The organism is Streptomyces sp. NBC_01166 (genome assembly GCF_045039765.1).
Taxonomy (GTDB): Bacteria; Actinomycetota; Actinomycetes; order Streptomycetales; family Streptomycetaceae; genus Streptomyces.
The window spans coordinates 283,317-340,987 of record NZ_CP108614.1 but is presented as its reverse complement, the minus strand read 5'-3'; the positions used below and the strand labels follow the sequence as shown (position 1 = coordinate 340,987).

General features: G+C 66.4%; 44 protein-coding genes and 4 pseudogenes (2 of these 48 cut by a window edge). 19 read left to right on the top strand and 29 right to left on the bottom strand.

The window, feature by feature from the left end; all coding sequences use genetic code 11:
• The 6 genes from OG379_RS41305 to OG379_RS41280 all read right to left on the bottom strand — a co-directional run.
• Positions 1-637, bottom strand: partial view of a hypothetical protein gene (locus tag OG379_RS41305; protein WP_405669055.1) — the 5' portion only. Its footprint begins 530 nt before the window's first position; 637 of the gene's 1,167 nt are visible here — the first part of the coding sequence; its start codon is at positions 635-637; its stop codon lies off the left edge, out of view.
• A gap of 104 nt (positions 638-741) precedes the next feature.
• Positions 742-1,491 carry a hypothetical protein gene (locus OG379_RS41300; RefSeq protein WP_331735610.1) on the bottom strand — a complete coding sequence of 250 codons (750 nt, stop codon included), beginning with the start codon at positions 1,489-1,491 and terminating at the stop codon, positions 742-744.
• Positions 1,492-1,506: 15 nt separating this feature from the next.
• Positions 1,507-1,707: a hypothetical protein gene (locus OG379_RS41295; RefSeq protein WP_331735607.1), complete on the bottom strand. Its 201-nt coding sequence runs from the start codon at positions 1,705-1,707 to the stop codon at positions 1,507-1,509.
• Positions 1,708-1,720: 13 nt separating this feature from the next.
• Positions 1,721-1,885, bottom strand: a complete 165-nt coding sequence (locus OG379_RS41290; RefSeq protein WP_331735604.1) for a hypothetical protein — start codon at positions 1,883-1,885, stop codon at positions 1,721-1,723.
• Positions 1,886-2,069: 184 nt separating this feature from the next.
• A complete protein-coding gene (locus OG379_RS41285; RefSeq protein WP_405669053.1) occupies positions 2,070-2,606 on the bottom strand; it encodes a hypothetical protein in 537 nt (178 codons plus the stop codon).
• Positions 2,607-2,774: 168 nt separating this feature from the next.
• The gene (locus tag OG379_RS41280; protein ID WP_331735598.1) at positions 2,775-3,335 is read right to left on the bottom strand and encodes a hypothetical protein; all 561 of its coding nucleotides are present in this window, start codon (positions 3,333-3,335) and stop codon (positions 2,775-2,777) included.
• A gap of 369 nt (positions 3,336-3,704) precedes the next feature.
• Here OG379_RS41280 and OG379_RS41275 point away from each other — a divergent pair, with 369 nt between their 5' ends.
• From OG379_RS41275 to OG379_RS41245, 7 genes are all read left to right on the top strand, one after another.
• Positions 3,705-4,454, top strand: a complete 750-nt coding sequence (locus tag OG379_RS41275; protein ID WP_331735595.1) for a GntR family transcriptional regulator — start codon at positions 3,705-3,707, stop codon at positions 4,452-4,454.
• Positions 4,455-5,083: 629 nt separating this feature from the next.
• Positions 5,084-6,628 carry a hypothetical protein gene (locus OG379_RS41270; RefSeq protein WP_331735592.1) on the top strand — a complete coding sequence of 515 codons (1,545 nt, stop codon included), beginning with the start codon at positions 5,084-5,086 and terminating at the stop codon, positions 6,626-6,628.
• A gap of 71 nt (positions 6,629-6,699) precedes the next feature.
• Positions 6,700-8,169 (top strand): replicative DNA helicase, encoded by a 1,470-nt coding sequence (dnaB, locus tag OG379_RS41265; RefSeq protein ID WP_331735589.1) that lies wholly within the window; start codon positions 6,700-6,702, stop codon positions 8,167-8,169.
• A gap of 92 nt (positions 8,170-8,261) precedes the next feature.
• On the top strand, positions 8,262-8,858 hold the full coding sequence (locus tag OG379_RS41260) for a hypothetical protein (protein WP_331735586.1): 597 nt from the start codon (positions 8,262-8,264) through the stop codon (positions 8,856-8,858).
• A 95-nt stretch (positions 8,859-8,953) separates the two neighbouring features.
• Positions 8,954-9,616 (top strand): hypothetical protein, encoded by a 663-nt coding sequence (locus OG379_RS41255; RefSeq protein ID WP_331735583.1) that lies wholly within the window; start codon positions 8,954-8,956, stop codon positions 9,614-9,616.
• Positions 9,617-10,258: 642 nt separating this feature from the next.
• Positions 10,259-12,592 (top strand): methyltransferase, FxLD system, encoded by a 2,334-nt coding sequence (gene fxlM, locus OG379_RS41250; protein WP_331735579.1) that lies wholly within the window; start codon positions 10,259-10,261, stop codon positions 12,590-12,592.
• Positions 12,589-13,107 (top strand): NUDIX domain-containing protein, encoded by a 519-nt coding sequence (locus tag OG379_RS41245; RefSeq protein WP_331735577.1) that lies wholly within the window; start codon positions 12,589-12,591, stop codon positions 13,105-13,107. The genes fxlM and OG379_RS41245 overlap by 4 nt, the downstream gene beginning before the upstream one ends.
• 170 nt (positions 13,108-13,277) lie before the next feature.
• Here the strand turns inward: OG379_RS41245 and OG379_RS41240 are convergent, their stop codons facing one another.
• The 5 genes from OG379_RS41240 to OG379_RS41220 form a co-directional block, all read right to left on the bottom strand.
• Positions 13,278-14,099: a hypothetical protein gene (locus OG379_RS41240; RefSeq protein WP_405669050.1), complete on the bottom strand. Its 822-nt coding sequence runs from the start codon at positions 14,097-14,099 to the stop codon at positions 13,278-13,280.
• A gap of 358 nt (positions 14,100-14,457) precedes the next feature.
• Complete coding sequence (locus OG379_RS41235; RefSeq protein WP_331735572.1) at positions 14,458-19,197, bottom strand: ATP-binding protein; 4,740 nt, start codon at positions 19,195-19,197, stop codon at positions 14,458-14,460.
• Positions 19,198-19,605: 408 nt separating this feature from the next.
• Positions 19,606-21,381, bottom strand: coding sequence for an ATP-dependent helicase (locus OG379_RS41230; RefSeq protein WP_331735569.1), 1,776 nt, complete (start codon positions 21,379-21,381; stop codon positions 19,606-19,608).
• Positions 21,378-23,333 (bottom strand): ATP-dependent nuclease, encoded by a 1,956-nt coding sequence (locus tag OG379_RS41225; RefSeq protein ID WP_405669047.1) that lies wholly within the window; start codon positions 23,331-23,333, stop codon positions 21,378-21,380. The genes OG379_RS41230 and OG379_RS41225 overlap by 4 nt, the downstream gene beginning before the upstream one ends.
• A 267-nt stretch (positions 23,334-23,600) precedes the next feature.
• Positions 23,601-24,371 (bottom strand): transposase, encoded by a 771-nt coding sequence (locus OG379_RS41220; protein ID WP_331735565.1) that lies wholly within the window; start codon positions 24,369-24,371, stop codon positions 23,601-23,603.
• Positions 24,372-24,554: 183 nt separating this feature from the next.
• Between OG379_RS41220 and OG379_RS41215 the strand changes: the two genes are divergently transcribed.
• The gene (locus tag OG379_RS41215) at positions 24,555-24,884 is read left to right on the top strand and encodes a hypothetical protein (protein ID WP_405669046.1); all 330 of its coding nucleotides are present in this window, start codon (positions 24,555-24,557) and stop codon (positions 24,882-24,884) included.
• A gap of 14 nt (positions 24,885-24,898) precedes the next feature.
• On the opposite strand, the pseudogene OG379_RS41210 reads toward OG379_RS41215, so the two are convergent.
• The 4 genes and pseudogenes from OG379_RS41210 to OG379_RS41195 all read right to left on the bottom strand — a co-directional run.
• Positions 24,899-25,042 (bottom strand): annotated as a pseudogene (locus OG379_RS41210) (IS5/IS1182 family transposase); the annotation flags it as partial.
• Positions 25,043-25,200: 158 nt separating this feature from the next.
• Positions 25,201-25,530: a DUF559 domain-containing protein gene (locus tag OG379_RS41205; RefSeq protein ID WP_331735563.1), complete on the bottom strand. Its 330-nt coding sequence runs from the start codon at positions 25,528-25,530 to the stop codon at positions 25,201-25,203.
• A 788-nt stretch (positions 25,531-26,318) separates the two neighbouring features.
• Positions 26,319-26,825, bottom strand: coding sequence for a hypothetical protein (locus tag OG379_RS41200; protein WP_405669044.1), 507 nt, complete (start codon positions 26,823-26,825; stop codon positions 26,319-26,321).
• Between the two features lie 686 nt (positions 26,826-27,511).
• On the bottom strand, positions 27,512-28,888 hold the full coding sequence (locus OG379_RS41195; RefSeq protein WP_331735703.1) for an IS1380 family transposase: 1,377 nt from the start codon (positions 28,886-28,888) through the stop codon (positions 27,512-27,514).
• Between the two features lie 281 nt (positions 28,889-29,169).
• Here OG379_RS41195 and OG379_RS41190 point away from each other — a divergent pair, with 281 nt between their 5' ends.
• Positions 29,170-29,439, top strand: a complete 270-nt coding sequence (locus OG379_RS41190) for a hypothetical protein (protein WP_331735561.1) — start codon at positions 29,170-29,172, stop codon at positions 29,437-29,439.
• 225 nt (positions 29,440-29,664) lie between these two features.
• The gene (locus OG379_RS41185) at positions 29,665-29,958 is read left to right on the top strand and encodes a 3'-5' exonuclease (RefSeq protein WP_405669076.1); all 294 of its coding nucleotides are present in this window, start codon (positions 29,665-29,667) and stop codon (positions 29,956-29,958) included.
• A gap of 51 nt (positions 29,959-30,009) precedes the next feature.
• On the opposite strand, the gene OG379_RS41180 is transcribed toward OG379_RS41185, so the two are convergent.
• The 3 genes and pseudogenes from OG379_RS41180 to OG379_RS41170 form a co-directional block, all read right to left on the bottom strand.
• Entirely contained in the window at positions 30,010-31,098 is a 1,089-nt protein-coding gene (locus OG379_RS41180; RefSeq protein WP_331735560.1) for an XRE family transcriptional regulator, read from the bottom strand.
• A 65-nt stretch (positions 31,099-31,163) separates the two neighbouring features.
• Entirely contained in the window at positions 31,164-31,847 is a 684-nt protein-coding gene (locus OG379_RS41175; protein WP_405669042.1) for a hypothetical protein, read from the bottom strand.
• Between the two features lie 224 nt (positions 31,848-32,071).
• A pseudogene (locus OG379_RS41170) lies at positions 32,072-32,663 on the bottom strand (ISAzo13-like element transposase-related protein); the annotation flags it as partial.
• Between the two features lie 141 nt (positions 32,664-32,804).
• On the opposite strand from OG379_RS41170, the gene OG379_RS41165 reads away from it, so the two are divergent.
• Positions 32,805-34,274, top strand: coding sequence for an AAA family ATPase (locus OG379_RS41165; RefSeq protein ID WP_331735558.1), 1,470 nt, complete (start codon positions 32,805-32,807; stop codon positions 34,272-34,274).
• Positions 34,275-34,331: 57 nt separating this feature from the next.
• Here the strand turns inward: OG379_RS41165 and OG379_RS41160 are convergent, their stop codons facing one another.
• Positions 34,332-34,763: a hypothetical protein gene (locus OG379_RS41160; RefSeq protein WP_331735557.1), complete on the bottom strand. Its 432-nt coding sequence runs from the start codon at positions 34,761-34,763 to the stop codon at positions 34,332-34,334.
• 215 nt (positions 34,764-34,978) lie between these two features.
• Between OG379_RS41160 and OG379_RS41155 the strand changes: the two genes are divergently transcribed.
• Entirely contained in the window at positions 34,979-35,398 is a 420-nt protein-coding gene (locus OG379_RS41155) for a hypothetical protein (protein ID WP_331735556.1), read from the top strand.
• Between the two features lie 244 nt (positions 35,399-35,642).
• Here OG379_RS41155 and OG379_RS41150 read toward each other — a convergent pair whose 3' ends face one another.
• From OG379_RS41150 to OG379_RS41135, 4 genes are read right to left on the bottom strand one after another with little or no spacing between them, the layout of a single operon-like run.
• A complete protein-coding gene (locus tag OG379_RS41150) occupies positions 35,643-36,242 on the bottom strand; it encodes a hypothetical protein (RefSeq protein WP_331735555.1) in 600 nt (199 codons plus the stop codon).
• Positions 36,242-37,585: a tyrosine-type recombinase/integrase gene (locus OG379_RS41145; RefSeq protein ID WP_331735553.1), complete on the bottom strand. Its 1,344-nt coding sequence runs from the start codon at positions 37,583-37,585 to the stop codon at positions 36,242-36,244. The genes OG379_RS41150 and OG379_RS41145 overlap by 1 nt, the downstream gene beginning before the upstream one ends.
• A gap of 11 nt (positions 37,586-37,596) precedes the next feature.
• Positions 37,597-38,835 carry a hypothetical protein gene (locus tag OG379_RS41140; RefSeq protein WP_331735550.1) on the bottom strand — a complete coding sequence of 413 codons (1,239 nt, stop codon included), beginning with the start codon at positions 38,833-38,835 and terminating at the stop codon, positions 37,597-37,599.
• Positions 38,832-39,734 (bottom strand): tyrosine-type recombinase/integrase, encoded by a 903-nt coding sequence (locus OG379_RS41135; RefSeq protein WP_331735548.1) that lies wholly within the window; start codon positions 39,732-39,734, stop codon positions 38,832-38,834. Before OG379_RS41135 ends, OG379_RS41140 begins: the two co-directional genes overlap by 4 nt.
• Positions 39,735-40,478: 744 nt before the next feature.
• Here OG379_RS41135 and OG379_RS41130 point away from each other — a divergent pair.
• From OG379_RS41130 to OG379_RS41110, 5 genes are all read left to right on the top strand, one after another.
• Positions 40,479-41,972, top strand: coding sequence for an NUDIX domain-containing protein (locus OG379_RS41130; protein ID WP_331735544.1), 1,494 nt, complete (start codon positions 40,479-40,481; stop codon positions 41,970-41,972).
• A 118-nt stretch (positions 41,973-42,090) separates the two neighbouring features.
• Positions 42,091-43,188 (top strand): M15 family metallopeptidase, encoded by a 1,098-nt coding sequence (locus OG379_RS41125; protein WP_405669039.1) that lies wholly within the window; start codon positions 42,091-42,093, stop codon positions 43,186-43,188.
• A gap of 708 nt (positions 43,189-43,896) precedes the next feature.
• A complete protein-coding gene (locus tag OG379_RS41120) occupies positions 43,897-44,052 on the top strand; it encodes a hypothetical protein (protein ID WP_331735538.1) in 156 nt (51 codons plus the stop codon).
• A 28-nt stretch (positions 44,053-44,080) separates the two neighbouring features.
• Complete coding sequence (locus tag OG379_RS41115; protein ID WP_331735536.1) at positions 44,081-44,812, top strand: class I SAM-dependent methyltransferase; 732 nt, start codon at positions 44,081-44,083, stop codon at positions 44,810-44,812.
• A 205-nt stretch (positions 44,813-45,017) separates the two neighbouring features.
• Complete coding sequence (locus tag OG379_RS41110; protein ID WP_405669037.1) at positions 45,018-45,353, top strand: sterol carrier protein domain-containing protein; 336 nt, start codon at positions 45,018-45,020, stop codon at positions 45,351-45,353.
• A gap of 325 nt (positions 45,354-45,678) precedes the next feature.
• On the opposite strand, the gene OG379_RS41105 is transcribed toward OG379_RS41110, so the two are convergent.
• Positions 45,679-46,305 (bottom strand): hypothetical protein, encoded by a 627-nt coding sequence (locus OG379_RS41105; protein WP_331735532.1) that lies wholly within the window; start codon positions 46,303-46,305, stop codon positions 45,679-45,681.
• Positions 46,306-46,428: 123 nt separating this feature from the next.
• Here OG379_RS41105 and OG379_RS41100 point away from each other — a divergent pair.
• Positions 46,429-46,536: pseudogene (locus OG379_RS41100) on the top strand (IS5/IS1182 family transposase); the annotation flags it as partial.
• A gap of 782 nt (positions 46,537-47,318) precedes the next feature.
• Here the strand turns inward: OG379_RS41100 and OG379_RS41095 are convergent.
• The 3 genes and pseudogenes from OG379_RS41095 to OG379_RS41085 form a co-directional block, all read right to left on the bottom strand.
• On the bottom strand, positions 47,319-47,957 hold the full coding sequence (locus OG379_RS41095; RefSeq protein ID WP_405669035.1) for a hypothetical protein: 639 nt from the start codon (positions 47,955-47,957) through the stop codon (positions 47,319-47,321).
• Positions 47,854-48,288, bottom strand: a pseudogene (locus OG379_RS41090) (hypothetical protein); the annotation flags it as partial. The gene OG379_RS41095 and the pseudogene OG379_RS41090, both read right to left, overlap by 104 nt.
• A 20-nt stretch (positions 48,289-48,308) precedes the next feature.
• Positions 48,309-51,758 carry a DNA polymerase III subunit alpha gene (locus OG379_RS41085; RefSeq protein ID WP_331735528.1) on the bottom strand — a complete coding sequence of 1,150 codons (3,450 nt, stop codon included), beginning with the start codon at positions 51,756-51,758 and terminating at the stop codon, positions 48,309-48,311.
• A gap of 815 nt (positions 51,759-52,573) precedes the next feature.
• Between OG379_RS41085 and OG379_RS41080 the strand changes: the two genes are divergently transcribed.
• Positions 52,574-55,996 carry an NB-ARC domain-containing protein gene (locus tag OG379_RS41080; protein WP_331735526.1) on the top strand — a complete coding sequence of 1,141 codons (3,423 nt, stop codon included), beginning with the start codon at positions 52,574-52,576 and terminating at the stop codon, positions 55,994-55,996.
• A 407-nt stretch (positions 55,997-56,403) separates the two neighbouring features.
• On the opposite strand, the gene OG379_RS41075 is transcribed toward OG379_RS41080, so the two are convergent.
• Positions 56,404-56,862 (bottom strand): hypothetical protein, encoded by a 459-nt coding sequence (locus OG379_RS41075; RefSeq protein ID WP_331735524.1) that lies wholly within the window; start codon positions 56,860-56,862, stop codon positions 56,404-56,406.
• A 224-nt stretch (positions 56,863-57,086) separates the two neighbouring features.
• On the bottom strand, positions 57,087-57,671 hold the 3' portion of the coding sequence (locus OG379_RS41070; RefSeq protein WP_405669032.1) for an ATP-dependent DNA ligase. The gene runs 405 nt beyond the window's last position; the window shows 585 of its 990 coding nt (coding positions 406-990); its start codon lies off the right edge, out of view; its stop codon occupies positions 57,087-57,089.

Below are 57,671 nucleotides of genomic sequence, written 5' to 3'. Positions count from 1 at the left end.
TGACCTTCTCCGTGGCCACGGCCTGCGTGTGCAGCTTCTCGCTCATGGTCTGCTGCGCCTTGAGCACGGACACGCGGTAGGCCGTCTCCGCCTCCGCGACCTGCGTCTGCAACGTGGTCGCGAGCCCCAGCATCTCGATCCGGTGCGCGGCCTCCGCCTCCATCTCCTCCAGGCGGTCGGAGACAGCCTGGCGCTTGACGGCGAGCTTGCCCCGCGTCGCCTCCGATACCGGCCGCCCGAGCGAGGGCAACGCCCACCACCAGGCGCCCTTGGTCGCGATGATCGCGACCGGGGTGATGACCACAGCCAGGTCGAGCGCCGCGCCGCCCCGGGCGGCAATGATCAGGTGCGCGGTGGGGATCGCGGCGTTGATGAGGGTGAGTGCCAGCCCGGCCCACTGGACCCGCTGAGCGCGGCGCTTGTTGTTGCCGGCCAGAATCTCCGTCGCCTGGAAAATCACCCACAGGGCGTCCAGCGCGGCGACGGTCGGCACGGCCCATCCGCCGAATTTCGATTCCAGGATGTCGTAGGTGACGGCCACCGACAGGATGGCCACGGCCAGAGTGATCACACTCAGACCGGCGAGCACTGCCCCGCGCGGCTGGCGCAGGCGCTCCGGGATATCAGGCATTCCCATGTCTTTCCTTCCTTCGTGCGGGTTCAGCGCGCCAGCAGTACGGCGGTTAGGACGATGAACGGGCTGCCCATGCCGAGCAGATAGACGAAACGCATGTCGGCCTCTCAGTCGCAGTTCGAGGTGGTGTCGGAACGTCGCCGGGACGTGCTGTGCATCTGGTCGACCTGCGCGAGCCGCTCGCGCTGCGCCTTGATCTGCTGTTCGGCCCTGCCTCGTACCGGGGTGAAGACGCCCCACATCCGATCGGTGTAGGAGGTGATCAGGTCGATGTGCCACTCGGAGATGTCCAGCCCGATCTCTGTGGCCACGGTCTCCAGGGGCAGCTCCTCGTCATACCCGGCGACGGTGACCTGTTCGTCTGCGAGCTGCGCGAGCTGGTGGGCGATGTCGTCCCACGCGTCGGCGGCGGCCTGCGCCGCACGCTCCGCGTCGACCAGGCGCAGAAGCTGGGCGCGCCACCGGTTGTCGTCCGTCTCCCAGAACGCGGCAAACACGTCGCTGAGGTGACGTTCAGCGGCGCGCCATGCCATCCACAAGGGCGCGGCGCGGCGCAGGGCGGGGACGGCGTCGCGGCGCAGCCGTGCGTGGGACCACAGGATGCGCGCCGACTCGTACTGCTGCCGGATGCCTGCCCGCTGGTCGTGCGTCAGGCCCTTGTCGTCGTACACGGCAAGGGGTGTCTGCGGTTCGGGCTCGCCGCCGGTGAAGGCGGTGAAGTGGTAGGCGATCGCGCCCCGGTAGGGGACCGGTTCGGCCCGCAGGAAACGCGGATGGTTGTAGGCCTGCGTGGGGGGTGCCTGTGTCGGCAGGCCGGAGGAGTCGAGGTGGCGGGACAGGGCGATGGTGCCGGTCATGGGGTCTCCCTGAGGTCAGGTGGTGCGGTACGGGTGTGTGCCGTTAGCGAGGCGCTCGGCGGCGATGGCCACCCATGCCGTGCGGTGGCCCTCGATGTCGGCGACCGTGAGTGAGGCGCGACGCTCGGCGGTCGAGGGGCTGTGCGCGTGGTCCGCGTCGAAGAGCGGGTCGTCTTCGGCCGAGACGCCCGGCCGGGTGTAGTGGCTGTCGGGCATGAGGTCCTCCGGGTCAGGAGCGGCGGTTGAGGTAGGCGTCCTGGAGGCGGGCGAACCGCTCGAAGAGCGGGGCACCGGCCGGGCAGGGGGTGCCGTGCTGGCAGGTGGTGCAGGCCTCGCGGTGGGCGCGCCAGGTGTCGGTGGCGGCCATGTAGCGGGCGTGCAGGTCGTCGGCCATCGGGGGTGGTGCCTCTCGGTGGTGCGGGGGTGGGTGTCGGCGACGGGGTGGCCCGCGTCCCACGCCCTGGCGGCCGCCGTTGCGGCGGCCGCGAGCAGGGCGAGGGTGAAGGGGTGGGCCAGGCCGCATACGGTGAGCGCCCGCGCCGCGAGGTGCTGCGCGGCGCGGGCGGCAGGTATGAGGGTCAGGGCTGGTGCCGCTCGGACACGGTGGAGTGCGGCCGGGCGGGTGCCGGGGGCGGCTCGGTGCGGCCGTCCCGCTCGTGCGGGGTCGGCCTCATCGGCAGAGCCGTCAGCCCGAGTGCCTGGCACGCGGAACACGTCCAGCCGGTGAAACCGAACCACTGGCTGCACCGGTCGCACTGCAACTGGCCGCTGTTCTCGGCGGGGGCCGGGGTGGCGCTGGGCGGGCAGTCGTGCCCGGGGCAGTTGAACCGGTCGCACATGGGGCAGGCGCTGTTCGCCGACCGGAAGGTGAGCGGGCGGGTGAGGAGGAGTACCGGCTGCCGTTCGTAGCCGGGGTCCATCTCGGCGAGGGTGCGCCGTGCCTGGCGGCCGGCGGATCGGGCGCGGTCGTCGCCGTCGACGACCATGTGGTCGACGAGCCGCCGGAAAGCCTTGTCCGTCTCGTCGCGCTCGAATCCGCGGTCGTTGTCGTCCTCGGTCATGTCGTCGGCGAGCCCGGCGCGGGGGGTGTCCAGGGCCGATGCCAAACTGTTCATTGCGCTGTTGCCCTTCGAGAGAGGGTGATGGCGAAGACGAACCCCCGGGGTTGCGCCCCCGGGGGTTCGTCGTGTTCAGGGCCGGTGGCCCCGGGCTGCTGTACGAACAGCCCACGGCCTCGGCCGCCCCTCTACTGCGGGGCGGCCGAGGCCGTGGGGGCTCGTGCGTCAGTGGTTGATCTTGAGCTTGTCCAGCGGGACGGTAGGGCTCTGTGTCGGGGCGTCGCCCGCAGGCACCACCTGGCGATGTGCGTCCGTGGCTGCCACTCGGGGTAAGACAGCGTTCCAGTCAGCCACGCGTCCGGCCGGTGTGCGCTGCGCACGGGCCCCCAAGGTCTGATCGGTGGCCGGGCTGAACGCTTTGGGTAGCACGGTGGTGGCCTGGCGACTGGCGGCCTTCTTCACGGCATCGGTCAGCGCCTTGTGCCACTCGGGGATCGTCATGTCCCACTCGATGCGACGGTTGCTGCTGCGGCAGCGGATCGCCGCGGCGACCTCCGCCCGTCCGGTGTGATGCGGGACCAACTTCTGCAGCTTGCTCTGCATGCCGGTGACGGGCACCCAGGTGCCGCAATCGCCGCAGACCAGCGACGGCTTGAGCGGGTCGTGAAGGTCGATGTGCGAGGGCAGGAGGCTGGAGAGCTTGATGTCGGGGAGGTGGCTGACCCGCTTCGTGCGGGTCCGGCGGGGACGTTCTTTGGCGGTGGGCATCGCGGCGGTGATGGACATGCGGGATCTCCTCATGTGCGAAGGGGAGGGGCTGCGTCGCGGTGCTCTCTCCGCCCGTCAGGCCGCGCGGAGGCCCGGCGTCCTGACGGACGGACAGCGCATCGGCGCTGCAAACATGCACGCAGTCAGTCGAGAAGACCCGGGGGATTTGTTGGTGCCATCGACCCCGGCCACCCGTAGAGGCGGACGACCAATGCGGTGTGCTTACGCGGCTCTCCGGAGGATTGCCTCGCTAGCGACGCTCATTAGAAAACACGCCATCGCTAGCGATGTCAACACTTCGCTAGCGATGTATGCTCGTGTCGCGGCGCCCCAACGTGATCACCGGCGCCCCAGGAAGTACGATCGCTAGCGAGGTAGGGAGAGGGGATGACTGGCGAAAAAAGACGGCAGCCGAAGTACCGACAGATTGCCGACGACCTGCGTGCCGCAATCGACGCAGGTCGCTACCGGCCGGGCGATCGCCTCCCCGGGGAGAACCCACTGGCAGCCGAACACGATGTAGCCGTTATGACGGCACGCCAGGCGCTCAACGCCTTGAAAAGCGAAGGCCTGGTCGAATCACGACGCGGGGCCGGATTCTTCGTTCGTTCATTCACGCCCATCCGCCGACGAAGTATCGCCCGGTTGTCGCGGGAACAGTGGGGATCCGGTGCTTCGATCTTCGCTGCAGATGACAGCCGCGAGCTCACGGCGGAAGTCGACGTGCTTGGTGCGGTGACCCCGCCGAAGGCAGTCGCTCGCGTCCTGGGCCTCGATGGCGGCAACGCCTTTGCCCGGTCGCGCAGGCACTTGGTGGATGGCCGCCCAGTCCTCTTGTCGACGTCCTACCTGCCCCACGATCTGGTAGCTGGCTCCCCTATCACCTGGGAGGACACCGGGCCAGGCGGCATCTATGCGCGCCTGGCCGAACTGGGGTCTGCCCCTGCGCACTTCCGCGAAGAGGTACGGGTACGTGCCCCATCCAGCGAGGAGGCTGAAGGCTTGAACCTCTCCGGGGCCACCCCAGTAGTCAAGATCAGCCGAACCGCTTACACGCATGACGGCCGGGCGGTCGAGGTGAACCAAATGACGCTCGACTCATTGGCCTATGTCCTCGAGTACGGCTTCGACGCGTGACGTGCCGCCTCAGCCCTACCAAGCCCCACAGCAAAGGGATTCCTCATGGCGTGTAATGCACCACCCCCATAAATGACGATGGCCGCCCCTGCGCGAACAGGGACGACCATCAATGCCCGACTCCCCGCCGGCAAGCAAACGGAGTCGTGGTCAGCGCGGTGACCGCACTGGGTGCCTCGGACATGAAGCCCGTATGGTCACCTACCCATCAGGATAGACGCGTGATCGCGTGATGCCCAGCACGGGCCCGCGCTGGTGGTCCGCGTCACCTTGATCAGCTGACCTCACGGCTCCCTCAATTAGGGACCAACCGTGTCAAACCTGCACTACAGCGCTGTAGAGACAATCCCGCGCTCGCACATCTCCGAGCACCCTCGATGCACCGTCCGGGGCCTGCCCTCGAAAGGCTTGCCCAGCATTCCCAAAGATGGGCAAGCCGCCAGCTTGGCCCGTCTGTGCTCTGGGCAAGCCATCGGGGAAGCGGTGGTGAGGAGTGTTCACGGCACAACATCCATTAGGAGGTGTGCCGTGCACTGCGTACCGACGCAGACTCCCCTGCCCAAGATCAACCGTTGCCGCATGCGGCAGTCGGCCTTAAGCGACGTGCGCAACCCGATGGGGGGGCAGGCGTGACCGTGCCAAGTCTTCCCACGAATGCCCGTGCGCTCGATGAGGACGGCCTCCTCGTGCGCGGCGCCGGTCCGCGCTCTGTGACCCTCTACCGCGAGATGGCCTTCGGCGGCCAGCTGGTGCACAGCCTCGACTACGTGGTTCTGACACACGTCCTGTTCGCCATCGCGGCGAACGAGAAGATCACGGTTCCGGGCATCTGGAAGCGCCTGCAATCTCTCGGGATCCGGTCGGCGAAGGACCACCGTGAGCTCATCGGGAAGAACACCGTCTACGAATCCTTCAACCGGATCATCGCGGCCGGCTTCATCCGTCGTGATCGGCTCCCGCATCCCGACGGCGGGGGACGCAAGGGAGCGGTCGTGTATCAGGTCTTCGAGTTCGTCACCGACAATCCGGACCACGTTGACGCTTCCGCCGCACCACTTCCCGGGACTGGGGAAGTGGTGGACTCCAATTACGTTGCCGCAGGTCAGACCACTTCCCGACACCCGGGATCTGGCGTTCCGGGATCTGGTGTTCCGGGAAGTGGTTCGAGTGCCGTTCCTGCAGGTCAGACCGCATCCCCGGTTCCGGGAAGTGGTGACTGCGTCCCCCCCACTCCCCCCTATAGGGAGGAGGAGGATTCCTCCTCCCGTATGTCCTCCTCCACAACCGCCGTCACTGCTGCCGCTCAGGCAACAGACGCAGCAGCGCTCACGGCAGCTGCAGAGTTCCTCGCGGAGCTTCCTGGTCGGTGGGCATGCGGCAGGAAGACGACTGCCGAGCTCGCGCCGCTGCTGGCTGAGGTAGTCCAGGTGCAAGGCTGGGAGCTGGGGTCAGACCTGGCCCAGCAGCTGACCAGGCGCTTCCAGGCGCGGCGGAGTGTCGTTGCGGTCCTGCGTGAGCGGATCGAGGACCTGCCCCGTTACCTCGCAGTCCGCAAGGTCCTGGAGCGGGAGCGATCAACCGGTGGCCGGGTTCCCGGCCAGCAGCTTGTGCTGGAAGAGGGCAAGCCTGGCGGCGGTGCCGCGCCGGTCTTGCCCGAGGGCGTATCGCCGGAGCGGGTTGAGGAGGCCCGGGCGTTCCTCTTGACGTTGAGCGGCCCGTGGGCGCTGGGTCCGGAGAGCGCGGTCCGCCTGGCGCCGCTGCTGGCCTCGAAGACGGCCGAGCGGGGCTGGGAGTTTGACAGCAGGCTGTTGGCTCAGTTGATGTCGAATCCCAATGGCGTCAACAACTACGAGCTGATTCTGGAGACGCACCGGATCGGCAGACTGCCGGTACGCAGCAGCAGCGTGGGTGAGCAGCGCCGCGGGCAGGACGCCCGGCAGAAGGCGATCGCGTCGTGTGCGACCTGCGACGACTATGGCCAGTTCGAGGTGGGGGACGCCGCAGTGATGTGCAAGCACGACGAGGCGTCAGCCACTGCCGCTCTCAGGCCGCCTGCTCAGCGGGAGCCTGCGGGCGCTCTGCCTGCTTCCTCCGGCGAGCCCCAGGCTCAGGAGGAGCTGTCCGGGTGCAGTCTCGCGGAGATGCTCGCCTCGATGCGTCAGCCCGCCGTCTGACCTCACGCAAAAGCGGCGCCCGGAAAACCTTGGCCGGCCCAGGCGCCGCCTGACCTCACTGGAGATCACTCATGACTGTAGTACCGCACCCGTACGCCGCCACCGACGACGGTCCCCCGGACGCACAGGAGTCGGATTTCGAGCGTCTTCCGCCTCAGGCCGTCGAAGCCGAACAGTCGGTCCTGGCCAGCATGATGTCGTCGGACCAGGCCGCAATCGACTGCCAGAACGTCCTGGAACCTGAGGACTACTACCGGCCCAACCACGGACTCATCCACCGCACAATCCTGGATCTGCGGGCCAAGGGCGAACCCTGCGACCCGATCACGCTCGCCGCGGAACTCAACAAGCGCGGCGACCTCTCCCGGATCGGCGGGGCCACATACCTGCACACCCTGGTCCAGTCCATGGACACCCCGGCGAACGGCTCGTATCACGCCGAGATCGTCAAGGAGAAGGCTGTCCTGCGGCGCCTGGCCGAGGCGGGCATCCGCATCACCCAGTCCGGATACGCCGGGCAGGGCGAGGTCGACGACCTGGTGGCCTCCGCAGCCGCCGAGATCGCCGCCGTCGTCGAAGGCACGGGGAAGGACGACGATTTCATCCTGCCGAGGGCGACAATGGAGGGCACCCTGGACCGGATCGATGACGCGAAGAACCGGGAGGGCCTCACCGGATTGGCCACCGGGTTCGCCGACCTCGACTCGCTCACCAGCGGACTCCAGCCCGGTCAGATGATCGTCGTCGCCGGACGCCCAGGCATGGGCAAGACGACGTTCGCGATGGACATGGCCCGCGCCTGCGCCATCAAGCAGAACGTCCCGGCGGCGTTCATCTCCCTGGAGATGGGCATCGACGAGCTCAACATGCGGCTGTTGTCCGCCGAGGCCAAGGTCGCGCTGCACCACCTGCGCTCCGGCCAGACCACCGATGACGACTGGACGCGCATGGCCTGCGTCCTGCCACGCATCACCGAAGCCCCCCTCTACATCAACGAGTCCGCCACGACGCTCGGCGCCATCCAGGCCAAGGTGCGGCGCCTGAAGTCCCGCGTGCCCGACCTCGGCCTGGTGGTCATCGACTACCTGCAGCTCGTTACCGTCGGGGGGCGTGTGGAGTCCCGGGAGAGGGAGGTCTCCGACATCAGCCGCAGCATTAAGCTGCTCGCGAAGGAGCTCCAAGTGCCCATCGTCGCCCTGGCCCAGCTCAACCGCGGCCCTGAGATGCGCGCTGACAAGCGCCCCAACAAGTCCGACCTGAGGGAGTCCGGCTCCCTGGAGCAGGACGCGGACATCGTGGCCCTGCTCTACCGAGACGATGCCTATGAGCCGCAGTCCTCCCGGGCCGGTGAGGTCGACCTCATCATCGACAAGCACCGCAACGGTCCGACCTGCGCGATCACCATCGCGAACCAGTTGCACTACTCGCGGTTCGTGGACATGGCCGCAACAAGGCTGACGGCTGCAGCCCAGATCAAGGCCACGCTAGCGACAGGAGCGGCTCTCCGGGAACTGGGCCAGGCTTTTCGCTCCCGAGGCTGAGTTGAACAGCGCTGTGCCCCGCCCTCGGATGAGAGCGGGGCACAGTCGCCTTCCGGGGCCACTGTCGGTGTTCGCCGCTAAAGTCCCGGCGCATGAGCATCGAGTGGACCGACACGATCAGTGCGGCAGCTGCCGCACTCAGCGCTATCGCCGCTGGCGGGGCCTGGTGGGCGGCCCGGCGGTCAGCGGCGACAGCGGAAACTCTGGCAAGCCTTGAACGTGACCGTAGGCATGAGGACCTCACCCCCGAGATACGGCTGTCGCTCACGGGGCGGTTCGGTAACAACGGCAGCATCACTGTTCATCTGGCCGGCCCCGACAGTCTTGGGGACCTGACCTCAGTGGAGCTGGAGATGGTGAACGACGACATGGATCACCGGGTTCTCAACCCCACACCAGAGTTCACCCAGGAGGATTCCGATGCTCACGTGTGGAGGCCCTTCCGATTCGTTCCCGGTATCGACGGAGCGGATGAGAATGGGCGCCGGACTGGGAAGATGCCTCTGGCTGTGGGAAGGGGGCGTCCGTTCGCTGTTGAGCGCAAGCAGCCCGGGCATTGGATGGAGGGCCCCGTGGCGACGAGATGGCAGAACCGGTACGTCGGCCTGCCGATTCGCGTGCGGGTGACCTGTAGGCGCAGTGACGAGTCTTGGGTTCTGGCGCGGGAGCTTGAGAACCCTTCCCTCTAACTCCCCACGGCATGGTCACAAATCCGTCACCACCGGAACATCCCGCTCCCCCACGGCATAGCGCCCAGCTACGGTCATGCCCTCACGAAACGCTCTTGGGGGACATCTTGAATACCCGCACTCTGGCTGCCGCTCTCGCCTGCCTTGCCGCAGTCACTCTCCTTGGCTGCGACCCAGCGACGACCACCGACCCGAAGCCTGCCACGCCGGCGACCACCGAGCCGAGCACTCCCAGCCCTTCCGCGACGCCGTCCGAGAAGGAAGAGAAGGCCGAGCCCGTCGAGTCGAAGGCCGTTCTCAACTTCGTTGGCATGGGACTGCAGTCCGCACAGGACAAGGCGCAGGCGGAAGGTTTCTACCTGCTCACGTCCCACGACAGTGCTGGCCGAGACAGGCTTCAGGCCCTGGACCGGAACTGGAAGGTCTGCTCCCAGAGCGTCAAGGCAGGCAAGACGGTACCGACCGATACCGAGCTGGACTTCGGCACAGTCAAGCTTGAGGAGGTCTGCCCCTCGAGCGACGCCAAGGCCCCCGAGAAGGCGGGAGCGTCCATGCCGAACCTCGTCGGGAAGTCAGTCAAGGCGGCCCGTGGCGCCCTGGACCCGGGTACGTCGATCACGACGACCGATGCCGCGGAAGGGCGCATGGTTCTGCTTGAGAGCAACTGGCAGGTGTGCACCCAGTCGCCCTCGCCCGGGACTGCGATGAACGGGCAGCCTGTCGAGTTCACCGCAGTGAAGTTCGAGGAGAGCTGCTGATGCGCACCCGTACCACTGCTGCCGCCCGCTGTTCCCGCTCCTGCGGGTGCAGCTCGGTTCACCTCCGCTCGCACGGAGAGCACTTCCACGCAGGTTCATTGATCCCGGCCCTGATCGGTTCACCTCCGCTCGGGCGGAGGTGAACCGCCGACTGCGGCCGCAGCGCGCATCCAGCAGCGGGGGCAGCCTGTTACACCAGTGCGGCGATCGGGGAGCGAGCCAACCTCGGGTGCGCGGCGGGCAGAGCGTCGACAGCGGAACGGTAGACGTGTGGGCGAGGGCCCTGGCCCGGTTCGTTGCGACGTCCGCCCAGTGCCGTCGTGAGAAGGCTTCCTCCGGCGTGGCAACCGACAACCTCACACGCGGCCGGCCCAGCCTTGGGCTCTGACCTGTCTAGTTCGTTTCGGCCAAGTCGAGTGCTCGACCGGTGCCCCCAGAGCAAGGGCTCCGTGACCGAGGTCGCGCTCTCCCAAGGCTTCCAGTCCGGCTGGAATCGAGCACGTTCGAACTACCCGTCCCGTCGTTAGACCCAGCGTCGAGCGCGCCAGGTGTAGCACTCCCCTTCAGGAAGGACTCGTAGACACCGGATGCGCCTCGTCGGACTGCGGGCATCGCCCCCGCCTTTCACGCAAGGAGCATTTTGTGGGATACACCCGGACTGACTGGTCCGCGCACTACAACGACGGGCGAGGTTTCCGCCGGCTCGAGGACGAGGAAAGAGATCTGCTGGTCGAGCACGCGTTGGCGCCCGAGGGCGGCCGCGCCCTTGACATCGGCTGTGGCACCGGTGAGCTGGCCGCGTACCTCGCCTCGCTCGGGTACACGGTCGACGCAGTGGACTTCGCTGAGGGCGCGCTCGAGCGGGCCCGCGTAGAGCAGGCTGAGTCGGAGGGGGTGCGCTGGCTGTGTCTGGACGTCGATAAAGACGATCTGACGAACCTGAACGAGGAGGGTTACGACCTGGTGACCTTGCGCATGGCGGTCGCCTTCGTCCGAGATCGCTCGCGTGTCCTGCGCGGTCTGGGAGGGCGGCTTCGTGAAGGCGGCACGCTCGTCGTCATCACCCCCGTCGTCGAGCACACTCCTGAGGAACGGCGGCACATCGCCCTGGATGAAGATGAGCTCGCCCTTCTTATGGAGGGCTTTGAGGAGGCCCGTCGCTTCGACGCGGCGGGCATGGCCGTGCTGATGCTGCGAAAGCCCGGTGGATCGTTCACCGCTGCAGAGAAGGGCCGACCCGAACCGCAGGCAGTGGTTGGTGCTGCCGCGGTGGTCACTGACACTTCCGGGCGTGTACTCCTGGGCCGCTCCGCCCGGGGCATGTGGGAGCTTCCGGGCGGACGTGTGGAGACAGCGGAGTCCGCCCAGGCTGCAGCTGTGCGGGAGCTCGCGGAGGAGACGGGGCTGGCGGCCCGCGAGGAAGACGCCCACGTCATCACGGTTTTGCACGATGACCGGCTGGACGTACGCCGTATCACCCCGGTCGTGCGCGTCACCAAATGGGAAAGCGAGCTCGACCTGCGGGAACCCGACAAGTTCTCCCGCTGGGAATGGCACCCCCTGCATACCCTGGCCACTCTGGGAACGATCTTCATGCCTTCCGCGCAGGCCCTGGACGCTGTGTGGCCTGGAGTGCTACCGGGGCTGCCCCCGATCCACTCCTACGCCTGCTCCGACACCGTTCCGCCCATGCCCGGTGAACCCGCCGAGGCGGTCCGGCTGCGCGCGCGGATGGCGGACATCCTGATCGACAAGGGCTGGGCTCCCTCCACGCGAGTTCAGACCGCACTGCGTCAAGTGCCCCGGCACCGGTTCATCCCGGAGGCTCCGTTGGAAACGGCCTACGACGACGACCTTGCCGTGGTCACGCTCCGAGAGGGCCCTGGCACGGCGGTCAGCTCCGTCTCGGCAGCCTGGCTGCAGGCCGACATGATCGAACAGCTCCGGCTGAAGCCAGGCATGACCGTACTGGAAGTCGGAGCGGGCGGGTACAACGCAGAGCTCCTGGCTCACGTCCTCGGGCCTCGTGGACGTGTGGTGACTGTCGATGTAGATCCATACGTGGTGCACCGCACCCGCCGGCTGTGTGCGGAAGCGGGCAGCGGGCAGGTCACTGCCGTCCTGGGCGACGGTGGATTGGGTGCGCCCGGCCACGTCCCACCCGGCGGGTTCGCCGGGGTGATGATCACGCACAACGCGGCGGATATCGCGCCGGCCTGGCGAGAACAACTCGCCGAGGGCGCCCGGCTAGTAGTGCCCCTCGCAATCGGCGGCTACACACGCTCCCTCACCCTGGTCCGGTGCCGCGACACCCTGGTAGCGGAGCACTGGACGTACTGCGGTTTCGTGCAGGACCGCGGCGCCGCCGCCCGCACCATCCCATCCGTACAGCTGGCCGACGGCAAGGTCGTCATCCGCTGGGAAGACGGAGGGCCCGGGCCCGGCGACACCGCCGGCCTCGAGGAAGCCCTGCTCGGACCCCGGCACGAACTCACCACCGGCCTCGTCGTTCAAGGTGCCTTCAATTTCGAAACCCTGCAGGTCTACGCCGCGACAACGCTGCCGAGATTCTGCCGCCTGACCGCACCGGAGGGCTCCACGCTGGTGGCGCAGCAGGATGCGGCCGCGTTGATGGCTGACGGCTCCCTTGCCTACCTGACCCACCGCAAGGTCAAGGACGCCTCGCATCCGGACGGCCGGCTCACCGAGTTCTTCATCCACGCCTACGGGCCGGCCGCCGACACGCTCGCACGGCGCTTCGTCGACTGCGTGCACACCTGGGACCAGGAGGTGCGCGAAAGCGGCTACCCGCCGATGACCGTCCACCCCGCCGGAACCCCCGACGGCGAACTGCCTCGCGGCGACGTGTTCGACAAGCCGTCCGCACGAATGGTCTTTCGCTGGCCTGGCCGTGATGCCCAGATGCCCCGTCCCACCCCACCGCCCAAGGCCCTCACCACAGCGGAGAGGACATGATCAACTGGTGTAACGGCGAAACGCGGGACGCGGTGCAGCGGCTGCGCCCCGTGGGCGGGCAAATCATGCTCGCCGCCTACCGTGCCCTGCTCGGGAACACCGCAACCGCCCACCTCGCCGCCGGCTGGCACATCCTCGACGTCCCGGCGCTGGACCGCCATGACGTCGACGTCCGCTACCGGCCCGTGTGGGACAGCCCTCTCAACCGTGGCCCTGTGCCCGAGTGGCTACAGCAAGTCTGGGCAGCCTGGTGCTTCGTTCCCGACGGCAGAGTCGTCCTCGTTGCCGACCCCGGCCCCCAGGGCACCCTGCCCATGCTGCCCGGCGGCGCCGTGGAGAAGACCGACACGACGCCCGAGGCAACCCTCCACCGCGAAGCCACCGAGGAAGCCCAACTCACCATGACCGACCCGGTGCGACTGGGCTGGGTGCTCGATGAGACATCGTCTTTAGCGACCGTCGACGTGTCAGGGTGGAATCCGAGATGCGGGAACGCGTGGCGGACAGGTCCGTGAGGTCGCGATCTCAACGTCGGCAGCTGCGGCGTCAATCGTGCCCGCATAGTTTGTGGACACAGCTTGGAACCGTTTCCAGGCAAAGCGCGACACTGGCCAGAGCTTTGCACCACGCCGCAGCCCCCGACGACGCAGTCGGCTGGGGCTGCTTCAACAGGTCGACAGTCGAATTAAAGTCCAGCGTGCTGAAGCAGCCTTCGTACGATGCTGGTGATGATCACCATCCTGAAGCGCGCCTCGTCCGCGTTGGATCGACCAGGGTGAGGGCCATCGGGGTGCGAGATGTCCCAGGCGCCCTGCATGAGTCGGCCCCATTTTTCGGGGACAACCTTCTTCTGGTCGACCATGAAATTGATGGCGTTGCCGCCCGAGGCGCCGGTGTAGCCGTACTTCTGCGCGACTCGAAAGGTCACGTCTTCGAGCATCGGACGTAGGGCGCCGTTGCTGGCCTCATAGTTGTGGTGGTTGAGGTTGTCGAAAGCCTGCTTGTAGTGATTTAGAGCGACCTGGAAACCTGCGGCGTCGAGCTGCGCCTCCAAGGCGCTGATCTCTTTAGCCATCTCAGCGCCTGGCGCTTCAGTCGGACGGATGTGATAGACGACGGGCCCCCTCTCGATCTCGATCCAACTGTCGAGGCCGCTCTCTCGCCGGATGGTCGGGTCGTCCCACTGGAGGTCGTAGCCATCTGCAAGAAGGGCGTCTTTGAGTTGGAACAGCCAAGTCTCGGGGCCCAGCTCGTCGGGGTGCCGGAAGCCGCTCGTCTGCTCCTTCGCGAACGCGAGCAGGCCGCGATGGGCGTCCTTGTCGCCCTTCTGCGCCGCCCGCCGGGCGTCCATCAAGACCATCTGGACGAGCCTCTCCTTGGAGGATGCCTCGGTGACGAACCGGTCCAGATTGGCGGCGAGCAAGCTGGTGTGGATCTCCTTCGCCGTTCGCGTGATCGCGATCTTGACGAGGACGGCCAGAGTAGGACTCGAGAGGGTCTGCATCACAGCGAGACATCCTCGGTGACCTACCACCGTTCCGTCCTGTGATTTCCCAGATTAGCGCTCGCCTTGTCGGAGATGGAGTGACTGTGGCCTGCGTCCCCCAGTCCCAGCCACCCGTGCCCGCTCACCGCCTCGGAAGGTCATTCGAGGTCAGGCTCTGCCAGATCCACGAACCTCTCAGCGAGGCGTCGAATTGGGTCCCAGTCGGGACCAAGGGGTTCCTCGTCGGCTTCTGCCGCTCGGAGGACCTCCTTGATGTGATCTTGGCGTGCGGCTTGTTGGCTAGCTCTCCTTGGTAGTCAGCCTCGGTACTTGCCCATTGGTGACCGAACGTGATCGCCAGCGGCGTATCGGCTCTAGTTCACTTCGGCCCGGACGATTCTTCAAGGCGGTGCTGCAGGCGCAGTGCCTCTCCATGGCCGCAAGCAGCGAGCCTGTCGAGAAGGCGGCGGGCACGCTCAGCACTGGGTCTCGTTCGATGAGCGTCGTCAAACAGGACCCGTGCGAGGAACGGCACAGCACTGCGTGACAAAGCATCCACGTCTTTTGTTCCTTCACCAAGAACGTCGAGCACGAGGCACACCTCTTGGTCGGTGAACAGCTCGTGGGAGTCGAGCACCTCCATGAGGTGGTCGGCAAACTGCGGTCGTGCCATATGCCGGGAAGTCCAGGCTCGCAGGAGCCCGCGCGCCTGTGTCGGCGTCCAAGACGCTCCACATGCCGGCCGGGGCAGGAGTGCCTGCCCCAGTTGCCCGGCAGCCCGGGAGGCGAATCGGTCCAGTATGCCGGGCCACAGAGCGACGAGCTCGTGGACGCGTGTTTCGGTGGTGGCATGGTCCGCCAGCGCTTGCAAGAGCCCCTCGAGTGCTCGTGGATCCTCATTGAAAGTGGTGAGGTAGGTATCGAGCCGTTCTCGGTCTCCGTCCAGAGCCAGCTCTGCGGTCACTGCGCTGTGGGCGTGGCGCCACTCCTTGCAATGGGGAACCATGGCCACCGGCTGGCGGGTCCATGCGAGCAGGTCGTGTCGCGTCAGCGCGTCGGCTAGCCGTCGCGCAGCCGCGCCGTGTGCGCACTTGGAAGTGGCGGCCAGGTGAGCGACAGGGACAGCAGATGCGGCAAGTCGGAGATCCACGCAAGGTGTCCCCTCGGCAACCTCGCTGACGGGGTCCGGGAGACGGAACGGACGTCGAGGGACATCGACGTCCGCCTCGACGCTTAGACCGCAGGTGGCCACCATCTCGGTCAACGCCTCGACGGCCGCCGTGTGCAACGTGTCCTCAGGGCCGGTGCAGACCTTCGTATCCCATAGCCGGGTGATCGCCTCACACAGCTGCGATCGCACCTCGATGTACGCGCTGCCAGCGAGACGGAGCACGCCATTGCGTACCGTCGCCTCAGTCGTCTGCCCTTGAACAAGAAGAGCGGGAGTGGCCAGGAGGAACAGCAGGCCCATCGCTGCCGGGCGGTCCGGGGCCCGCGGGTCGACGGCCCTGTTCTCTGTCTCCCAGTCAGCACTGATTGCGCACGTTGTACTCGCAGCGGCGGCGAGCAACTCACCGGTTGCCCACCGCACCGCCGCCGGGTCCACCATCTCCGCGTGCCGACCCGCAGCCCGGACTACGACCACGGCAACCATAGGGGCGATCACGCTCATCTCCTCCGGCGGACCGCCGGGCAGACACTGCTGGGCCGTCACAAGAGCCGCCCAGCGCTCGAACAACACCGTAGCGGCGGTTGTTTCCGGAAGCACATCATCAAATGTGGCGTCCCATGCGCAGGCCATCGCGGCGTCGTTCAGTAGCGCGAAACGGTCGAGGAATTCTTCAAGCACACCTGCGAGCTGTCCTTCGTGGCGCCGACGGTCGAGTGCTTCGTTCACCAGGTCCCGGCCTGAGCCATCGGGACGGTCCACAAGGCGATAGTTGCCGCTGTCCAGCAGCAGCGCCGCGGTTACGAGACCATCGACCTGCGTCGTGTCTTCCTGGTTAGCCCGGCAGCGCCGCTCGTGCTCGGCCATCAAGCGGCCAGCCGCATCCCGGAAAACCTCCTGCTGCCCGGCGGGGGCCCGCAGCACGATCCGCGGGACAGCGTAGGCCAGTTGCACAGCATCTGAAGCTGGAAGTTCCCACAGGTCGAGTTGACCAAGTACCGAATTGAGCTCGCCGCCAATGCGGCGGACGTTCAGTGCCAGCACGCCGATGGTGATGGCCGCCAGAGAGATACTGCGCCCGCTGCCCAGTATGCGTTTCGCCAGTTCGTTCAGGTCGGTGCCAGCGGCCGCTTGGTCGTGAGCCCACCGGCGCAGGCTGGAAGCTGCCGCCAGTGCCGGCCCCGGACCGATGGACCCTGCCCACGGCCATTGCCACGAGCGCGCGGTACCCGTAAATGCCCTTTCGTCGGAGTCGAGGGGCCAGTTCAGCGTGAACACCCGGCGCCCACGTCGCGTTTCGATCCGTGTGACCGCCTCGGTGGCGGCATCCAGAATCTGCCCGGCAAGGGCCACACCCAAGTCTGGCGCATGCTCAAGTAGGGCCCCAAACGGTCCGAGAAACGACGGATCCGGGGCAGTAGGGGGTACCCACGGAGGCGGCGAAGGCATCGGCAACTGATCGATCACCGATGGTCGGTAGACCGACGGCCACCCCGTATCCCACACGCCTTCCCGGAACAACGCTGGCCTACGGCCTGCGGGGGGGCCTAGGTATAAGCGGTGGGCCGCGAGCATCAACAGCTGCGGAGCATGGCGGGCCATGTGATCTGAGCGGAGCGGATTCTCCAAGACCGGCCGCACGGCTAGAGGCTCGGTCTCGCAGATGTGCTCGAATACCTGCAGACTGCTGTCGTTCAGGTGCTGGGCTGTGCCCGCGAGAGCAATCGCGGCAGGCTCGCCATCACCGATGCCCTCTCTGAACCATGAGACCACCGCAGAGGGCACAGTGGCCGCCAGTTCCTCGTCCAGGTACTTGTGCGACGGGAGCCACCGGCTCAGCAGACGCAGCGCGCCGGCAGCCGCCACCTCATCCAGCATGGCAGCGTGCTGCGTCAGGAACCTGAGCAGTGGCAGAGCCGGTACGGCAGTACGCAGCCTGAGCGAGGCTGTCTCCACGAGGGCGCGGCCTCCATCGGCCAGCAGCACACCCGTCAGTGCCGTCAACACCGCGTCCGGCCGGGCAAGCTCGAACAGAGCCTCAAAGGGCAAATCCCGCCATCGGGAGTCGCCGTCGCACTCGGACAGACTCCGCACGGTATCGGTGATCCACCCCCACGCAGCCACAGTCTGGCTGGGGGATTCCCGCGCGGCGCGCATCAGGCGCACCTGCGCCGCGATCCGGATACTGCGCAGCAGGCGCCGAGGATGGGGCGCTGCGGTCACGTCTGGTGCTGATGGCTCGCACAGCAGGAATGCGATGGCGTAGTCCTGCATCACGTCGTGCGCGAAACTGAAGCTCGAGCGCACACGCACGGCAACGCCATCGCTCACCAGCCCGTGCTTGGCCTCCTCGGCGCCCGACTGCAGCCTCGCCAATGGCGCACCGCCCATCACCGCCTCCGCCAGCTCCAGGTAGAGGTCACTGCGGGCCTCAGGGTGCCCCAGCGCCAAACGCTGGCTCTCCCCTCGGCGCACCAGATGGTCGTAGACGAAGTCGACGACATCCTCCTCGCCGATCAGCTGACCCAGGTCGGTTTTTGCCGTCAACAGCCGTACCAGCAGATCCACCGTATAGAGGGTGCGCAACAGTCGGGCAGCACGGGGTGAGAGCGCCAGGGGCGCCAGCCCGGGAAAGGCTGCTACAACCTTCCGCTCCTCCTCATCCGTGAGGTAGCCGGCCGACACCGTTTCTACCTGGCCGCCCCACGCGGTCAGATGCCTGCTCACCGCGTCGGCCGCCTGCTCTCGGGCTACGGCCAAGACCCGCCACCGGCTGCCCACTGTGCGAGGGAGCACCTCCAGCAGGGACCACAGCAGGGCACCATTATCAGTGAGAACCTGTTCGGCACCGTCCACCAGCAGCAGCCGCTCCCCGCCCGGGGCCGCGGCCAGTGTCCACTCCAGCCGTGCCCCGACCTCGTTCCCGATGTCGGCCACCGTGTGCCATGCGCCTTCGGTTAGAGACAGCGCGAAGACCGTGCCACCCGAGGTACGCAAGGTGTCAGCGCAGGCCCGGGCCAGAGCACTCTTTCCGACACCCGCCGGCCCGGTCAGCAGCACCCGCTCATGCGCGCGTACCGCCTCACGCAGTACCTGAGTCTGCTGTTCCCGCTCCAAGTGCAGTCGTCCGCCGAGTCGATGGCTCACACGTCCGGCTGTCAGGAACCGCTCGGTCCACTGCCCGATAGCTTCGAGCTCGGGCAGCGCCGGAGGGTCCCCGCGAAGAACTGCCTTCCGCTCGTGCAGGAGATCACGCAGCATCGGTACGTCGATCACGCCGCCCTGCGGGCCGTACTCCTTGGCGATGTCTGCCAGCTTCTGGAAGACGTCAGCAGCATCTGGGCCGCGCTGGGTATCGACGATGGTGGCATTCATCAGGCCTAGCATCGACCGGTACGTCGCGCCGCCCTTTTCCGGCTCGACCTGGACGACCAAGCGTCGCGCGATGCGGAAGGCGGTCTCCTCAACAACCGCCCATGCCGGGCCATTGCCGTCCGGGGTGGTCATCACCTGAGACACGGTGGTCGTCAGGTTGTCCCACGTCTGGTGAAATGGTCTGCCCCGCCGCCCCTGGACAGAAAGTTCCAGCTTGAAGTCGGCAAGAGTGGGCCGGTCCGCGGCGTGCGCCAGTTTCGCCAGTTCCGAAAGGCCATCTAAGTTGCCTGTGGCAACCACCCCGAGCCACCGTTGGCGCGCGTCGATCTCTGCCCCATATGTGTGAAGACTCTGCAGGCACTGACTGATCGTCTTGCGCCACGGACCATGGCTCGGCACGATCTCAAGAGTGCGCTTGACCTGTTTCTCCACCACGAACGCGACCGGTCCTGACCGGTCCACGACGATGACGTCGTCGAGTGGGTAGCCGATGTCGCCTTGCTGCAGCCGAATCTCCGACGGCGCCCCCTGGAGCCCTTCTACAGGCGCATGGCACAGCATCGCAGCCAAGTCCAAGGCGGCGACGTGGCACTCGTAGAAGGTTCCAGCGCCGCCCGTTCCAGCCGGAGAACTGCCCCTACTCACTGCGCCCCCGGCCGCTCGCCCCGCCCCACTCCCGACGACCGGATTCTAGACGCCTGACAAGCCCGTCGCCGAGGTGTCAGCCAGCCTGAGAAGTTGATGCATTTGGCCCGGCTGCGCGCTTGAATGCGGATGACATTGGAGCGGCCTCTGCCGCGTGATGACACCATGACGAGTTTGCGTGCTCGTCGGAGCAAGAACCAGCGCAGGGACGGATGGTCGAGGCTGGCTCATCCGGGAGTTCGTGCTCCAACCAGCCAGGGATATGTCACCGCCTGCAAGGACCTCCCATCCGGGTACTCGCCACTCGTTGCGACGTTCCGAGGCTGGTGTTCGGTTGGGCTACACCCTCGTGTAGGGAACGCCGGTGTTGTCGAGCACGGCCTCAATCCGGCTGATGTATTTCTTGTGGATTGCGCAGATCAGGAGCTGCTGTGCTCGAGACGCTGCGACGTAGAGAACTCGCCGGGCTTCAGTGTGGTGGCCACCTTCCCAGTCGTCGACAACCGTCCGCGTCGTCACGTCATCAACACGCAGGCGCTCCGGGAGGACAAGCACCACTCCTGGGTACTCCTTGCCTTTGACACCGTGCACGGTGGAGAAGGCTATGGCGGGCCCGGTGCTAGTGGAGACAACGCCGTCCCACACTGATTCGTTAGGGGCCCTGAAGAGTCTGCCCAAACTACCGGAACTGGGGGCCTTGGCGTTCCCCCACTCCGCCGTTCGCAGAAAGGCTCGAACCTCCGCTGCAAAGACGTCTCTGGTCTTGCCGTGTGTGTCGAGGCTGATCGCCATGCGCACGGCGAAGGTTTCCAGCCAACGCGGATCGACACCCACCCGTTCGCACAGGGCGTCGAATCCGAGGTGTTCCATTCCCGGCTTCTCGTCGATCGTGAGGGCAGCGAGCACCGAGTGCTGCACGTGGTCGACTGCCTTGCGGCGGGCCCGGGGGTCGGTCGTCCGGGATCTGAGTACGTGCCCTGCGGAAGCAATGCGCGCAATGCGGTTCTGCTTGCCACTGTCGACGCCGTGCACGCCTGCGGCTTTCATGCCGTGCTTCTCGGCGTGAGACAGCAGGATGAGGTCATCGGCGGTGAGCTTGTTGTGCTCGGCGATGTCGAGGGCAGCGGGCACGATCTGGTCGGGTGACCTGTACTCGATCAAGTGCACTGGGGTGAGGTTTAGCGAGTTGTCGCCGCGGGCCGTCTCAGGTAGCTGTCCGCATCTGAGCGATCTGTTGAACGCACAGATGGCAGGTGTGCTGCGCCAGTTGTCCTTGAGCTCGATGGGTCGGCCGGGCAGGTTGTCAGCGAACATCCGCACGCGGTCGGGGGTAGCGCTGCGGAACTCGTAGATCGATTGGTCTGTGTCGCCCACCATGATGATGCGAGTGCCCTGCTGCTTCAGGAACTGCAAGATGCGCAGTTCCTCGCGCCCGCAGTCCTGTGCTTCATCGACGATCACCTCGGCGAAGCGGGACCGCAGCAGCGGGGCGAGAATCTGCTCTCCCTGCGCGTCCTGTAGCCAGTACTCAGCCAAGCAACGGGCCGCCACGCAACTGATGGTGCCAGCATCAATGAGACGGCCGAAGATGTGGGAGGCGTACTCCTCTGCGGCGCGCTTTCTTTCGAGGAGATCCGCGCGGACGGCGTCGTTACCGAAGTCGCGTGGGATGCGGCTCTCGATGAGGCGTGCACGCCCGTCTGGGGCGAAGTCGAACCAGTCGAGCTGCAGGTCCTTTGCTTGTCCCATGCGACTGAGACGAAAGTTCGCACTGGGTACGTCCCGCCAGCGCTGAACGTAGTTGGGCTTCTTCCGGTATGCCGTGGTGTACATCGGGGTCACGATGAAGCGGTGGATAAAAGTATCGAAGGTGCCGACGAAATGGGGCACCTCAAGCACTCGGGTGTGCTCTCCGCATCTTCGGCGCACTTCGTCCACCGCTGCGTTGGTGAAGGACAGCAGGGCGACCCCCCGGCGTTCTTCCTCGGCCGTTCGTTTGAGGAATCGGGCGACCATGGCACGGGTCTTGCCGGCGCCCGGACAGGCGGCCGCGAACATGCTTTCTTCTGCATCAACCAAGGCTTGCTGGTTTTCGGTCAGGCGCAGGTCATTCACTGAGTGCCGTCCCGCTGGTCGGCCAGGGCACTGCGTACAGCTTCGGTCAGGTACCGGGGTGCTTGGAAGACTGCGCCCTCCTCAATGGCCAAGGCCACATCGTGGGCGAATTCCCCCTTGCTGATGAACTTTTTGTGCTTGGCCAGCTTCTGATAGAGGCCGAATGCTCGGCCCTTGGGGTGCGCGAGGATGTCGTTCCAGTGGTGCTGTGACTGAGGGTGCTGTTTGAGGTAGGCGGCCTGGAGGATCGGCTCGTTCGTCTCAGGGGTGAGCAGGTCCGCCTCAAGGGTGTGCGGCGCCTCCGCCACGAACAGGTGATCAGCTGCGTTGATGGAGTCGGCGTGCTCGACCAAGCGCTCCTTCCGGTTGCTGACCTTCGTGACGTCGGCGGAGGGGTCCTCGGCCTCGTCATCACTGCTTCCGGTGTCTTGAAGTTCTTGTGCGGAAATTCCTGAAGGTCGCTGCTCGTCTTTCTTCTTCTTTTTGGGGAGTTCCGGATCCGGGTCGCGGTCTGTGACCACCGTCAGCTGGTCGAGCAGTCGGCAGCCGTTGACCTCTGAGAGCAGAAGGGTGATGTAGGGAGCGAAGTCAACGCTTCCTACGTTGATGATGGTGACCCCACGGAAGGTCCGGCGCTTCTGGGCTTGGTCGTGCCCCTTGAACAAGCAGTGCCGGGCGATCACCGGCAACAGGACGGCCTCCGCGATGCCCTCAACGAGAACGACTCGGCGGGCGAAGAGGAGGCTGGCGCGCGTGGCATCCAGGTACTGATTGATCTTCCGGCGCTCGTCGTCGGCCAAGGGCAGCTTGGCCAGGGGGAGGGCTTGGGTTTTACGGCGCAGAACCTCGACGTCTTGGCCCTCGTCGTCTTTGGCGGTTTCGTGTTCGGTGTGGGTGCGCAGGGCGACAACGTTCTCGATACCGACACTGCTGGCAAGGTTGGGCGAGTGCGTGCTGGCGATGACCTGGATCCGTCCGGCCGGTCCCTTCAGGTCATCTCGCGGTGAGACCTCGGCCTGTTCACGCAGGTAATCCAGGAGTACGGCCTGCAGCTGCGGGTGCAGGTGGGCCTCTGGTTCCTCGACGAGGAACAGCGTCAGCTCCGCCGACTGCGCCTTGCGCAGTTCGAGGATGACGGTGGCGATGAACAGGAGGTTGGCGTAGCCCAAGCCGGATTCGGCGAGGTCGGCGGGTTCGACCCCCGACTCGGCCATCTTCACACGCAGACTGCGTGCCAGCCGGTGCAGCTCGTAGTCGGCAAAGGTGATCTGGACGCTCTGTCCTCGAACTGAGTCGGTCAGCTTGTACAGATGGGTTTGAATCGCGTCGGTCGTAGTCGTCAGGACCGGGTCGTTCGTGAGCTGCTTGAGGGAGGTGTTGGCCGTCGTGCGGAATGCTTCCTGGACGTCCTCGGTGGTCAGGTACTTGATGATGCGAAGCAGTCTGTTTCCGTCTGAGGAGTCAAGCTCCCGCTGCGCATCACGCAGCGGAGCCAGGTAGACGTGGGCGATCTGCTCCCGCTTGGGCGGCTCGGCATCAGGACCTCCCACGGGTCCAGCGGTTACGCTGGCCCGCATCTGCTGGCGGACTGGATCCTGCTTGTAGGTGGTGGTGTAACTCGCCTGCTGCGTTTCTACATCGAGTGCAGTGATGTAGTGAGCCCGCTGGGTGTCTGTCAGCCCGTCATATGTGGCCGTGAATTTGGCCTCCTCTGACGCGCGGCCGCGGGAGAGGTCGGTCTCATCGAACCAACGCGTGCTGCGGCGGTTCAGCGGTGCAGTCGCCAGGCGCAGAGATTCGATGACGTTGGACTTTCCGGAGTTGTTCTCTCCCACGAGGAGCGTGATGCCCGGCTGGAAGTCAACTTTCAGGTCGTAGCAGGATCGGAAGTTCTTGATGCCCAGCTGGCTCAGATACATCCCAGCGTGGGTCTGGCCCTGCTTCTGGTTCACCGACTGGCCCCCCGTCGTTCGAAGTCTGGTACCCCTCATAGGCGCCGGCGGCGCTGGCGACCAACCAACCCTGGTAGCTCGGGGCCGACTTGAACTTTTGCACAATCTCCACAGGGTAGAAGTTTGAACTTGCCAGTAATAAAAAGTGTTCTCGGTCACGCCTCGTCAGCGAGAGTGGAAGCGTCAGTGTGCAGCTGATCCGCTCGCGGCCTAAGCGTTGTCCCGTAAATGATCTACGGCGTGCTCGCTGACCTGCTTGTTTCTTCGTCACCCCGCGAGGGTGAGGTTGTGCAGGCGGGCGATGCCGAGCATCGCGTGGTGGACGCCGTCACCTTTGAGGCGGCAATCGCGGAGGATCTTCCAGGTCTTCATCCGGGCGAAGGCGTGCTCGACGCGGGCGCGGACCTTGCGGTGCGAGGCGTTGTGCTCCTCTTTCCATGGCTCCAGTTCACTCTGGCCGGGTTCGCGGCGGTGCGGAATGACCAGGCCGGTGCCCCGGTAGCCGCCGTCCGCGATGACCGTGGTCCTGCCGACGGCGGCCTTCGCACCGGACAGCTCCCACGCCTTGCAGTCGTTGCGGTTGCCGGGCAACGGGCGGCCGACCGCGACGACCAGCCGGGTGTCCGCGTCGATGACGACCTGGTGGTTGGTGGAGTATCGGTAGTTCTTGGACTGCTCGGCGATGCTGTGGTCGCGGGTGGGGACCAGGGTGCCGTCCACGATCAGCACGGTGTCCTTGCGGAACCGCTTGCGTTGCTGGAGCGCGAGCGACGGCCCGAGATGGTCGATGATGCGATCGGCCGCGGACTTCGACACCCCAAAGAGCGGCGCCAGCTGCCGCAGGGTCAGGTTCGTCCTCCAGTAGGCGGCGACCAACAGGACGCGGTCCTCCAGCAGCAGGCTCCACGGCCGGCCCTTACGCACCGGATCCACACCTTCCCGCCGGAGCGCAGTGATCAGCTTGCCGAACTTACGCGGGCTCAACCCGCTGAACGGGCCTATCCAGGAGGGCTGCGACGCCGTGATCACACCAGACACAGCAAGATCATCTCACCCCTGACCAGCAGTTACGGGACAGGTCTTAGTGAGGCCTTCAAGGGCGATTTGTCCCGGCGAAGGTGTTTGGTGAGTCAGTCGAGGATGATGGCGGGGTGTTGGTCAAAGTAGAGGCAGTTCAGCCCGCCCCGCCGGGGCCCGTAGCCGTCCGGGTGCCACTCGGCGGTGGGCATCGTGGTGGTGCTATGGCAGGGAATCCCTGAGGCAGCCGGGCGAGAGCACCACGTTGAGTGGACCGTCGATGAGGACATCGCCTGGATGGTGAACGCGTGGCCAAGTGCCGCTATTGTCTCTGAGTTGCGGGAAGACGGCGGCCGTATCGTTTTTCGTGGGCAGCTGAGCCTCTTTGAGGACCGAGGGGCTGTCCTGGACGTGGGTGGCACGCAGATCCTGTTTGATCTTACCGACCCGCCCCTGCCGGAAGATGCCGACGGATCGTGGGTTGAAGTTCGTGCGGCATGGGACCACGTCACCGTCTGGCCCTTCGAGGTGTGACTGCCGGCGGGCGGTCAGGTGTCGCGCCAGTCCGAGGTGGATTCGCCGGTGAGCCGACGGCTCATGAGGTCGATCATCGCGATGCGGATCGTGGCTTCGGAGCGGTGCGGGTGGGTTTCGTAGTCGCGGGCCAGGCGGCGGTGGTTCATGAGCCAGCCGAAGATTCCGAGCAGCGGCGGCCGAACGGCAGGAGCTCACGGACTTCTACGCGCACATCATCAACGAGCTCTCCGTCGAGCTCGACCGCGTCACCGCCGAACGCGATCAGTACCTCAGCAACGTCCGTTCCATCTCTACGGCACCCAGTCAAAGATCGCTACGCTGAAGTCATTCCTGATTCTCCGCTCGGTTCCTCCATTGCTGCCATGATCCTGCGCAGGCACCAGTCCGGATTCTTGATCAGTTCCGATTCCCACAGGCGCAAGATCCGCCACCCTGCCTTCTCCAGATACTTGTCCTGAGCCCGGTCTTTGCTGATCGTCAGGGCGACGGTCGGGTGAGGAACCTCGCCTGTCTTGGCCGCGGTGAGCCCGTGCCAGTAGTCGCCATCCGCTTGGACGACGAGCCGCCGGCCGGGGATTGCCGCGTCAACGGTCCAGTAGAAGAGACGGTACTGGGACTCCCATGCCTTCAGCCCCGGCAGCACGGTCCATCAGTTCATAGAGAACCCGCTCGCAACGCGTGGGTTCCTTTTGCTCCATCTGTCTGGCTCGAATGACAGCCAGCCGTTCCAAAATAGCTGGATCTTGGGCTTGGTAGAGTTTGTAGCACTCTCGGTTGCAGAATCGGCGTCCCTCGATCGTCTTGGTATGGATGAGAACCATTACGGTCCCGCAGTACTCGCAGGGCCGTTCTTCGCGAAGCTTGTCAGCGGCCTTGCACCCGTCCGAGCAATAGAACTTCCGGCCGTCGTCGATCTTCGACCGATGCGCTCGAACGTCAGCACCACACCGCCGGCACCGGGTCACCATCGTGCCCTCAAGCGTCCTGGCGGCACCCTTGCAGGTCATGGAGCAATACTGGCCACGCCCGTTGTCCCTGTGAGCCACCTGATCGGGAACCACGATCAAAGGGGCTCCACAGTATCCGCATGGACGTTCGGCTCGATCCATTCGCGACCCCAGACGGGCGCACTCAGTGGAGCAGTACAGGCCTTTGCCTCGGATGACCTGGGACAGCTTCTTCTTGAACGTGTCGCCGCACTGCTGGCAGCAGCGAGACACAACACGTGCAGCAGTCTTGGCTTCGTGATAGCACTTCGAGGAGCAGTACTTGGCGCCGTGTTGTCTCTGTCGAAGGTGTCCTCCTCGAACCGGCCTGTCTCGCAAGCCAGGTCCCCGGATTGAACAAGTAGCCGCCCAAACCGTCCATGGCGGCGAGATGTCGATGCCGGGCTGAATTCAATACGGTGCACTGCGATGCATCGAATTTACCCTAGAAGAGGTTTAGGTGCGTTCTCTTCATGTAAGAGTTGCCTTGGAACTTAAAGGTGGTCACCACCACCGCCGTTGGCGCGACACCCATAGCGACTACCATTACGGCGCTGATTGAATCACCGGGATCAAGGTGTTCCGCCTCAAGGGTACCAATGACTTCTGGAGTCCGACCTTTCCCGCCGGGAATGATCTTAGAGCTGACTTCATCAGCCGTGGCGGTGCCGATATTTACGACAGTAAGCCTGTCCTGTCCAGCCTTAAGCATCTCTCTATTTACTCTGATAACCGGAACGGTTCCCGCTCCCGCAGAATTCGAATCGACCCACGTCGACTCCAGTTGCCCCACATCGCTGTTTAGGTGAGAAATGACTTGAATCTTGAGATCTTCGAGAGAGGAGTACTGTCCTAGGAGGCCCTGTTGTTGCAAGCTGATTTTGAAGTCACGCAGGGCTTCCAGTTGATCAGTATCTACATTTTCGGCATGCGGCATACTGGAGAAGTACACGTGAGTTGGAATTCCTCGGTCAATACCTTGTTGGATCTCATCCGCAGTTCCTGAGACTCCTCCTTGTGTGGGCTGACCAAGCCTACTTCGGAAAACAGAGACGATAATGTCAGCCCGGTCTACCAGGTCTGAGTTGATTACTGATTGTGCGCCACCAGCAGACATTCGCACCCTGCTGTCGAGTTCCCAGCGGAGAGGGAGAAGGACGGACCTCTTGTCGTAAGAATGATCACTATTCCATCGCCTGATCGCGGATTCAATCATCTCCCGCTCCTCGGTTGTGTCGCCGGGAGAGGCAATCATGACGAGGAGTACGCGGGCTTCGAATGGCATTCAGGGACCTCTCTTAGTCGGGTGAGTCTGTCCATAGTTCAGGGTGCTCATCTCTCTGCGGGTTTGGCTCGCCGCCGTCGAGATTTCCCGGAGGCGCTTGCTGGCCCGACATTGAGCCAGCTCCGGCATGCCTGATCGGGTTGAGCTGACGTTGCAGGGACAGGGACGTCTCCCCATGAACCAGTGGCCTTAGCCTCGAAGTTTCGTGACGGGCCGCCGACGGAGTCGGTGGCCCGTTTTCGTGCCGTGAGCTGAGGGTGGGCAGGCCGAGGGCCCGAGTGTCGTCTCGGAGTGGCGCCGGGTTCCACTGCTCCGGGTGGTGAAGGGCTGTCGTAGGGATGGGTGTCCGCTGTTCAGCCGGGGTTCGGCAGGAGTGCGAGCCGTTCGAGTGCGGCGGTGATGTGGCCGGTCCAGGGCCAGTGCCGGGCCAGGCGGAGGATCCGCTGGCGGCCGGTGGTGACGAGTTGTCCGGCCGCGGTGAACAGGCGGAGCCGCAGGCGGCGGGGCTCCCAGAGCCTGGCTTTGCCAGTGAGCGCGAGCATAGGCATCCAGGCCAGCAGGTCGAGGGCGATCTGGACGATCTCGAGCCAGACCTTGTTCTGCGCTGTGGTGTGGAGGGGCAGGTTGCGCAGGCCGGTGGCCCGGGCGACCCGGATCCGGTCCTCCGCCCGGGCCCGTAGCCGGTGACGGAGCTCAAGTTCGGCGACCGGCCGGCCAGCGGTGTTGGTCGCGAAGCACGTGATCCGCATGCCGTCCGCGTCCGTGATCCTCAACTGGGCGCCGGGGTGGGGCCGCTCCTTCCGGACGACCAGTCGCATGCCCGCGGGCCAGCCGTCCAGCAGCTTGCCGGTGAGCTCGGCGACCCAGGCCCCGTCACGGACCTCACCATCGGTCTCGACGGCCGCCGTCCAGGCCGAGGCGGGGACTTTCAGCACGTGTTCGTGGATCGCTTCGGTGACCGTCATGCCGACCGAGTAGGACAGCCATCGTCCTCGCCTGGTGAGCCAGGACACGAAGTCGTGGGTGCCGCCCGCGGAGTCCGTGCGGATCAGCGTCTGCCGGCCTCGCCGGTAGCGCTTGGGCAGCTGGGCCAGTGCGAGCTGGGCTGTGGTGATGTGGTCGGCTGCTGTGTTGGAACCCGCGTTTCCCGGCCTGAGGAGGGCGGCGACCGGCTCGCCGGTTCCGCCCGGGCCGTGGTCGACGAAGGCCGTCAGCGGATGGTGGCCGTAGGTCTTCTTCCAGGTCGCGGCCGCATCCTCCTTGTCGGAGTGCGCGATCACGAGGACGCCGTCAAGATCGACGACGACCTGGCCATCAGCGCCCGGGGCATTCTCACCGGCCAACGACCAGACACGGTCACGGACTTCGGAGCGTGCGGACCGGATCGCCTGCAAAGCTTTCCCGCCGGAGGCAGCGAGGGTGTCGATCAGGCGGGAGACGGTCGGGTCGGAGGCGACCGGACCGAAGACGGCCCGTTCGGCCCGCAGCACGGCGACATCCGCGAGGCAGTCCCCGCCCAGTGCGACCGCCAGGGCGACATCCAGGAGGACCTTGCCGGGATCGTGGACGGCCCGCGGTTTGCGCCACGGCGCCAGAGCTGCCGATATGACCTGGTCAAGACCGGTCTTGCGGGCCGTTTCGACGAGCAGGACCGACCCGGCCTGGGAGACGACCCGGCGGCCGTCGTCCTGGACGCGGACACGGGGATAGGACCCGATAGAGTGCTTCACCTGGGAAGTGCCTCCGGCGATGGCAGGAACAAGGACCTCGACAATCCTCATTCTTGCTGGTCAGAGGCACTTTCCGCTTACTTGGCCACCCATCGGACAGCCTGCTTCATGAAAGCGCGAAAATGCATGTTAAACCTCATTTTCGCAGTTCTCGTCCTGGTCCTGGCAGTCCTGCTAGCAGGGCTGTTGAAGCTGCGTCGCGGCGTTAGAGCTCCATGGGACGCGCAGCCTATTGCGCTCGTCGGTGTCTCCGGGGCCGCCTGCGGCTTCATGGCCGTGGTGTGGGATTCGCAGGAGGGCTGGACGATCGGGAAACCTGCGAACTTACCCATCACACCAACTACGACCAGGCATGGCGTGACCGCACGGGGGCGGACGGCAAGTCCTTCTTCCCGTTGGCCAACGCATGCAACGAGCACATCAGTCTCGTGCCCGCGTGGGTGAACCCCACGATCGTCTTTCTCGCTGTCCTCGCCGTCAGCGCTCTAGCCCTTGCTCTGTTCCGGACCGCTCATGCGATTTCCCACAGGAAGAAGCTGATCTCCGCGTGAACGGATCAGCGTCTGGCGTCCGGGCGCGCTTCTTCACCCGGGAAGTGCCTCCGACGGCGGCAGGAGCAAGGACCTCGACGCTCCTCATTGTTGCTGTTCAGAGGCGCCTTTCGCTTACCTGACCACCCGTCGGGCTGCCAGCTTCATGAAAGCGCGAGGCTAGACCCCGCTGGGGCCGATCTGCAGCCCTTCGCCAACCTCGTAGACGAACACGGCCCTGACGCCATTCTCCACGCCGTCGACCGCCTTGTTCCCGAGGACCATGCCAAAGTCACCGTTTCCACCGCCCACAAAGCCAAAGGCCGGGAATGGGCCCACGTACGCATCGCCACCGACTTCACTCCACCCCCCGACACCAACGCCGTCGACTCCTCAGGCCGCCCAGTGCCCGGCCCCGTCAAAGAATCCGAAGCCCGCTTGGCCTACGTTGCCGTCACTCGGGCCCGTCACCACCTCGACCCCGAAGGTCTGGCCTGGATCGATCAGCACCCCGACAACCCTATGAGGCGTTACCCATGAGGACACCCTCCCATTGCACGCTCTGCCGCGGCCGGCGCAGGCATGCGCTCTTCAGGGAACGATGGATAGGCTGCGCGTCGCAGCGGCCGTAGCCTGCCGACCCTCACCTTCGAAGGTCGTGAGGGTGAGTCCGAACATGAGTCGGTTCATCTCTTCGCTGGTGAGCCCGAGGTCAGCCGCGACAGATCCAGGGCGAACATGCTTCGACCGCAAGGCGGTAAAGACCTTCGTCAACACCTGCGACGTTTCTCGCTGGCCCATGCCCTGGGGCTCGCCAGACCGGTATCCCAACCGGCTCAGCTCGGCGCAGGTAGAACGGTATTGCCAGTCGGAGAGCAGTCCCAGGTCGTGCATTCGGTAGGTCAGAGCCATGGCGGAGACGTTCCAGATCTGCTTGCCGCGAAGAATCTGATCGACATGTGCGCCTGAGGGCATGTGTCCCAGAACGCTCGCTCGAGGCATCAAGAACGCGGAGGCAAAATCGTTCGCTTGCCGTTCGGCCTCGGGGCCTGAGCAGGCGTGCTCGCTACCGTGCATGACGAGGTGACCCAGTTCATGGGCCGCATCGAAGCGCCCTCGCTCGGCGGACTTGAGCGTGTTGAGGAATACGAACGGAACGCCATCGCGCCACACCGCGAACGCGTCGACCTCAGCATGGTCGGGATCGAGTGAGAACACACGAACTCCGTGTGCTTCCAGGAGGTGCACCATGTTGGGCGCTGGCGCTTCCGCTAGACCCCAGCGGGTGCGAACCATGCCAGCGGCTGTTTCCGGGTCAGGTTTGCCCAGAGAAGGCACATTCGCTTCCGGTAGGCGGAACCTTTCGTCGATCCACTCATACAGCATCGCGCCCAGGGTGCCCGCGGCTCGCGCGGCTTCAAGGACCCTGGCCGATGTCTTGCTGCGTGCCCGCCACGAGATGCCCTCGGCAGGAAGCTCGTCCAGCGCAGGGCCTTCGAAGAAGGCAGCAGGGAAGTCGAGTGCTGAGGCGATCTTGGCGATAGTGTCGGGGCGAGGTGCAGTGCGTCCTGTTTCGTAGTTTGACAGGCTCTGCAGTGACACCCCAGCTCGGTCCGACAGCTCAGCAAGGGTAAGGCCCCTGCGCTTGCGGGCCAGTGTGATGCGGGACGGGGTCACCATGGGGGCTGCCTCAGATATTGGTGGTGCACGGTGGGACGACTGGCTTCGCCGCCCCACCAACGGCCTCAGCGGAAATCGACGGTGATGTCGATCTCTTCAGGCCCATCATCGTTCGTAAGTTCGATTCCGTCCATCACCAGGGCGGGAAGCGGAATCCGCTTACCCCATTCGATCACGAAGCCGTCCCGGAAGCCCTTCGGCTGCGACAGCTCGCAGTCGATCCGCACCGAGTCACCGATCTGGATGCGGCAGGACAGCAGGAACCACGTCTTCAGGGCGAAGGCCTCTTCTTCGCTCAGCGCAACCCCCTGAGGGCCCGCACCAGCCACGAACAGAGCCGTCTGTACGGACGCAGTGGCATCGCCGGCGTTGGCGCGAGTGACCATTTCGGTGGCGGCTCCACGGCGCCGCGCGATCTTCGGGAACAGACTTGCCTGCCCCGTAGCGGCATTGCCCGCCATCACGCCCATCGCAACCGATCGGTCCGGATTGCAGACAAGTTCGAGCCGTCCGTGGACGAGCCGCGCCCACCTCTCCTTCTCGATATGCAGCTCGCGGATGGTCCGCACATGCGCCTCATAGGCCCGCCGGCCCGCCGTTCCCGTCGGATCGTTGCGAACAGCGGTGCGCCGCGCGACCTCGCCCGCGCGCAACACCCCATGCAGGAGCTCGAGCCTGGTCCCCACGCCACCCAACTGGACCCGAACCTCATCGGGTTCAGGAAAAGGCTTCACAAGGGACAGGGTCAAGGGAACCTCCAGAGTCGACGGTGAGCTTATAAAGACTGTACCTCAAATGAGGGGCAAGTTTTATAAGGATCGCCGACGTTCGCGACGCCGGTCGCCGGGTCAGGGAGAACAGATGCTCCTGATCGCGGACAGCCTGGAGAGCGGCTCGGAGCGAGTGAACCCGTCTGCGGTCTTGCGGCCGGATGGTTCGAATGAAGTGCACCGCCCTAAGGGATTGCAGATCATTAACACGTTGTTTTGATCTTGTTGTCCTCGCCGGCCTGGGCCTGAACCCGGTCCTGAAGGGCGGCGAGGGCCGTGGGTGGGGTCGTCGCCGGTGTGATGGTGATGCCGTGTGCCTCGAGCAGTCGCCGGTACTTCAGGAGGGTGAGGTGCATCGCGGTGCGGCTGGTACCAAACAGCAATGCGAGGGGTTCCGCGGCCAAGGCGGCCCGCAGGTGGAGCACGGCGGCCAGGACCTGGTCGGCGAAGGCCAGCCGAGGCGGCCGACCGCGCCGGATATCCCAGTCAGTGCTGGATCGGAAAGCAAGGCCTGGTCCCACTCCGGATCCGGCGTCTGCGGGGCCCGGGCCGTCGGGATCACGGGTGATGGGTGGGGGTGCAGTGCGTAGTTCCAAGCGCCCTGGAACGCGTGCCGGGTCAGCGGCAGGGCGGCCATCTCCGCGTTTCTGATGCGGACTCCGGTTGGGTAGGTGTTGGTGTCGAGTTCGGCCCTCACACGCAGTCCGGTGCGGGTGGTGATCGCGGTGGTCGACTGCACGATGACTTCGTGGCTGGTCAGCGGGCGGCCGCTCCTTTCATGGTGATGTGCGAGAAGGGCCCGATGCCCGCCGCCGCGAGATCCGGCTTGGGCAGCGCCCACCCGCAAGGGAAGGCCGACATGATGGTGAGGGGGCCCACTGGCGTCATCCAGCAAGCGCGTTCAGTTTCCGGGGCACACTCTGGGAACATATGACAATGAGTCATGATGATCAGGTGCGGAAGCTGGGCAAGAAGTTCACCCGTGCATGTCACGCCAACTTCGGTCCGATGCTGCTGGCGATGCGTGTTAAGGGCTTCCGGGGGGTGCCGGACCTGACGCTGTCGTTCACCTCGCCCATCACAGCGTTGTCAGGGCTCAACGGAACGGGCAAGAGCACCATTGCCCAGCTTGCAGCATGCGCCTTCCGCCAGCCTGACGACTACACCTTGCAGCGCTTCTACGTGGCCCACTTCTTCCCGGTGTCCGCGGCCGACCCTCATCCCTTCGCAGGCGACGCTGAGGTCCACTACACCTACGCCACCGAAGGTGGCTCCGCCCCCCAGCAGCTGACCGTCAAACGGGCGGCCAAGGAGTGGTCGGGCTACAAGCGCCAGCCTCAGCGTGCCACCCACTACATAGGCTTCACCCAGTTCATCCCGAAAGTAGAACGCCGGGACATGTCCGTCTATGGCGCCCGCACCCTCGAACTGGGAGAAACTCATCAGCTGCAACCGCAGGCAGCTCAGCATGTGGCTCGGATCCTAGGCTTGCCCTACGACCAGCTGGCGTTCGCCGACGTACGCACCACCACCAAGTCCTCCAAATTGGCCATGGCCAGCCGCGGCGGTCGGACCTACTCCGAAAACCACATGGGCTTCGGAGAGGGGCGCGTGGTCTACATGGTCAACACGCTGGAGACCGCGCCTCCCAAAAGCCTCATCCTCCTAGAGGAACCCGAAACCTCCCTCCACGGCGATGCCCAAGTACGACTGGCGCAGTACCTCGTCGACGTGGCCGGCCGCCACGGTCACCAGATCATCCTCACCACCCACAGCGCCGCGATTCTGGGGCAGCTTGGCCGAGAATCCGTCGTCTACCTGCGCCGTACTCCCGAGAATGACGTCACAGCCGCCCATGGCCTAAGCACCTACCAGATCGACTCCCACCTGCAGAGGGAAGGCCGCGTAGCTGACGGCGTCACCATCTGTGTAGAGGACGCCTTCGCCCGCTGCCTGACCACCTGGATCTTTCGCACCACCGACCCGGAGCTGCTGTCCGGCTGTGCATTCCTCGAGATCGGCGGAGGTCAGGAGATCCCCGCCGCAGTGAAGCTCCTGCGTAATGCCAAACGCCGCACGGTGGGCCTGAGCGACGGAGACATGCCGCACGATGGCACAGACGGGGTCATGACCCTGCCGGGCAGCCTCCCACCCGAGAAGGAGGTCTTCTTCCACTCGGCCGTCAAGGACTACTTCGCCGGAGCCCCGTTCAACGTGGACATCACCGAGACGCTCGCCGGTGTCGCCGACCACCACAACTACGCAAGAGCCATTGCCGACCGTCTCATGTTGGATCCCACCGTCATAGCCAGCGACGCCTGCCGCGCCTATGTCGAAGCGCACGAGCCGGCGGACTTCGCCTCTCTGACCGGCTACGTGCGGTCCGAGGTCGGCGACCGCCGCTAGGAGAGGAACAGGCCCCGCAGCTGTTCTGAAGAGGACCATTTTGGTGCAAATGACTGGTCAGATCTGCAGGATCGGAATGCCGGTGACTGTGCTGGTGCCAGCGAAAATCTGAACCGGGCGGCCGAGTTCCACCGGGCACGTCTCGTCGAACCACTGCTTGTCAGCGCCGTACGCGGCCGGTCGACCTACGGTGTCCGGGACGTTCACCATCCCGGCGGTGATCGCAGTTTGCTCCTCTTCCTCCCGGTGGCGCCCTCCGTAACACGCCAGACGGCCCCCATCTGCTGTGACGGAAGGCTGTGTGGCCTCCGGATGGTCCAGGAGTGACCTTGCGAAAGCGAGGATGAGGGGCTGGCTGATAGCCGGCTTGTTGAGCTGTACGCCAACCTCAGAGACGCCAGAGAGCTGCTGGGGTCCGGCGTACCCCCTTGCGGCTCTCACCGGCTTCGCTTCCTTGGCCGGGCGTGGTGAGAGGCTCTGGGCAGGCATGAGGGTCGGCGCCATCCTCTGGACCCACAGCATCTGCCACGGCTGTTGATACGGGAGCGATCCATCGTGACGGGTAGCACCCAATCGGGTGACTAGCTCTCCGCCCGGCCGCACTGACGGGCGTGTTGAGGTAGGAGCTCAGGTAGCTGAATCTGATCGGGCAATGTCGGGTGATTGCCCGACAGGCGAGGGATGGGTCCGGTAGATCTATGCGGGTGAATGCATCCACGCCCAGCGAGACCACTCCCAAGGACGGCGACACCACCTCTTTCGCCGAAACCGCGAAAAACCTGTTCAGGAAGCACAAACCGAAGATCATCGCCGCCGGCGCCGTGGGAGTGGCCGTCGTTGGCGTGGTCGCCAGTCTCACCGAGGGACGGGAAGCTAAGGACACCAAAGGCTCCGAGCCCGGACCTGACCCTGTCGTCGGGCGCCAGCCGCGCAGCCCCACCGTCTTGCATGAAGTAGCCGAGCATCTAATGAAGCTCGCCGCCGGTCGTCAGGCCAGCGAAACAGCTAAGGCTGCTTACAAGGACGCCACCGGGGAAGACCTTCCCGCTGATCACACCTGGCGCAGAAGGTCTTCCCGGGGCGGCTCCTCGGAAGCTCGGACTTCCGTCCAAGCCTCACCTTGAGCACTTGGGTGCGTAGGACAGGGTGGATTACCTCACCCTGCCTGGCCGGGCCGTTGATCGAGAGCGCCAGGGGGCCGCCCATCTACTTCCGTAGGAGCTGAAGCCTGGCCAAGGAAGCGTCGGCGTACCCACACGCCCCGCATGACCGCTCCTGGGCCCCGGATGTCAGTCGGTGATCGTCACCTACCTGGAGGAGAACTCGGCTTCTATGACGTCGCCACTCTCGCTCTGCTCATACTGGTGTTTAAGGGTGGTTAAGTTCGATGATCTGAGCTTCAAGAGCGGCGATGCGCTTGTCCGAGAATCGAAGGTTGGTACGTGCTCCCACGAGTCGTTCCTGGAGTTTGCGATGCTCACGGGTCAGGCTCTGGACTTGGTGCTTGAGGCTCGTGTTCTCGCTGATCAGGTGCTGAACGCTCTCACCGGGGACCATCCGGTCGAAGTCGCGGATCTGCCCCATAAGGTCACCGATCCGCTGCCGCTGAACCAGGACCTCCTTCTGGATTCGGGTGAGCCCGGCTTCGGCATTCAGAGCCCGCTCGCGCCAGTTTGCTTCGATGCGTTCGTGTTCGGCCTCGCCGGCGGCATCACGGCGGCTGCGGCTGTCGGTGACAGCGTTTTGGACGAGGGCGCGAGCCTCTGCGTTCTCGTAGAGGAACGTGGCGGACACATGGGCGCGTTGAGCGATGCCGCGGACGGTCAGTCGGCTGCGTTCGCGGCGGAGTTGGCCGATGGTCGCGGTGACGCGGTGACGCGGTCCAGCTTGTCCTTGGTCTGCGTGCGGCGAGCTGCGATGGCGGCCGCGGTGTTCGAGGGCCTCATGCTGCCGCTCCTCCGTCTTCATCAATTTTTTCGTGGCGGGCGAGTTCCTGCGCGCGGAACGCGGTGGCCCAGACTCGGCCGAAGTAGTCCTGGGGCCGTCTGAGGTCGAGTTCGAGGGCCTCGTCGAGAAGCCCGAGGGCGGACAAGGCCTTCTCCAGGCCGTCGATCGCGCGGGCGGTGGGCTCGAAGAGCTCGTGGAAGTAGTCCGCGATGGCCGGAGGGCGCCCGCTCGGCCTGCATCCGCCATTGCTCGCGTTTGCGGTGCCAGTAGACGAGGTCGGCTCCGGAGAGGACGAACTTTTCGCAGTTGTGGCAGTCCATTTTCCAGGGGCAGGCGTTGCCGTCGACGACGGGCTGGAAGGTGCAGAACCCGCCTTCGGCCGGGGTGGATCGTCGGGTGAGGTCGATTGCCAACGCTTGGGCCTGTTCACGGGACATGGGGTCGCCGGAAGATAGGAGGACACCGGGCTCGGCTGCGCCGGGCCCGGTCACCCAGAGTGTGTTGAGGGCCTCGTTCAGCCTGGGATCGGTGTTGGCGATGTGGGCGTAGTGCTCGGCCATAGCGTCAGAGACCTGGCCGAGGTAGCGCTTGACGTGGGAGAGGTTCGCGCCGGCCTTGAGCAGTTTGGTGGCCAGGGTGTGACGGGCCTGGTGGGCGACGCCTTTGATGTCGAGTTTGTTGACCCAGGTTGAGAAGCCGGTCTGGAAGAAGCCGTAGCTGACGCTCTGCAGGGCGGCCCGGTTGGTCGAGCGACGGGGGAAGAGCGCAATGAGGGTTCGTTCTTCCGGCGTGGGCTTGCGCCCGTGTCGCTCGACAAACCGGTCGATGGTCTTGGCCTGACGGACCTCGATGCGTTCGACAAGCCGTTCGGGGATACGGATTCCCTCATCGAGATTCCCGACCTTGGTCTGGTCGTGCCAGAGCACAGGCAGGTTATTAATCCGCCCGACGCACTCGAGCCGGAGTTTGATCACCTCGTTCGCACGACGGCCGGTGAAGACCAGGGCCTCCCAGATATCCCGCAGGCCGCGGTCTTCGACGTCGTGCTGGTCGAGAAGTGCAAGGTTTTCATCGGCGGCGAGTGCACGGGCAACCTCGTCGGTGAACGGCTGGCGCCGGCCGCCGCGTGAGGTCCCGCCAGTCGGCACGGCGGTGATGAAGCGGCGGTCGACGCCGGCTGCGGTGGTGAGCCCCTCGTCCATGCCGAACCTGAGCAGTCGCCGGACGCCTCCGAAGGTCCGGCCAACCGCGTCCGGGGTCGCCCGGGCCTGCTTTCGACCTCGGCCTCCAGGGTCTTTGTGCAGGCCGAGGGGCGGCAGCCCGTTGCGGCCCCGGTGACGCTGGTCGGCGACGAAGTCAAGCATGTGTTGCTCCGTCAGCCGACGTGGGTCGTTGCCGCCTGCCGGTGCCTGGGCGAGCAGGTAGGCGCTGAGTTCAGTGCAGGCTCGACGGATGGCCTTGAAAGTCGTCTGGGAACGAGGGGGGGGTTGTTTCGCAGCAGGTCGTCGAAGAAGTCCCAGAGAATGTCCCTTAGCCAGGTCTGGGAGATGCAGGTCAGGTCGAAGTGGCTGCTGCAGTTAGGGAAGCGGATGCCATAGTGCTCGGTTTCGAAGAACCCGGACTGCTTGGTGTCCTGGCGGCTGAAGTAGACGAGCCGTAGTTCGCAGAGCATGGCTTTGACGATCTTCTGGCAGTGATCCGGGAGGCCGTCGAGGTCGAGATCGGTGAGCGAGCCCGCATCGTGGTCGCGACAGTGCTGGGCGATGGTCTGAACGAACCGCAGTGGCCAGTAAGCGCCTTCGATCAAGGTTGCGGAGTGGTGAAGCAAGATCCACTGCAGTTCAGCCTTCACCAGCGGCCGCAGGCCGAGCAGGGAGAGGGTGCCCGTCATCCGCACAATGGCCGGGGCGGTGCGGCACCACCGGTTGAACGCGGCCTCGTTGCCATAGATGACCTTCCCGTGGCCGTCCGGCCCGGCATGCTGTGCCCCTTGCCGACGGTCCGGAACCTGGGCGTCGCCCGGCCGGCCCTGGCGGCCGTAGAGGGTGCGGTGGCGGGAACACAGGCGGAGTGGATGCGGGTCGGCAAGTTCGCTGCAGGCGAGCACCAGGCAGTTGCCCAGGCCCGGAAGCGCCGCTTGCTTTGGCAGCCAGTCATCGAAGTGCGGGACTAGGTCTTTCTTGCGCATCCAGCGTTCCCAGCCTGTCCACCGCTTCGCGTGGACGATACACAGCCCCATGTGGCCGACGGCCGGCAGTTCCGGGCAGATCAGGCAGGTCCGGGGCTCGGACCAGCTCCGAGTCTGGAGCGGTTCCGCGACGGCTAGGAACGAGGTGTAGGGCGCGCCGTCAGCGCGTAGGGCAGTCCACTGGTCTTGGTGGCGGTGGCAGAGGTCCCAGTTGCCCTCCTTGCTCCTCTGGCAGTCCTCGACCTTGCAGCGCCATCCGTAAACAGGGTGCTCGGCAGGGATGCGGAGCACGTCGCCCCGGAAGATCGGGTCGGCGGTGGGACTGTTGATGAGTGCCTGGAGGATCTCCAGCCGGTCGGTGACCGTACGGGAGACCGCGTGGCGGTTGACCAGTAGCGAGAGTGCTGAGTGGGTGGTGGTCCTCACTCCGATTCCCCCCAGACCTCGGTCAGGGCCGCGGAGAACTCCGGTGAGTGCAAATCCGGATGGCCGTAGACCTCATCGACCATCGCGGCGGATGCCCAGTTTCCGGCAGCCTTGGCCACGAGCGGGTCGCCGTTCGCGGCGGCCAGGATCTTCGACGTGGTCGTGTGTCGAAACGCGTGCGGCTTAACACGGCCGGGCAGTTGGGCCCGTCGCCCTGCCCGCCGCAGCATTCCACGAGCCGCGTCCGCCGTCCACGGCTCGCCGGTGGTTGGGCCAGCCAGTTGGATTAGGAGCATGCCGTGCCCAGTGTCGTGCTTCGCGTACTCGGTTGTCATGTACTTGAAGTAGGTGCTGACCATAGCCGGGCTCACCCGGTAGATCTCCCCGCCGCAGATCACACCGCTGGTCAGGCTCCAGTCCTCCTTCTTCTTCGCCCTGGCCCGGTTCGGGTTGTTCTGCCGGTGGCAGACGTGGACGTGCGGGCTCTTGCATTCGCCGCAGCCCGCGTTCTCCCGCAGGTGCAGGTCGACCAGGTGCAAGCCGGTGAGGCCGCCGATTCTTAAGGTCGAGTCGGAGAGCCAGGTCACAACCATCTCGTCGCGGGCGGTGTTCACCGCGGCCAGCAGTTCTGGCCGAGCACCGTCGGGCAGCATCTTCGGGTGTCGGCGGCGCATGCTGTCCGGAGGAGTCAGCGGGTTCGACGGAACCGAGGTCATCACGTGCCCCAGGAAGGCCCTCTTGCGGTCCGCCTGGGTGGGCAGGCGGGACATGTCTAGCGCCTCGCGCAGTTCGTTGTTGATGCCGCGCTTGACGCACTGGTGCAGATAGAAGCCCTTCAGGACGGTTGCTGAGATCGACAGGGCCGCCGTGCCGTACGGACGTTCGGCGGCACCCGCCATGGTTGCCCGTACGGCATCGGCACCTGTGCACCCACTGCTCCTTGGTAGCGCTGGAGGTCCTGGAGCGTCGTCGTCTCCGTGGTCAGGCCCTCACGGATGCGCCACCGAAGGTGATCGACGAGGTAGTAGGCGTAGGTCGCCTGCGGGCCTGACCCCTCGGAGATGCGCAGATAGCTCTCAGCTTCATCGTCTGCCGTGCAGTCCGGCCTGAGAATCGAGAATGACCAGCTGCCGTCGGCCCCTCGGATCCTCTGGACGCGCAAATCTTTCAGAACCAGATTTTTTCTCAAGGTGAGCTTCTCCCCGTTCGTCGCGTAGAAGGCGAACGCAAGCAGACCGGTAGTTAAAGACTCACGGGATCTGGCAAGACTGCACCTGAACGAGTGAGACGGACACACAACCTGAGGTCGCTAAATGGCGAGGTCTACGACGGGGTGGGGCCCAACGCCACGCTCCGCCTAGCCGCCCGTGTCGCCGGCAACGGGCGGACAGCCGTCGGCCCCGCTACGGGCCGCCCCTTCGCGCGCCTGCTCGCCACCCCCGGCCCATGCCACCGCCCTGCTCGGATGGAGCCCGCCAAGAGCGCGGCAAGCCCACTCGCCACTGAAACGGCCCGGGAGCTCTGGGACCTGCCCACCGCTGGCCCAACCGCCATCGAGGAAGTCCCAGCGGAGAGGATGCAGCTGAGCTGACGAGAACGCCCCGCCTTGACTCGTTCCGCATCGCGCCCCCTGAGGAACACCCATGTCGCTGTCGCACCACCACATCCGCACCACCGTCGAGACCTACCTCGCTCGTCACCCTCACGAGCGAGCGCAGCTCGGCGGCCTCCTGGAAGCACTCGACCGGCCCACCGACGTCGCCAGCCGCTCCGCCTTCGCCGGGCACGTCACCTGCGGCGCCATCGTCGTCGACACCCTCGGCCGCGTCCTGCACGTGCTCCACCTGGCGAGCGGGAAGCTACTCGCTCCAGGCGGACACGCCGAACCCGTCGACGACTCCCTGGCAGAGACGGCCCTTCGGGAGCTGCATGAAGAGACCAGGATCCCATTTCAGGCCGTGGCACCGTGGTCCGGTTACGAGGCCGTACCGTTCGACATCGACATCCACGACATCGACGCCCACCCGGGCAAAGGCGAACCCGGCCACCAGCACTTCGACTTCCGCTTCCTCTTCCGCCTACGCACCGCCAAGGAGGTGCCCGTGGTGCTGCAGGAAGAAGAAGTCGGCGGCATCGAGTGGCGTCCCCTGGACAAGGTGGCCTCCCCCTCCCTGCGCGACAAGCTGCTCAAGCTCACACCCGCCGTCGAACCGGAGACAGCCAACGCCTCCGCCCTGATCTACAACGACCGCGGTGCATACCTGCTCCACCTGCGCGACTACTTCCCCGGCCAGATCTGGGAACCGGGCATGTGGTCACTCCTCGGCGGCGGCCGAGAACCCCAGGACACCACCCTGGAACACACCGTGCGGCGCGAACTGGCCGAGGAAGCCGGCCTCGACATCGTCGACCTGACCCCGTTCGGCACCGAGTACACCTCCGACGACGCCGGAGCGAGCGTGCCCATCGCCATCTACGCCGGCCGCTGGAACGGCGACCCCCGGGAACTCCGCCTGACGGAAGGGGTGATGCTGGCTTGGTTCACCCCCGACGTCCTCCACCGCCTCCGAATCGCAGACACCACCAGCGACCTCGTACGCCGCCACGCCGCCAGCCACCCGGCCCTCGCCTCCAGCACCGCGTCGCTGAGCGGGCTCTTCTCGCCCGAGGAGCGCCGCCCAGCTTCGCCGCACGGCACGGTTCTCAACGTCATCGGCGTCCACCTCTACCTGGAGCGGCGCGACGGGACGGTGCTGCTCGGGCTGCGCCACCCAGACTCCAAGTTCGCGCCGTCCACCTGGCACGCCTTGGCCGGCCACTGCGAACAGGAGAACGCCATCACCTGCCTGATCAGGGAGGCACGGGAGGAAGCCGGCCTGCACATCGAGCGTCGGGACGTCGAACTCGTCCACGTCGTCCACCACATCGACCAGGCCGGAGACCGGCCCCGCGTGGGCCTGTTCTTCCGCGCCCACACCTGGGTCGGCGAGCCGGAGCTGCGCGAGCCGGACAAGTGCACCCAGTGGACATTCTGGGACCCGGAAGCGCTCCCCGACAACCTTGTCCCCTACGCCCGAGTGGCAATCGCGAAGATCCAGGACGGGGAGCTGTACAGCGAGACGGGCTGGCCCGCATGATCGGTACACCGCGCGGTGCACACCGTCGTCTGTCCGCTGCAATTGCGGCCCCAAGACGACCGTGGCCCAGGGCCTGCGAGATCACCACGGCCGCGGTATCGCGATCGTGGGCCAGGACATGATCCGCCGGAATGTGCTCAGGGAACACGACACCGCGCGCGGCACCAACATCGCCCTACTGGGCAGGATCGCACGCGAAGCACTGAACGCCGGCTTTCACGTGGTGCTCGAAGGAATCCTGTACTCCGACCGCTACAGCCACATGATCACGACACTGGTACGGGACCACCGCGGCGTCTCCAGCTGCTACTACCTGGACGTACCGCTGGAAACGACGTTTACCCGGCACGCCTCGAAGGCGGATGCCGCGTACCTCGCGCAAGTCACCGACAGCCACCTCGTCTCCTGGTACCGCGAACTGGATCTGCTGCCCGACGGCCTGGAGACCGTGATCCCGGCCGACAGCGCGCTGCAGGACACAATCGCGCAAATTCTGCACGAAACCGATCTGGCCTCTGCGTCGCCCATCGTGCCGCCGCAGTGCGAGCCGTCGCCGGGAGACTCGATGAACCCTCTGGTGTTGATGTCCTATCCGCAGGTTGCCGCGATCCCGGTGCACGAGTGCGGGGAACCGCTCGTCGACGTGCGGGACCACAGCTTCCGCGTCGATCCCCGCAAGCACGATCCGCTGGGCGCGTTCGCCCACGTCCGCGAAGGCGTCCTGGCCCGGCTGGAGCACGCCCGCTCGCTCCTGCCCGCTGGTACCGACCTGCTGTTCATCGAGGGCTACCGGCCGCCGGCCCTCCAGCAGCACTACTTCACCGAGTACCGGGACGAGCTGGCCACCGCTCACCCCGACTGGGCAGCTGACCAGCTGCACCAGGACGCCAGCCGGTACGTGTCACCACCGGAGATCGCACCCCACTCCGCGGGCGCGGCCGTGGACGTAACCCTCGTCGACCAGGATGGCCACGAACTCGACCTCGGTACCCGCGTCAATGCCTCCCCCGAGGAGAGCGACGGTGCCTGCTTCACTCACGCCCGGAACCTCAGCGGTCGGGCGCGCCACCACCGCACGCTGCTGCTCAACGCCATGGAGAACGCAGGTTTTACCAACTACGCGACCAAGTTCTGGCACTTCTCGGTAGCGGACCGGTACAACGTGCTGATACGGCAGGCGCCGCACGCGCGTTACGGACCGATCGAACTGCCGTAGCGCGCCGGAAGCCTCCTCTATTTCCGCGCCACCCACGCCGACGATCCGGGAACACAGATGCGCGACCACCGCACCCTGACCCGAATGCGAACCCAAGGCCGCGACGGACGGAACTCATCGAACGGAGGCACGCGTGCTGACAACACCCAGCAGGCGATCCCAGCCGTCCCGAGCCCGACGGCCGGAGACGAACCAAACGAGCACCACATGCACCTGCTCGAGCTGTACTACCGCCAAGTGGAAGCCGGCCGCGAGACGATCGAGGTTGCCGCCCGGCGAACTGCTCGCACTCTCCGCAGCATCTACCTGCCGGCCAAGGAAGTTCTCGGCGTTCGGCGCCCTCGCGTTCGACCAGCGCCCTGCCCGGCCCGGCCGCCCGAATCCGATGACGGCCAAGGCGTACGCGCGGACCGTCCCCCACCACACGGTGTACGGCTACCTGTACATCCGTGACAAACACGGCCGACCGGTCCAGCTCCGCTCGGTCTATGGCTCGGACTCTGGCAGTTCCCGGGGGGCAACCCGGACGCGACGGGCGCAGGGCCTCGCTGCAGACCGCCTGGCGCGAGGCGGTTGAGGGGACGGGTCTCGAACTCGGCCTGGACTCGCCGGAGCTCCTTCTGACGCACTTCCTGCATGCTGGCCCGCGACAACCGCTGAACAGGGCGGGGCTCATCTTCGACGGAGGGCAGCTGACCGCTGACCGGCTTGGCCGTATCTGCCTCGATCACGCCGAGCACGACATGCGGGCACGACCTCGCGACCCGGCAGGAGCTGATGGCGCCGCGCGCCGTCGCTCGCCTCGATGCCATCGAACGAGCCCGGCGCGGCGAGGGCCCCGCCTATCTGATCACGCCCACCTGATCCCCAACCCCCTATCCAGGAGGCACCCGTGCCCGCCGAGGAGACCAACACCCGAGCCTGGCAGATCTACGGCCAGCGCCAACTGGCCCGCGCCTACACCCCGCCCATCCCCGACCGGCTCGGCTGGACGCCCTGGGAAGGGACCGGCCCGGGCGCAGAAGTCCTCGGTGACGTCGCCGGCCGCCGGGTCCTGGACATCGGGTCCGGAGCCGGCCACCACGCCGTCCATCTCGTCCAAGCACATGGAGCCCGCGTCACCGGCATCGAGCTGTCCCCGACCCAGCATGAACGCGCCGTCTCCACCCACGTAGACGTTCACGGCGTGGAATTCGTCCAAGCAGACGCGGCCGAGTACCTGGACGGAGTCGAGCCGTTCGACGCCGCGTACGCGATCGGGACGCTCGCCTTCATCGACCCGCATCGCTCGCTGCCGGCGCTGCGCGCCGGCCTGCGTCCGGGCGCCCCCTTGATCCTCTCGCTCCTGCACACCGACCTGCACGGGCACGGCCCGTCCGCTGAGGTGGCACCGCGCGAGCAGATGATCCTGCTGCGCGACGACCCGCCCCTGCCCACGCAGATGTGGGTCCTGGCACCGCAGCTGTGGAAGGACCTGCTCACCGAGTACGGCTTCCGCGTCGAGGCCATCGACCTGCTTCCGCACCCCGAGGAAAGCACCACGGTCGTCCACCAGCTCATCCGCGCCCGGCGCCTGCCCGCCCGGTTGGCGCGAGAGCACCCTTCGCGACCTGGCCATACCTGACTGCTTTACCGCCTATTTGCCGAGCTTCGTCGCGTCCTGTCGAAACACCCAAGAACTTCACGTCGTCGAAGTGCACGCCGTTGCGTCACACCAGACGTGGGCGGTTGCTGTTGATGCGTTGCCAATCCGCGACGAGAACGAAGCTGGCACGCCGGGCCAGGTCCTCCGCTCTCACCGGCATCCTGCGGAAGCCTGGCACCCGTGGATGCTCCGCATCCTCGACCTCCAGGAAGCGGTGCGACTGCGCGGCTGGCCGACCAGCCTCAGCACCACCGTGCCCGTGACCGTCGAAGGCGAGGAAGCCGGGAGCTGGCAGGAGTACCTGCTCAGCGTCCACGACGGCACCGCCCAGATCAACAGGGCGCACACAGCAGGGGAGGTGCGCCTCACCCGGCGGCAGCTGGCCGTCTGGTACGCCGGCGGCTACCCGTCGACAGCCTCAGCACGCCTCGCAGGAGTAACCGCCACGTCCGAGGAAGCACTCAGCAAACTGATCCAGATCACCACGGGACACGAACCCTGGCTCCCCGATCACTTCTAGAACCTGCGGCGCCGGATCGCTGACGCCCCCGCGCAGGCGTGCACATCGAGTCGAGCCAGGGCGAGACCCCGGCATGCGGAAAGAGGGCCGCCGGTACCCGGCGGCCCTCCTCACGGTTCGACCGCAACGCTTGGGCACGGGCCAGTGGAGCGCGTCTGCGGTTGGGAGCAGCTCCTCGTGGCCGGCACGAGATCTTCGGGGAACTCTGGTAGCGGCTCCGAGGGGCCGAGGTCCCAGGTTCCCATGTGATCTCCTCGCATAGCGGTCCGGGGATTTTGACACCGGCCACGGACAGTGCCGGCGGGGCGTGCCCGTCGCTGCGCGGTTAGGGCAGACCTACGAGACCCCAGCCACGGCGGGCGGCCTCCGCGGTCACGTCACCCCATTCATCCAACAGGGCGGTGAAGTCCTCGAAGGTGTCCGGGAAGCCTGCCCAGCCCTCGCACTCGGCGGCGAACGGCCCGCGCAACTCTTCGAGGTGGGGCTTGGCCCGCTCCCACGCACGGGCCTTACCCGGTACTGCCTCGGGCGGACACACGAGCAGGACGCGGGGCCCTCCGCGATCGGTAGCCGGCGGGAAGAATCCTCCGCCACCCGTCAACGAAGGGTCGTTCGCCGGATCCGCATCCCAGATCAGACCATCGAGAAAGGTGTCCATCTCCGCACGCACTGATGCAGAGGCAAAGGGCCGCATCTCGTCCCACGCGTGACCCGCGCGATAATGCGGGCTGTAGGAGCCGGTGGTGGTGTGGAACTCGTACTCGGCGCACCACGCAGACTCCCGATCCGGGAGCCACAGCCAACCGCAGGTCGTCCCGTACCGCTGTACGGGGTATTGGCCATCGAGTTCCAATGGCCGCGTGGTGTCGTCCAGTGCGTCAATGCGTTTGTCGACGGGGACGGCGCTCAACTGCTCCCAGTCCGCCATGAAGAGCATGAGATCCAGACCCATGGCGGCAGCATAGACAAGCCACGCGCAGCCAGGAGACGTGGGGGCCTGCCGTCCCGCAGATCTACCGGCACGCTCCAGGCCCCCCTGCCGTAGGGGTCAGGCGGCGAGAATCCGGTGACGGGATGCGGCCAGCGGCTCGGCGCGGGTCGCGCTCTCGCCACACGGTATGACGAGCTCGCGGTCCGTTACGAGGCAACCGTCTTCATCGCAGCCATCAACGAATGGTTGTGACCGAACTTTCAGGACTCATAGGGGCCGCCCCGGAAGTACATGCTCCTGTGCGCTCGTGGGCGGTCACCGCGCCCGTGCGCGACATCCGAGCGGTCGGCAGGTGCCGTCCGTTTGGCCAGTTCCCGAAGTGTCTCCAGGCCGGCCAGTACTTCCGAGCGATTGTCCGACCTCTTCATCCACGCCGGCAACCGAGCGAACATCGCCCTCGTCGGCCGTACGCCGTCACGCTCTCGCAATTGCGCAGCGACGTAGGCGGACAACTCGGCGATGTGCTCCTCGTTGTAGGCCCACAAGATCTGACCGACGCAACGGGTCTGCAGCCACAGAGGCCGCTGGAAAAACGGATCCTCACTACCACCCAGCACCGCGCCAATCAGCCCAGCTCCCCGCACCTCAGGGGTCCAGTCGGCGATGGCACCGCACCCTCCACAAGCCAGACGACGCGGCTGGAACAAGAGCTCGCTGAAGTACTTGAGTTCAAAAATGCCTGGCCGGGGAACCACGAGGGCACGGCCTCCGCATCGCGGACAGACCACAAGTATCTGACCCGCGAACCGAGCCAACGGAAGCCCCGGGTCATGGTGACGAGCGAGATCAGTACGCGGCTCAGAATCCATGACGGATACCATGGCAGGTTCGCGATGCAACCGGCGACCGGGTCCCGAACATCCCCTCCAGCCCCGCTACCAGCCACTTTCGATACCCGACCTCACGTTGCGCGCGCACCGCTGGTTCTGTCGGACGGTGCCGAGTTGCCCTCTTGTCCGTCTCGAGGTTTGCCTCTATCGGGGTCGGTAGGCAGCGGCGCTGCCTGCGATGCCGGTGCCGAATCTGGTGCGGGCGCGGTCGAGGGCCGCTTCGAGGCTGCGGGCGTTGTCATCGCGGGAGTCGAGGGCGAGCTGGCGCGGTGCGCGTTCGGCGGGCTGGAGGCGTTCTGCACGCAGGGAGATGGCTTGGACGCGGGCGCGTTGGAGACCGAGTCCGGTGAGGAGCTCGCGTCCTGTGTCGGCAAGGTCCGGGGTGTGGGCGGTGGGTTCGGCGAGTGTCCGGGTGCGGCTGGTGCTGGTGCGGTCGGCGTAGGTGACCGTCAGGGTGAGGGCTTGGCATACCGCGTCGGTGTCGCGGAGCTGGGAGCCGAGCTGCTCGGCGAGGCCGAGGACGGTTCGGTGGTGCTGTTCGGGGTCGAGTTCGTCGCGGTCGAAGCGGCAGGTGCGGGTGATCGTTCTGGGGGGCGGCAGCGGGGATGACGGGGCGGTCGTCGGTGCCGTGGGCCCGGTCGTGTGCCTGGCGGCCGGCGGCGATGCCCAGGATCCGCTGGAGTGTGGCGAGCGGGGTGTCTGCGATGTCGCCGACGGTGTTGATCCCGTAGCGGGTGAGCGTGCGCGCGGTGGCCGGCCCCACCCCGGGGAGCGCGGAGGCACGTCGGGGGCGGAGGAAAGCGGCGACGTCGCAGGGGGTGCGGCCGATGATGGTGGCGGCGCCGAGTGGGGTGATGGCGGAGGCCATGGCCGCGATCATCCGCGACGGCCCGACTCCGGCGCTGCTTTGAACCCCGTAGAGCGCGAGGGCGCGAAGCCGGATGACAGCTGCGAGGCCTTCGGGGTCGCGGTCCCAGTACCGCAGGGCGCCGGTGAGGTCGACGTCGGCGGACAAGTCTGCGGGGTGCGGCTGAACCCGCGGTGTGATGGCGGCCAGGACAGTGAGGAGCTGTTCGTACAGGTCTGCGCTCTGGACGTGGAAGTAGATGCGCATCACGGTGCGTGAGCTGGTGGTCATCCCGCACTTCCCTGGCTGGTGTGGCCGAGGCGGTTGAGGTCGGCGGAGCGGGTACCGGCGGGCTGAAGATCGGCATAGGGGTGGAGCTTCGCCCCCGCGGTTCCGTTGGTGAGCGTCCGGGCCGGTGTGTCGGCCGGCTGGGCCGGGGTGGGCGCCGGTTCGCGGTGGCCGAGGAGATCGAGGACGGCCTGGGGGCCGTGGTCGCGGCGGGCCGCGGCGAGCTCTTCGAGGTTCCAGACGCTCTGCCCGACGACGGTCCGGCGCGGGCCTCGGGCCTCGACGGTGCCGCGGACGAGCAGCAGTCCGTTGTGGAAGATCGTGTGTGCGCAGGCTTCGTGGGAGTCTTCGAAGAAGGCGCAGTCGACGAGTCCGAAGCCGTCTTCGAGGGTGACGAAGATGACGCGTTTGCCGGAGGGGATGGGTGGGGTCTGGGTGGAGGCGCGTACGCCGGCGACCAGAACCTGCTGACCGGGGTGCATCGTCTTGAGGTGCTTGGCGTCGGTGGCTCCGATCTCCCGGAGCAGCCGGTGGTGGTGTTCCATCAGGTGGTGGGAGACATCGATCTTCAGCACGCCGAGTTCGGCGTCGAGGGTCTCGCGGCTGTTCATCTCGCGCAGGCCAGAAGGCCCGGCGGTGATGAGGGTGTCATCGATCGGGAGCTGTCCGGCGCCGGGCCGGCTGCGGGTGTGGCGGTGCAGCTCTGCCGCTTGGAGCAGGAGGTCGCGTCGTGTCAGGTCGCCCTTGAGATGGTCGAGGGCGCCGATCTGGATGAGGCGTTCGGTGATGGGCAGGGCGGGGTGGGCGCGTTGCCAGAGGTCCTGCAGGGAGTTGTAGGGCTGCCCGGCCGTGATGCGGGTGACCTGGTCTTCGCTGATGCCTTTCACCGTGGACAGGGAGAGCCGGACGCCGAAGCCACTGTCGGTCTGTTCGACCTGGTGGGCGGGTGCGGATCTGTTCACGTCGACGGGCAGGACGGGGACATTGTGGCGGCGGGCGTCGGCGACGATCACGCGCATCGGCCACATGCCCGGATCGTGTTCCAGCAGCCCCGCATACAGGGCTGCCGGATGGTGGGCCTTGAGCCATGCCGACTGGAGGGCGGGAACGGCGAAGGCGACGGCGTGCGCGCGGCAGAAACCGTACGCGCCGAAGCTGGCGACGATCTCCCAGACGTCATCCAGAACCTGGGCGGTGTATCCGCGGGTGCCGGCCTTCGCCCGGAACCACGCCTCCAGCTTCGGCAGGCGTTTCTCGTCGGCGAGGGCGCGGCGGGCGACTTCGGCCAGGGCGCGGTCGCAGCCGGTCATCACGGCGAGGATGTCGATGATCTGTTCGTGCCAGATCGTCACTCCGTACGTGTCGCGGAGGACGGGTTCGAGGTCGGGATGGGGGTAGACGGGGGCGGCGCCGTGGCGGGCGGCGATGTAGAGCGCGGGCATGCCGCCTTGCACCGGTCCCGGCCGGAACAAGCTGATGTCGGCGATGACGTCCTGGGGGTCGCGGGGCTGGAGGCGGCCGACGAGGTCCTGCTGGCCGGGTGACTCGAGCTGAAACATGCCGACGGTGTCGGAGTCCTGGATCAGGGCGAAAGCGAACTGGTCGTCCAAGGGCACGTGGTCAGGGTTGTCGAGGTCGATCTGCCGGCCGGTCGTGCGGCGGATCTCGGTGACGGCGTGGGCCATCGCGGACTGCATCCGCACGCCGAGGACGTCGAGTTTGAGCAGGCCGAGGTCTTCGACGTCTTCCTTGTCGGCCTGGACCATCGGGTACTGGCCGCCCGGTGTCGGCTGCACTGGCAGCCGGTCCAGCAGGGTCGCGTTCGACAGGATCACGCCGCACGGGTGCATCGCGATCCCCCGCGGAAGTGCGTCCAGGCCTTCGGCGAGCTCCCACAACCGGCCGTACGACGTGGCCCCGGCAGCGAGCTGGCGCAGTTCGGGCAGTTCCTTGAGCGCTCCGCGGATGTCGCAGGCGCGGATGTGCGGGAACGACTTGGCGACCTTGTCGACGACGTGGGGAGGCAGGCCGAGGGCGAGTCCGGTGTCACGCAGGGCGTGCCGGGCTCGGTAGGTTTCGGGCATGCCGGTGACGGCGACGCGGTCGGTGCCGAAGCGTTCGATGATCCGGTCGTAGACCTCCAAGCGGCGGGCGGACTCCACATCGATGTCGATGTCCGGAAGGGAGGCGCGTCGTTCGGAGAGGAACCGCTCGAACAAGAGCCGGTGCTCCAGTGGATTGGCCGTGGCGACGAACAGGCTGTGGTTGACCATGGATCCGGCGCCGGATCCGCGGGCGGAGACCCTGATGCCCATGTCGCGGACGTCCGCGACGACCTGGGCGACGGCGAGGAAGTAGGCCTCGAAGCCGAGCCGGCCGATGATGCCGAGCTCGTAATCTAGCTGCTCGACCGCCTGCCGGTCACCGTCGAGGCCACGAGCGGCCATGCCGGCTTCGCACCGCTGCGTCAGCAGCCGCATCGCCCCACCCAGGACCGGCTCAGCGCCGACGACGGTGGGCTCCGGGAAATGCGGGCGCCCCAGTCCGAGGTCGGCGACCGGATCGATCTCGCACTCCTCGGCCGTCCGTACGGTCTCGGCGAGCAGGGCGGCCGCCCGGCCCGGACCCGCACCTGCCGACTGGCAGATCAGCTCAGCCGCGGCAGCCATCTGGTCCGGGCCCTTCAGCCAGCGCTCTGAGCAGTCCAGGTTGCGGCGGTCGATCGGGCGCAGGCGCCTGGCTGCGTCCAGGACGTCGGCGATCCGGTGCTGGCTGGAGTCGGCGTAGCGCACCGCGTTGGTCAGCACAGCGGGGATGGAAAGCCGGTCGGCCAGGCCGAGCGTGTGGGCGGCGAGCCGCAAAGAGCCTGCCCCCAGCCCCTGCAGCCCCCAGTGCAGTACCTCCAGGCGCAGGTTCGGACCAGCGACCTCCCGCCATGGGGCCAGGAGCTGCTCAGTAAGGTCCGGGCGCCCGGCCGACAAGGCCTGCACCGGCTCCGACGCGGGCCCGAGCAGGACCGTGAGCTTCTGGTCCGCGTACTGCTGGAGCACGGGCCATGGCACGACCGGCGGCCTACCGTCGGCGGTCGCATGGGCCGCCGAGACGATCCTGCACAGCCGCGCCCAGCCAACGATGTCCTGGGCCAGGAGCGTGGCCCGCAGGGGCGCCTCCGTAACGTGCGCACCGCCGCGTGCGGGTGTTCGCGGCTTGAGGGTGGGGACGGCCGGGGTGTGTGGTGCGACCGCGAGGTCGACGCCGAGAACCGGCCGCACACCGGCCGCCATAGCGGCTTTGGCGAAGCGGACGATGCCGGTGACGGTGTCGCGATCGGTCAGCGCGAGCGTCATGATGCCGCGCTCGGCGGCGCGGGCGACCAGGTCATGCGGATGGGAGGCGCCGTAGCGGGCGGAGTAGCCGCTGGCGACATGCAGATGTACACCACCGCCCATCACGACCTCCCTCAAATACCCCCAAATATGATCTAACCACCCTGGCCAGATCTCTACAGTACTCGAACGGAAATCGAACAGGCGAGTTATGGCTCTCCGCGCCGCGAAGTCGCCCGCCGGGTTGTGACTGAGCGCCGTACCTGGCACGTGTGGCCAGGTACGGCGCTCAGTTTCTGGGTTTGGAGCTTGTCGCGGCACGTACCGACGAGAGGCAGACGGTCCCGACCGGTCGACCGAAAGGCGCAGCCGCGGTGCTCGATGGTGAGGTCGTCGCGGTCAACGGGCAGGGCCGGAGCGGCTTCGTGGGGGCCCCGGCTGTGACTGAGCGCCCTATCTGGCACCGATCGCCACGTAGTGTGCTCAGCCGATGCCTGAGATTGCTCCTACGAGAGCGTGACCGGAGCGGCGGCTGAGAGTGCTTTCGTCACGAAGACGAACGTGATCTCCGCTGAGTAGGGTGTGGGTCAGTTAGCAGTCAACTGGGCTACAGCACTGGCGTTGGTGGCCTCGCCGGGGTGCTGGCGATGTCGGTCATGGGGGCCTGAGTGCGGCGGCAGATTGTGGGAGCGGTACTTGCAGGTGCAGGCGTAGTCGTCGCCGCCTTGCAGGGTTTGGTGGCCGAGCCGTCGTCGCCAGGAGGCTGGGTCATCTTCGGGGTGTTGGCCGTGGCGGGAGCTGGCGTAGCGGCTGGAGGGGTCCGGACCCAGGCGCCCCCATCTCTTGATCCTCCCGAGCCTGCCCCGGTTAGGGACTGGATTGTCGATCGAGAGGAGCGAAGGCAAGCCGAGGAGGCCGTGTGCGGCACGAGGGCGACGGTGGGTCTCACCACGTCGCTGTCGGGCGCGGGAGGCTTTGGTAAGACCACGCTCGCCGAAATGATCTGTGCCAGCCCTCGGGTGCGCCAGCGCTACAAGGGCGGGGTGTACAGCTTCGCCATCGGCCGGGAGGTGAGGGGGCGGGCGGAGATCGCTGCGCGGGTTGCCGAGATCACCAGGTTCATCACCGGCGATACCGAGCAGTTCTCCGATCCGACGGAGGCTGGCCGGCATCTGGGCCGGCTGCTGGACCAACGTGAGCGAACCCTGCTCTTCCTCGACGACGTCTGGACGGACGAACAGCTCGAACCGTTCCTCCAAGGTGGCACGCACTGCGTACGTCTGATCACCACCCGAGTCCGCTCGCTACTGCCGGCGGGCACTCGGACGATCCTGGTCGACCAGATGACCCTCGGCCAAGCCCGCGCCGTGCTGACGTGGGAACTCGACGGCCTGCCTCCGCTAACCACCGGCGCGCTGCTGGATACCACCGGCCGATGGCCTCTGCTGCTGCGTCTGGTCAACCGGCAGATCAAGGCCCAGGTCGAGACCGGACAGGACCTGGCCCGAGCCGCCGAAGAGATGCTGCACCACCTCCGCGTTGAGGGTCCGCAAGGGGTTGATCCCACGGGCGCCAGCATTGGCATGGATCGACCGGAAGAGCGCCGTAGGGCGATCCGCGCCACCGTGGAGGCGGCGACTGATCTGCTGCGCGAGGGCGGCATGGAACGGTTCGCCGAACTCGCAATCTTCGCCGAGGACGAGACCGTGCCGGTACGGCTGATCGCGAGGCTGTGGCGAGCCACCGGCGGGCTGAGCGAACGGGCCTCCCGAGACTTGTGCGCCCAATTGGCACACCTGTCGCTGCTCACTCTCACCTCGGATAACGGAGGACGCATCAGCCTGCACGATGTCATCCGCGACTATCTTCTTGGCACCCACGACCCGACACGGCTCGCTGCGCTGCATGGGCACCTTGTGGACGTCTCGGCCGACGACCTTCCCGATGCCGCACCGCCCTCCCCGCACACGCCGGCCCCGTATTCCGCATGGTGGGAACTGGCAGATGGCTACCTCCAGGACCATCTGATCGAGCACCTCGTCGCAGCAGGTCGCATTGAGCTGGCCGAGGCCGTCGCCAGCGACCTCAGGTGGGTTGAGGATCGCCTCGTACGACACGGCGCCAACGCACCCCAACGCGACCTGAGCCACGTTCCCACGGCAGACGCAGCATCCCGAACACGCTCCCTGGCACAGATCACCCACCTGCTCACCCCCACCGATCCCGCCCCTCTTGTGGTAAACACCCTCTACAGCCAGCTCGCCTTCGTGCCATCCTGGCGCGGCCTGGTCACCGCCCGGCTCGACGACTCCCTCGCACGGCCACTCCTGGTCGGGCTTTGGTCGCCCCCGGATCTCCCCGACCACGCCCTGCTGGCCACTCTCACCGGCACCACCCCGGTGTACTCCGTGGCGATCTCGCCTGACGGCGCCTGGCTCGCCACCGGCAACATGGATGGGGAGGTGCGGCTGTGGGACCGGGCCAGCGGACGGTGCACCAAAACCCTCACCGGACATACCAGCCCGGTGATGTCGCTGACGATCTCGCCTGATGGCACCTGGCTCGCCGCCCACCACAAAAGGGAGAAGACGGTGCGGCTGTGGGACCGCGCCAACGGACGGTGCATCACCACTCTCACCGGACACAATGACCCGGTGCACTCGGTGGCGATCTCGCCTGATGGCACCTGGCTCGCCACCAACAGCAAGGATGGGGAGGTGCGGCTGTGGGACCGGGCCAGCGGACAGTGCACCAAAACCCTCACCGGACACACCAGCCAGGCAAGGTCGGTGGCGATCTCACCTGAGGGCACCTGGCTCGCCATCAGCAGCGGAGACAAGACGGTGCAGCTGTGGGACCGGGCCAGCGGACAGTGCACCAAAACCCTCACCGGACACACCAGCCAGGCGAACAGAGTGGCGATCTCGCCTGATGGCACCTGGCTCGCCACCGGCGGCATGGATAGGGAGGTGCGGCTGTGGGACCGGGCCAGCGGACGGTGTATCACCACTCTCACCGGACACAACGGTGCGGTATTCGCGGTGGCGGTCGCACCTGATGGCACCTGGCTCGCCGCTGGCACCTCGGACGGGGAGGTGCGGCTGTGGGACCGGGCCAGCGGACAGTGCACCAAAACCCTCACCGGCACCGGCGCGGTGCATTCGGTGGCGATCTCGTCTGATGGCGCCTGGCTCGCCACCCACAGCGGGACCGGGGAGGTGCGGCTGTGGGACCGGGCCAGCGGACAGTGCACCAAAACCGTCGCCAGGAAGTCCGGCCGGGAGAGCTCGGTGGCGATCTCACCCGACGGCACCTGGCTCGCCATCAGCAGCGGAGACCAAAAGGTGCAGCTCTGGGACCCCACGAACATGACACTCAGCACAGATCCGCAGACAAGCTCGACCTCTTCCGCGTCGATACTGCCGGACGCCGCCCGCGCCGCTAGCGACTCGGATGAGACCTTTCCGTTGCGGTCTGCGATTGGAGAGTGGACCGCCACTTTCGCTGGCCAATTCGGCCCGATGAACTTGGTGGCGATCTCACCTGATGGCGCCTGGCTCGCCACCAGCAGCAGAGACGGGGCGGTTCGTCTGTGGGACCGGGCCAGCGGACGATGCACCACCACCCTCACCGGACACACTGCCCCGGTGATCTCGCTGGCGATCTCACCTGATGGCGCCTGGCTCGCCACCAGCAGCGGGGACAAGACGGTGCGTCTGTGGGACCGCACCAACGGACAATGCACCACCACCCTCACCGGACACACTGCCCCGGTGATCTCGCTGGCGATCTCACCTGATGGCGCCTGGCTCGCCACCAGCAGCGGGGACAAGACGGTGCGTCTGTGGGACCGCACCAACGGACGATGCACCACCACCCTCACCGGAGAATTCGACCGGGTGACCTCGGTGGCGATCTCGCCTGATGGCGCCTGGCTCGCCACCAGCAGCAGAGACGGGGCGGTTCGTCTGTGGGACCGGGCCAGCGGACAGTGCACCACCACCCTCACCGGACACACCGACTGGGCGAGCGCGGTGGCGATCTCGCCTGATGGCACTTGGCTCGCCACCCGCAGCATGGACGGGGAGGTGCGGCTGTGGGACCGGGCCAGCGGACAGTGCACCAAAATCCTCACCGGAGGGTCCGGCCCGGTGACCTCGGTGGCAATCTCCCCCGACAGCACCTGGCTCGCCAGCGTGAGCATGAGCGGGGAGATCCGTGTTTGGAACGTCCGCAGCAGAGTCATCGCAACGCTTGTGCGCACCGATGGCTCCTTGACGGGATGCACGTGGGCCAGCCACGACTGGACCTTTGTCGCCATTGGTACCCGTGGCCTGCACCTCTTTGAGCTACGCACCTGACCGCACATTGTTCGCCGGGCCGCACTGCACAGCCAGCCACCGGACCACGGCTCCTCCCCCCGAAGGCGTGCTCTACAACCCCCGTCATCTGCGCTGGCACCCACCAGCGACGGGGAAGCCTTCCCCCAAGAGGCCGGCCGTGATGCTCACGCGCTGTCTGTCCCAGATACCTGTAGGCACCGCTGCGGCCCTGCCCAGCGGTGCCTACAGATGGGCGGGACGGGCGGCGTACCTCGCGGGGCTCTGCGCGCTGCGTGACCTGCGTGCCTACAAGAGACCGGGATTGCCCACGGTCCGCGGGGGACAGGACACGCGCCCAGCGTGCCCGACAGTCCGTGAAAGCTGAGCAATCAACCTGGCGAACGGTGCCATCTATACCGCTCCGTCACACCGGCGACCGCACGGCTCTACAGCGCACGGTCCATCGGGTCATCCGTCGCCTCCCCACCCCGCCAGCTCTTGTCCGCGGCCCGCCACCCGGCGCGCGTGTGAGTCAAGGACAGGGAGTCGATGGGGTGCAGGCGTGAGTGCCGGAGTACTGCGCGCAGGGCAATGAGCCCCGGGCCGGCCTCCGGGCGGACTGGCACTCCCGCGCCGAGCTCCGTCGCAGAGGGGAGCCGCGGGCGGTGGACGGAGTGCAGATTCTCCCGTTCTGCTCCGATCAGCCACAGAAGTATCCCGTCGCTCACCGCCTGCGCGCACTCCGCGTCGATGTCCTCCGTGCCGAGCGGGTTGACGAACTCGAAGCCGAGCCGCCCGTCCGGGAGCGGCTCGAAGTCCACGGTGAACCATGCGAACCCGCCCATACAGCTTGGACGGGTGTAGCGAACGTGGACGTCGCGGCGGGCGTCGGCGGGGAATCGCATGCCGGAAGCGTGCCCGTTCGACGGCGACAGGGCAACGGGATTCAGTCACACGTGTGTGACTTTACTGGTGAGCGGGAGTAGGCCGGGCTGGGATACAACGTGGGTGCTTCCGTGGTGCTACTGGGATGGCGCCCTAGGAGCAGTGACCCAGCCCGATCCAGCGCTTCGCCGCTCCAGGGCCTGGCCGCCGCACGGGGTGTTTTCCCGGTCTAGGCGGCGGGTTGTCACCCGGTGTGGGGCTGCATGTCCCCGAAGGTGGGCACGTCAGCTGCGGTCATGTCCTGGCGGAGCCGTACGTACCGGACGGGGTGCCGCCAGACCCCCGCGTCCTGGGCGGTGTCCCCGCTGAGCTCCGCGACGCATCGGGGCTCGACCAGCACCGGGTCGAGATCGTCTCGGCTCCCCCAGCGGGCAGAGAATCGCACGCCGGCCCATGGGTGGTCGGTGTCGGCCGCCGTCAGCTGGTCGGCGACCTCGGCGGCTACGACCGACTTCAGCGGGACCGTCTTCCCTACCAGCCGCAGACGCCCGATCGCATCGAAGCGGCCCAGGAGGAGAACCTGAGGGCGACGGAGGGAGCCGGTGATCCCGCCGATGATCGCTTCTGTCGTGGCTCGTCGCCGAACCTTGTACCAGGACCCCCGGACGCCTGGGCGGTACCGCCCTACCCGGCTCTTCACGACTACGCCCTCCACGCCTGGGACGTCGGTCCATTCGGTCAGCCACTCCTGTGCGACGGCCGGGTCGGTCGTCGTCGGGCACAGCGTCCACGGCGGCGTCAGCCGATGATCGGCGAACAGCGCTTCCAG

Excerpts from the sequence above, each read along its gene's own strand:
- OG379_RS41300 (WP_331735610.1), bottom strand. The coding sequence starts at position 1,491 with ATGACCGGCACCATCGCCCTGTCCCGCCACCTCGACTCCTCCGGCCTG.
- OG379_RS41295 (WP_331735607.1), bottom strand. The coding sequence starts at position 1,707 with ATGCCCGACAGCCACTACACCCGGCCGGGCGTCTCGGCCGAAGACGAC.
- OG379_RS41290 (WP_331735604.1), bottom strand. The coding sequence starts at position 1,885 with ATGGCCGACGACCTGCACGCCCGCTACATGGCCGCCACCGACACCTGG.
- OG379_RS41285 (WP_405669053.1), bottom strand. The coding sequence starts at position 2,606 with ATGAACAGTTTGGCATCGGCCCTGGACACCCCCCGCGCCGGGCTCGCC.
- OG379_RS41280 (WP_331735598.1), bottom strand. The coding sequence starts at position 3,335 with ATGTCCATCACCGCCGCGATGCCCACCGCCAAAGAACGTCCCCGCCGG.
- OG379_RS41275 (WP_331735595.1), top strand. The coding sequence starts at position 3,705 with ATGACTGGCGAAAAAAGACGGCAGCCGAAGTACCGACAGATTGCCGAC.
- dnaB (WP_331735589.1), top strand. The coding sequence starts at position 6,700 with ATGACTGTAGTACCGCACCCGTACGCCGCCACCGACGACGGTCCCCCG.
- OG379_RS41260 (WP_331735586.1), top strand. The coding sequence starts at position 8,262 with ATGAGCATCGAGTGGACCGACACGATCAGTGCGGCAGCTGCCGCACTC.
- OG379_RS41245 (WP_331735577.1), top strand. The coding sequence starts at position 12,589 with ATGATCAACTGGTGTAACGGCGAAACGCGGGACGCGGTGCAGCGGCTG.
- OG379_RS41180 (WP_331735560.1), bottom strand. The coding sequence starts at position 31,098 with ATGGTGACCCCGTCCCGCATCACACTGGCCCGCAAGCGCAGGGGCCTT.
- OG379_RS41165 (WP_331735558.1), top strand. The coding sequence starts at position 32,805 with ATGAGTCATGATGATCAGGTGCGGAAGCTGGGCAAGAAGTTCACCCGT.
- OG379_RS41160 (WP_331735557.1), bottom strand. The coding sequence starts at position 34,763 with ATGCCTGCCCAGAGCCTCTCACCACGCCCGGCCAAGGAAGCGAAGCCG.
- OG379_RS41150 (WP_331735555.1), bottom strand. The coding sequence starts at position 36,242 with ATGAAGACGGAGGAGCGGCAGCATGAGGCCCTCGAACACCGCGGCCGC.
- OG379_RS41145 (WP_331735553.1), bottom strand. The coding sequence starts at position 37,585 with ATGCTTGACTTCGTCGCCGACCAGCGTCACCGGGGCCGCAACGGGCTG.
- OG379_RS41135 (WP_331735548.1), bottom strand. The coding sequence starts at position 39,734 with ATGGCGGGTGCCGCCGAACGTCCGTACGGCACGGCGGCCCTGTCGATC.
- OG379_RS41130 (WP_331735544.1), top strand. The coding sequence starts at position 40,479 with ATGTCGCTGTCGCACCACCACATCCGCACCACCGTCGAGACCTACCTC.
- OG379_RS41125 (WP_405669039.1), top strand. The coding sequence starts at position 42,091 with ATGATCCGCCGGAATGTGCTCAGGGAACACGACACCGCGCGCGGCACC.
- OG379_RS41110 (WP_405669037.1), top strand. The coding sequence starts at position 45,018 with ATGCTCCGCATCCTCGACCTCCAGGAAGCGGTGCGACTGCGCGGCTGG.
- OG379_RS41105 (WP_331735532.1), bottom strand. The coding sequence starts at position 46,305 with ATGGGTCTGGATCTCATGCTCTTCATGGCGGACTGGGAGCAGTTGAGC.
- OG379_RS41085 (WP_331735528.1), bottom strand. The coding sequence starts at position 51,758 with ATGGGCGGTGGTGTACATCTGCATGTCGCCAGCGGCTACTCCGCCCGC.
- OG379_RS41075 (WP_331735524.1), bottom strand. The coding sequence starts at position 56,862 with ATGCGATTCCCCGCCGACGCCCGCCGCGACGTCCACGTTCGCTACACC.